The 56142-nt window shown below is 66.0% G+C and carries 55 protein-coding genes (2 of these 55 cut by a window edge); 23 read left to right on the plus strand and 32 right to left on the minus strand.

All coding sequences use genetic code 11. The annotated features are described in order from the left end of the window. The 4 genes from DOL89_RS25875 to rimO all read right to left on the minus strand — a co-directional run. Positions 1 to 317, minus strand: partial view of a methyl-accepting chemotaxis protein gene (locus DOL89_RS25875; protein WP_119680899.1) — the beginning only. Its footprint begins 1147 nt before the window's first position; 317 of the gene's 1464 nt are visible here — the first part of the coding sequence; it begins with the start codon at positions 315 to 317; the stop codon falls past the left edge of the window. Beyond that, positions 314 to 2065, minus strand: coding sequence for a putative bifunctional diguanylate cyclase/phosphodiesterase (locus DOL89_RS18835; RefSeq protein ID WP_119680900.1), 1752 nt, complete (start codon positions 2063 to 2065; stop codon positions 314 to 316). The genes DOL89_RS25875 and DOL89_RS18835 overlap by 4 nt, the downstream gene beginning before the upstream one ends. 341 nt (positions 2066 to 2406) lie before the next feature. After that, positions 2407 to 2778, minus strand: a complete 372-nt coding sequence (gene rpsL / locus DOL89_RS18840; RefSeq protein ID WP_119680901.1) for a 30S ribosomal protein S12 — start codon at positions 2776 to 2778, stop codon at positions 2407 to 2409. A 149-nt stretch (positions 2779 to 2927) separates the two neighbouring features. Further along, entirely contained in the window at positions 2928 to 4250 is a 1323-nt protein-coding gene (gene rimO, locus DOL89_RS18845) for a 30S ribosomal protein S12 methylthiotransferase RimO (RefSeq protein WP_119680902.1), read from the minus strand. Between the two features lie 260 nt (positions 4251 to 4510). Between rimO and DOL89_RS18850 the strand changes: the two genes are divergently transcribed. After that, on the plus strand, positions 4511 to 5284 hold the full coding sequence (locus tag DOL89_RS18850) for a ferredoxin--NADP reductase (RefSeq protein WP_119680903.1): 774 nt from the start codon (positions 4511 to 4513) through the stop codon (positions 5282 to 5284). Between the two features lie 35 nt (positions 5285 to 5319). Here DOL89_RS18850 and DOL89_RS18855 read toward each other — a convergent pair whose 3' ends face one another. The 12 genes from DOL89_RS18855 to DOL89_RS25880 all read right to left on the minus strand — a co-directional run bounded on the left by DOL89_RS18855 (position 5320) and on the right by DOL89_RS25880 (position 19951). Beyond that, on the minus strand, positions 5320 to 7233 hold the full coding sequence (locus DOL89_RS18855; protein ID WP_119680904.1) for a response regulator: 1914 nt from the start codon (positions 7231 to 7233) through the stop codon (positions 5320 to 5322). Beyond that, positions 7233 to 8327, minus strand: a complete 1095-nt coding sequence (locus tag DOL89_RS18860) for a chemotaxis protein CheB (protein WP_119680905.1) — start codon at positions 8325 to 8327, stop codon at positions 7233 to 7235. Before DOL89_RS18860 ends, DOL89_RS18855 begins: the two co-directional genes overlap by 1 nt. Further along, on the minus strand, positions 8324 to 10510 hold the full coding sequence (locus DOL89_RS18865; protein WP_119680906.1) for a hybrid sensor histidine kinase/response regulator: 2187 nt from the start codon (positions 10508 to 10510) through the stop codon (positions 8324 to 8326). The genes DOL89_RS18860 and DOL89_RS18865 overlap by 4 nt, the downstream gene beginning before the upstream one ends. Beyond that, positions 10507 to 12150: a methyl-accepting chemotaxis protein gene (locus DOL89_RS18870; RefSeq protein WP_162937673.1), complete on the minus strand. Its 1644-nt coding sequence runs from the start codon at positions 12148 to 12150 to the stop codon at positions 10507 to 10509. The genes DOL89_RS18865 and DOL89_RS18870 overlap by 4 nt, the downstream gene beginning before the upstream one ends. Positions 12151 to 12210: 60 nt before the next feature. Beyond that, positions 12211 to 12798 (minus strand): chemotaxis protein CheW, encoded by a 588-nt coding sequence (locus tag DOL89_RS18875; protein ID WP_119680908.1) that lies wholly within the window; start codon positions 12796 to 12798, stop codon positions 12211 to 12213. Then, positions 12795 to 14216, minus strand: coding sequence for a CheR family methyltransferase (locus DOL89_RS18880; protein WP_162937674.1), 1422 nt, complete (start codon positions 14214 to 14216; stop codon positions 12795 to 12797). Before DOL89_RS18880 ends, DOL89_RS18875 begins: the two co-directional genes overlap by 4 nt. Beyond that, positions 14213 to 14767: a chemotaxis protein CheW gene (locus tag DOL89_RS18885; protein ID WP_162937675.1), complete on the minus strand. Its 555-nt coding sequence runs from the start codon at positions 14765 to 14767 to the stop codon at positions 14213 to 14215. Before DOL89_RS18885 ends, DOL89_RS18880 begins: the two co-directional genes overlap by 4 nt. Before the next feature lie 4 nt (positions 14768 to 14771). Then, the gene (locus tag DOL89_RS18890; protein WP_119680911.1) at positions 14772 to 15179 is read right to left on the minus strand and encodes a response regulator; all 408 of its coding nucleotides are present in this window, start codon (positions 15177 to 15179) and stop codon (positions 14772 to 14774) included. A gap of 179 nt (positions 15180 to 15358) precedes the next feature. Continuing rightward, positions 15359 to 17071, minus strand: coding sequence for a hypothetical protein (locus DOL89_RS18895; RefSeq protein ID WP_119680912.1), 1713 nt, complete (start codon positions 17069 to 17071; stop codon positions 15359 to 15361). 225 nt (positions 17072 to 17296) lie between these two features. After that, a complete protein-coding gene (locus tag DOL89_RS18900; RefSeq protein WP_225889985.1) occupies positions 17297 to 17611 on the minus strand; it encodes an HU family DNA-binding protein in 315 nt (104 codons plus the stop codon). Positions 17612 to 17754: 143 nt separating this feature from the next. After that, positions 17755 to 19467 (minus strand): family 16 glycosylhydrolase, encoded by a 1713-nt coding sequence (locus tag DOL89_RS18905; RefSeq protein WP_119680914.1) that lies wholly within the window; start codon positions 19465 to 19467, stop codon positions 17755 to 17757. Positions 19468 to 19822: 355 nt separating this feature from the next. Beyond that, positions 19823 to 19951 (minus strand): hypothetical protein, encoded by a 129-nt coding sequence (locus tag DOL89_RS25880; protein ID WP_263973589.1) that lies wholly within the window; start codon positions 19949 to 19951, stop codon positions 19823 to 19825. Between the two features lie 1084 nt (positions 19952 to 21035). On the opposite strand from DOL89_RS25880, the gene DOL89_RS25050 reads away from it, so the two are divergent. Then, complete coding sequence (locus tag DOL89_RS25050; protein ID WP_162937676.1) at positions 21036 to 21449, plus strand: flagellar hook-length control protein FliK; 414 nt, start codon at positions 21036 to 21038, stop codon at positions 21447 to 21449. 12 nt (positions 21450 to 21461) lie between these two features. Continuing rightward, positions 21462 to 22115, plus strand: coding sequence for a flagellar hook assembly protein FlgD (locus DOL89_RS18915; RefSeq protein ID WP_119680916.1), 654 nt, complete (start codon positions 21462 to 21464; stop codon positions 22113 to 22115). Positions 22116 to 22134: 19 nt separating this feature from the next. Here the strand turns inward: DOL89_RS18915 and DOL89_RS18920 are convergent, their stop codons facing one another. From DOL89_RS18920 to flgF, 6 genes are all read right to left on the minus strand, one after another. After that, the gene (locus tag DOL89_RS18920; protein WP_119680917.1) at positions 22135 to 22752 is read right to left on the minus strand and encodes a helix-turn-helix domain-containing protein; all 618 of its coding nucleotides are present in this window, start codon (positions 22750 to 22752) and stop codon (positions 22135 to 22137) included. Positions 22753 to 22828: 76 nt separating this feature from the next. Then, positions 22829 to 23299, minus strand: coding sequence for a hypothetical protein (locus DOL89_RS18925; protein WP_119680918.1), 471 nt, complete (start codon positions 23297 to 23299; stop codon positions 22829 to 22831). Positions 23300 to 23318: 19 nt separating this feature from the next. Continuing rightward, a complete protein-coding gene (flgH, locus tag DOL89_RS18930; RefSeq protein WP_119680919.1) occupies positions 23319 to 24047 on the minus strand; it encodes a flagellar basal body L-ring protein FlgH in 729 nt (242 codons plus the stop codon). A gap of 12 nt (positions 24048 to 24059) precedes the next feature. After that, on the minus strand, positions 24060 to 24752 hold the full coding sequence (gene flgA, locus DOL89_RS18935; RefSeq protein ID WP_119680920.1) for a flagellar basal body P-ring formation chaperone FlgA: 693 nt from the start codon (positions 24750 to 24752) through the stop codon (positions 24060 to 24062). After that, entirely contained in the window at positions 24752 to 25537 is a 786-nt protein-coding gene (flgG, locus tag DOL89_RS18940; RefSeq protein ID WP_119680921.1) for a flagellar basal-body rod protein FlgG, read from the minus strand. The genes flgA and flgG overlap by 1 nt, the downstream gene beginning before the upstream one ends. 38 nt (positions 25538 to 25575) lie before the next feature. After that, positions 25576 to 26328, minus strand: a complete 753-nt coding sequence (gene flgF / locus DOL89_RS18945; RefSeq protein ID WP_119680922.1) for a flagellar basal-body rod protein FlgF — start codon at positions 26326 to 26328, stop codon at positions 25576 to 25578. A 115-nt stretch (positions 26329 to 26443) separates the two neighbouring features. Between flgF and DOL89_RS18950 the strand changes: the two genes are divergently transcribed. The 3 genes from DOL89_RS18950 to DOL89_RS18960 all read left to right on the plus strand — a co-directional run bounded on the left by DOL89_RS18950 (position 26444) and on the right by DOL89_RS18960 (position 30694). Continuing rightward, complete coding sequence (locus tag DOL89_RS18950) at positions 26444 to 28714, plus strand: tetratricopeptide repeat protein (protein ID WP_162937677.1); 2271 nt, start codon at positions 26444 to 26446, stop codon at positions 28712 to 28714. A gap of 73 nt (positions 28715 to 28787) precedes the next feature. Beyond that, positions 28788 to 29672 carry a flagellar motor stator protein MotA gene (gene motA / locus DOL89_RS18955; protein ID WP_119680924.1) on the plus strand — a complete coding sequence of 295 codons (885 nt, stop codon included), beginning with the start codon at positions 28788 to 28790 and terminating at the stop codon, positions 29670 to 29672. 2 nt (positions 29673 to 29674) lie between these two features. Beyond that, positions 29675 to 30694, plus strand: coding sequence for a flagellar motor protein MotB (locus DOL89_RS18960; protein ID WP_119680925.1), 1020 nt, complete (start codon positions 29675 to 29677; stop codon positions 30692 to 30694). Here the strand turns inward: DOL89_RS18960 and DOL89_RS18965 are convergent. The 5 genes from DOL89_RS18965 to DOL89_RS18990 all read right to left on the minus strand — a co-directional run bounded on the left by DOL89_RS18965 (position 30691) and on the right by DOL89_RS18990 (position 35886). Beyond that, positions 30691 to 31683 carry an IS481 family transposase gene (locus DOL89_RS18965; RefSeq protein ID WP_119680832.1) on the minus strand — a complete coding sequence of 331 codons (993 nt, stop codon included), beginning with the start codon at positions 31681 to 31683 and terminating at the stop codon, positions 30691 to 30693. The genes DOL89_RS18960 and DOL89_RS18965 overlap by 4 nt on opposite strands. Positions 31684 to 31839: 156 nt before the next feature. Next, on the minus strand, positions 31840 to 32022 hold the full coding sequence (locus DOL89_RS18970; protein WP_119680926.1) for a hypothetical protein: 183 nt from the start codon (positions 32020 to 32022) through the stop codon (positions 31840 to 31842). Between the two features lie 734 nt (positions 32023 to 32756). Continuing rightward, the gene (locus tag DOL89_RS18980; protein WP_162937678.1) at positions 32757 to 33797 is read right to left on the minus strand and encodes an NAD-dependent epimerase/dehydratase family protein; all 1041 of its coding nucleotides are present in this window, start codon (positions 33795 to 33797) and stop codon (positions 32757 to 32759) included. A 35-nt stretch (positions 33798 to 33832) separates the two neighbouring features. After that, entirely contained in the window at positions 33833 to 34636 is an 804-nt protein-coding gene (locus tag DOL89_RS18985) for a class I SAM-dependent methyltransferase (protein ID WP_162937679.1), read from the minus strand. A gap of 29 nt (positions 34637 to 34665) precedes the next feature. Beyond that, on the minus strand, positions 34666 to 35886 hold the full coding sequence (locus DOL89_RS18990; protein WP_119680930.1) for a glycosyltransferase family 4 protein: 1221 nt from the start codon (positions 35884 to 35886) through the stop codon (positions 34666 to 34668). 342 nt (positions 35887 to 36228) lie between these two features. On the opposite strand from DOL89_RS18990, the gene DOL89_RS18995 reads away from it, so the two are divergent. The 5 genes from DOL89_RS18995 (at position 36229) to DOL89_RS19015 (ending at position 42508) form a co-directional block, all read left to right on the plus strand. Further along, the gene (locus tag DOL89_RS18995) at positions 36229 to 36909 is read left to right on the plus strand and encodes a sensor histidine kinase (protein WP_119680931.1); all 681 of its coding nucleotides are present in this window, start codon (positions 36229 to 36231) and stop codon (positions 36907 to 36909) included. 213 nt (positions 36910 to 37122) lie between these two features. Further along, complete coding sequence (locus DOL89_RS19000) at positions 37123 to 38487, plus strand: GDSL-type esterase/lipase family protein (protein WP_162937680.1); 1365 nt, start codon at positions 37123 to 37125, stop codon at positions 38485 to 38487. Between the two features lie 113 nt (positions 38488 to 38600). Next, on the plus strand, positions 38601 to 39896 hold the full coding sequence (locus DOL89_RS19005) for a flagellar hook protein FlgE (protein ID WP_162937681.1): 1296 nt from the start codon (positions 38601 to 38603) through the stop codon (positions 39894 to 39896). Between the two features lie 64 nt (positions 39897 to 39960). After that, the gene (flgK, locus tag DOL89_RS19010; RefSeq protein WP_119680934.1) at positions 39961 to 41445 is read left to right on the plus strand and encodes a flagellar hook-associated protein FlgK; all 1485 of its coding nucleotides are present in this window, start codon (positions 39961 to 39963) and stop codon (positions 41443 to 41445) included. A 4-nt stretch (positions 41446 to 41449) separates the two neighbouring features. Then, on the plus strand, positions 41450 to 42508 hold the full coding sequence (locus DOL89_RS19015; RefSeq protein ID WP_119680935.1) for a flagellin N-terminal helical domain-containing protein: 1059 nt from the start codon (positions 41450 to 41452) through the stop codon (positions 42506 to 42508). Between the two features lie 211 nt (positions 42509 to 42719). On the opposite strand, the gene DOL89_RS19020 is transcribed toward DOL89_RS19015, so the two are convergent. Continuing rightward, complete coding sequence (locus DOL89_RS19020; protein ID WP_119680936.1) at positions 42720 to 43469, minus strand: response regulator transcription factor; 750 nt, start codon at positions 43467 to 43469, stop codon at positions 42720 to 42722. Positions 43470 to 43720: 251 nt separating this feature from the next. Between DOL89_RS19020 and DOL89_RS19025 the strand changes: the two genes are divergently transcribed. From DOL89_RS19025 to DOL89_RS19060, 8 genes are all read left to right on the plus strand, one after another. After that, the gene (locus tag DOL89_RS19025; RefSeq protein ID WP_119680937.1) at positions 43721 to 44848 is read left to right on the plus strand and encodes a flagellar basal body P-ring protein FlgI; all 1128 of its coding nucleotides are present in this window, start codon (positions 43721 to 43723) and stop codon (positions 44846 to 44848) included. A 14-nt stretch (positions 44849 to 44862) separates the two neighbouring features. Further along, positions 44863 to 45168: a rod-binding protein gene (locus tag DOL89_RS19030; RefSeq protein ID WP_119680938.1), complete on the plus strand. Its 306-nt coding sequence runs from the start codon at positions 44863 to 44865 to the stop codon at positions 45166 to 45168. Between the two features lie 5 nt (positions 45169 to 45173). After that, a complete protein-coding gene (locus DOL89_RS19035; RefSeq protein ID WP_119680939.1) occupies positions 45174 to 45689 on the plus strand; it encodes a hypothetical protein in 516 nt (171 codons plus the stop codon). A 157-nt stretch (positions 45690 to 45846) separates the two neighbouring features. Continuing rightward, the gene (locus tag DOL89_RS19040; protein ID WP_162937682.1) at positions 45847 to 46698 is read left to right on the plus strand and encodes a flagellin N-terminal helical domain-containing protein; all 852 of its coding nucleotides are present in this window, start codon (positions 45847 to 45849) and stop codon (positions 46696 to 46698) included. A 163-nt stretch (positions 46699 to 46861) separates the two neighbouring features. Further along, positions 46862 to 47218: a flagellar biosynthesis regulator FlaF gene (flaF, locus tag DOL89_RS19045; RefSeq protein ID WP_119680941.1), complete on the plus strand. Its 357-nt coding sequence runs from the start codon at positions 46862 to 46864 to the stop codon at positions 47216 to 47218. A 17-nt stretch (positions 47219 to 47235) separates the two neighbouring features. Continuing rightward, on the plus strand, positions 47236 to 47682 hold the full coding sequence (locus DOL89_RS19050; RefSeq protein ID WP_119680942.1) for a flagellar biosynthesis repressor FlbT: 447 nt from the start codon (positions 47236 to 47238) through the stop codon (positions 47680 to 47682). 72 nt (positions 47683 to 47754) lie between these two features. Beyond that, on the plus strand, positions 47755 to 48081 hold the full coding sequence (locus tag DOL89_RS19055) for a hypothetical protein (protein WP_119680943.1): 327 nt from the start codon (positions 47755 to 47757) through the stop codon (positions 48079 to 48081). Continuing rightward, positions 48078 to 48911, plus strand: coding sequence for a DUF1217 domain-containing protein (locus DOL89_RS19060; RefSeq protein ID WP_119680944.1), 834 nt, complete (start codon positions 48078 to 48080; stop codon positions 48909 to 48911). The genes DOL89_RS19055 and DOL89_RS19060 overlap by 4 nt, the downstream gene beginning before the upstream one ends. Here the strand turns inward: DOL89_RS19060 and DOL89_RS19065 are convergent. The 4 genes from DOL89_RS19065 to fliI all read right to left on the minus strand — a co-directional run bounded on the left by DOL89_RS19065 (position 48897) and on the right by fliI (position 54755). Continuing rightward, positions 48897 to 50693: an ATP-binding protein gene (locus tag DOL89_RS19065; RefSeq protein ID WP_119680945.1), complete on the minus strand. Its 1797-nt coding sequence runs from the start codon at positions 50691 to 50693 to the stop codon at positions 48897 to 48899. The two genes, DOL89_RS19060 and DOL89_RS19065, sit on opposite strands and share 15 nt — an antisense overlap. Positions 50694 to 50701: 8 nt before the next feature. Continuing rightward, positions 50702 to 51208, minus strand: coding sequence for a YfiR family protein (locus tag DOL89_RS19070; protein ID WP_162937683.1), 507 nt, complete (start codon positions 51206 to 51208; stop codon positions 50702 to 50704). Between the two features lie 44 nt (positions 51209 to 51252). Further along, entirely contained in the window at positions 51253 to 53052 is a 1800-nt protein-coding gene (locus tag DOL89_RS19075; RefSeq protein WP_162937684.1) for a TonB-dependent receptor plug domain-containing protein, read from the minus strand. Positions 53053 to 53360: 308 nt separating this feature from the next. Then, a complete protein-coding gene (fliI, locus tag DOL89_RS19080) occupies positions 53361 to 54755 on the minus strand; it encodes a flagellar protein export ATPase FliI (RefSeq protein ID WP_119680948.1) in 1395 nt (464 codons plus the stop codon). A 159-nt stretch (positions 54756 to 54914) separates the two neighbouring features. Between fliI and DOL89_RS19085 the strand changes: the two genes are divergently transcribed. The 4 genes in view from DOL89_RS19085 to fliQ are tightly spaced (at most 19 nt apart) and all read left to right on the plus strand, a layout consistent with a single transcriptional unit that may run on beyond the window. Then, on the plus strand, positions 54915 to 55316 hold the full coding sequence (locus DOL89_RS19085; protein WP_119680949.1) for a flagellar basal body protein: 402 nt from the start codon (positions 54915 to 54917) through the stop codon (positions 55314 to 55316). A gap of 19 nt (positions 55317 to 55335) precedes the next feature. Continuing rightward, the gene (flgC, locus tag DOL89_RS19090; RefSeq protein WP_119680950.1) at positions 55336 to 55755 is read left to right on the plus strand and encodes a flagellar basal body rod protein FlgC; all 420 of its coding nucleotides are present in this window, start codon (positions 55336 to 55338) and stop codon (positions 55753 to 55755) included. A gap of 11 nt (positions 55756 to 55766) precedes the next feature. Continuing rightward, on the plus strand, positions 55767 to 56078 hold the full coding sequence (locus DOL89_RS19095) for a flagellar hook-basal body complex protein FliE (protein ID WP_119680951.1): 312 nt from the start codon (positions 55767 to 55769) through the stop codon (positions 56076 to 56078). A gap of 13 nt (positions 56079 to 56091) precedes the next feature. Further along, a protein-coding gene (gene fliQ, locus DOL89_RS19100; RefSeq protein WP_119680952.1) for a flagellar biosynthesis protein FliQ crosses the window boundary here: on the plus strand, positions 56092 to 56142 show its 5' portion. It continues 213 nt past the right edge of the window; the window shows 51 of its 264 coding nt (coding positions 1-51); its start codon is at positions 56092 to 56094; its stop codon lies beyond the right edge, outside the window.

Raw genomic sequence — 56142 nt, forward strand, 5'->3', positions numbered from 1 at the left:
CCCGCGACCACGGCCAGCAGCACGAAGAAGTAAATATGCAGGTCGCCCTGCCAGGGATGGCCCTGGAAAGCGACCATTGCCGCACCTGCGGCCAGCGGCAGAGCGGCGCCCAGCACCACCCGCTCCGCCACTGTGTCCCGCAGCAGCCGCCAGGCGCACAGGGCGATGATGAACAGCGTGCCGGTCAGCAGGGCCGCATGGCCGCTGAAGCCGGAGGTCAGCAGCCATTCGCCAGCCGCGATCGACGGCACCTGGACCAGAAGCAGGCCCAGGATGAGCAGGGCGGTGAGATGGCGGATGTGGCGCAACTGGGTCATGTGCAGGTCTCCGGGCGGGACAGTGCGGGATCGGGGGAGCAGTCCAGGCGCATGAGGTCGGTGAGCGGCATGGGGCGTCCGAACAGCCAGCCCTGGCCATACTGGCAGCCCAGGCGCAGTAGTTTCTCCGCCTGCTCGGCGGTTTCCACACCTTCTGCCACGATGGCCCGGTCCAAGGCGCCGCCAAGAGCCACGACCATGCGTACGATCTCCGCATCCTCGGTCTCGGCATCCATGCCGGCGATGAAGGAGCGGTCAATCTTGATCTCGTCGGCGGGAAGCTGGCGCAGGCTGGCCAGGGTGGCGAATCCGGTACCGAAATCATCCAGGGCCACGGTGAGGCCCAGGGCGCGGAGTTCAGACAAGGTGCGGCGGGCCGTACCGGCATCGCTGGCCAGCGCCGTCTCCGTCACTTCGATCAGGAGGTCGGAGGGGCGCAGCCCATAGGCGTCGAGCAGGCCCGCAACATGCTGCGCCAGCCCGGGATGGGTGAGCTGGAGGGGCGAGACGTTCGCAGCGAAGGGAATCGGCGGAAGGTTGGCGGCTTTCCAGGCGGCGGCGGCTCCGGCCACCTGCTCCAGGACCCAGCCGCCGATCTCCTCGATCAGGCCAAGCTCCTCCGCCATGGGGATGAAGGTGGCCGGCGGCACCGGCCCGATGACCGGGTCCGTCCAGCGGATCAGCGCTTCGGCCCCGGCCAGCTGGCCGGTACGCAGATCGATGCGCGGCTGGAACGCCAGGGCGAACGCCTTCGTCCTTACGGCTTGGCGCAGGGCCGCCTCGATCCGAAGTCGTGCCTTCATCTGTTCGGAAGCCGTGCTGCTGAAGGAGGAGCAGCGGTTTGCGCCCAGCTTCTGCGCTTCATCCACGGCCGCCGCAGCATGGCGCAGCAGCATATCGGCGCTGGTTCCATCCACCGGGGAGGCGGCAAGTCCGACGGAACTGGTCAGGGGGGCGCCTAAGCCGCAGCCCGCGCCCGCGGCGGTGACGGCCTGCTGAAGCACCCTCGCCAACGCTGGAAGCTGATGTGGCGGGCGCGACGGGGTCATTACGGCGAATTCGTCGCCGGACAGGCGGGAGACCAGCTCTGTCGGACGTAGCCGGCCCCGCAGCCCCCGGGCCGCGGCGATCAGAACGCGGTCGCCGGCAGCATGTCCGAAGTGCTCATTGATGCGGCGGAAATTATCGATGTTCAGCACGATCAGGCCGACCGTGCTCCCCGTGCGGGCCGCGTCCCTCATGGCCTGGGCGAGCCGGTCGGTGAAATAGCTCCTGTTCGGCAGCCCGGTGAGCGCATCGAAGCGCGATTGCCGCTCAGCCCTGCTCCGTGCCCGGCGGTGCTCCGTCACGTCGGTGAAGACGGCAATGTGGCGCACGGCGCCGCTCTGCGGATCGGCGATCCGGAAGATGCGCAGCCGCTCCAGATAAATGTCGCCGGCCTTGTTGCGGTTCCAGATCTCGCCGGCCCACTGATGCCTGGTCAGGAGCGAGCGCCAGATATCCTTGTAGAAGGCGGAACCATGCCGGCCGGAACTCAACATGGACGGTTTCCGCCCAACCGCCTCCGCCGCCGTATATCCGGTAACATGGGTGAAGGCGGGATTCACCGTCAGGATGCGGTTGTCGGCATCGGTGACGATCACCCCGTCATTGGTCGATGCCATCAGCGTGGCCAGCAGCGGCCCGTCATAGGACGTGGCCCCAGGCGGGCGCAGGGGCAGGCACATGAAATCGGTCAGCGCATCCATGATCTTGCAGTCCAGCGGCGGCCCGGAGGGCAGCCGTTCCGCGGAATCCGTCGGCGCACACGGTCCCACATCCGACCGGCCCGCGGATTTGATGCAAGTCAATAGATTGGCGAAATCGTTTGGATAGTGACGGGTTGGTGCGGCCGGCCCTGAAAACGCGAAACGCGGCCCCCGGATACCGGGGACCGCGCTCTGCTCCTCACGACCGATGCGCTATGGCACGGACGTGGCGGGATCGCTGTGCACTGCCAGCCCGCAGGCGCCACCCTTCGCGGAAAGCGACGGGGCTGCCGAAGGCGGGCGGCGGAGCCATGCGGTCCGCCAGCCGGCAGGCAACGATCTTACTTCGGCCGCTTGGCGCCGTAGCGGGACCGCTTCTGCTTACGGTCCTTCACGCCCTGGGCGTCCAACGTACCGCGGATCACGCGGTGGGACACGCCGGGAAGGTCGTTCGGACCGCCGCCCTGGATCAGGACCACCGAGTGCTCCTGCAGGTTATGGCCCTCGCCGGGGATGTAGCTGGTGACTTCGTGGCCGTTGGACAGGCGCACACGGGCGACCTTACGCAGTGCCGAGTTCGGCTTACGCGGGGTCACGGTGTACACGCGGGTGCAAACACCGCGAAGCTGGGGATTGCCTTCGAGACCCAGGCGCCGCTGCTTCTCTTCGGGCGGCTTGCGGGGGTTCGAGATCAACTGATTGATAGTGGGCATTGACTCTGTTGCTCCAGTCGCAAGAAGGCCAGCCTTCTAACAGGCCTCCCCAGCCAAATCAAGGGTGGTTGCACGTAAAATGGCGTATGAGCCATGCATCCGCGCCCCTGGAATGGGGCGCGGCCGGAATGGCTCTCCGGCCGCTTATATCACGCGTGGACGCGGCTTGCCCAGAAATCGTACTCGTCGGACTCTTCGATTTTCGCCTGGACGATGTCGCCCGGCTTCAGGCCGGTTTCGCCTTGAAGGAAGGTGATGCCGTCCACCTCGGGCGCGTCCCACTTGGTGCGGCCGATCGCGCCCTCCTCATCCACCTCGTCGATGATGATGGGCGTGGTGCGGCCGATGCGGCGGCGCAGGACACGGGCGCTGATGGCCTGCTGGCTTTCCATCAGGCGGTTGAAGCGCAGGTCCTTGACCTCCTCCGGCACGAATCCGCCGAGGTCATTGGCCTTGGCCCCGTCCACATGCTCATAGCGGAAGCAGCCGACGCGGTCGATCTCCGCCTCTTCCAGCCATTGCAGCATGAACTCGAAATCCCCGTCCGTCTCGGTAGGGAAGCCGACGATGAAGGTGCTGCGGATGGCGATGTCCGGGCAGGCCTGGCGCCAGGATTTGATGCGGTTCAGCACCTTTTCCTGGTTGGCAGGGCGCTTCATGGCCTTCAGCACGTTCGGGGAGGCGTGCTGGAACGGGATGTCCAGATAGGGCAGCAGCTTGCCGTCCACCATCAGCTCGATCAGGTCGTCCACCTCGGGATAGGGGTAGACATAGTGCAGGCGCACCCAGATCCCCAGCTCGGCCAGACCGGTGCAGAGGTCCTTCAGCTTGGTCCGGTATTCCTTGTCCCGCCATTGGTCCGCGGCATAGCGGACGTCGACGCCGTAAGCACTGGTGTCCTGTGAGACGACCAGCAGCTCCTTGGTGCCGGCCTTTGCCAGCCCCTCCGCCTCGCGCAGAACATCGGCAACCGGCCGGCTGGCCAGCTTGCCGCGGATCTGCGGGATGATGCAGAAGGTGCAGCTATTGTTGCAGCCCTCGGAAATCTTCAGATACGAGTAGTGGCGCGGCGTCAGCTTCATGCCGCCCGGCGGCAGCAGGCTGGTGAAGGGGCTGTGTGCGATGGGCGCAGCCTCTCGTACCGCCTTCAGCACGGCGTCGTACTGCTGCGGGCCGGTCACGGCCAGCACGGTGGGGTGCGTTTCGCGGATTCGGGCTGGCTCGACGCCAAGGCAGCCGGTCACGATGACCTTGCCATTCTCGGCGATGGCCTTGCCGATGGTGTCCAGCGAGTGCTGCTTGGCGGAATTCAGGAAGCCGCAGGTATTGACGACGACGATGTCGGCATCCTGATAGGTGGGGGCGATGCCGTATCCTTCGGCGCGCAGGCGGGTGATGATCCGCTCGGAATCAACCAACGCCTTCGAGCAGCCCAGGCTGACGAAGCCGACCTGCGGGGACTGATTTGCCATTTGTGGGGGACCCGGTTCCAAAAACAAGCCCCTGATATAGGGAATCGGGGTAATCCGGTTCAAGCCGGGAACCCATGCACAGGAGGGACGGGGGCGTGCCGTTCTACGCAATCCTTAGGCCAGCCAGGGGCCATCCGCCCCATGCGCTCGGGTCTGCCATGCGGCCCCTGGCCCTGCTGGACGATTGTCCTACATAAAGAAATGGGCTATTTGATTGGCAATACCACACGCCGCGGTGTGGAACAGTGTAGAGAGGGATTATGAGCGCGTTCGCCGAGGAGAAGGTCATCTCCGTCCACCACTGGACCGACACGCTTTTCAGTTTCAAGCTGACCCGGGACCAGTCCTTGCGGTTCCTCAATGGCCAGTTCGCCATGATCGGGCTGCAGGTGGAGGGGAAGCCTCTGGTGCGCGCCTACTCCATGGCCAGCGCCAATTATGAGGACCATCTGGAGTTCTTCTCCATCAAGGTTCCGAATGGTCCCCTGACCTCCCGGCTGCAGCACATCAAGGTTGGCGACACAGTGCTGGTGGGGCGGAAGCCCACGGGCACGCTGCTGACGGACAATCTGCGCCCGGGCCGCAACCTCTATCTCTTCTCCACCGGCACCGGCCTTGCCCCGTTCATGAGCCTGATCCGCGATCCGGAGATGTACGGCAAGTTCGACAAGGTCATCCTGACCCACGGCGTCCGCTACAAGGCGGAGCTGGCCTATCAGGAGCTGATCACCCGCGAGCTGCCGGACAATGAATTCTTCGGCGATCTGGTCCGGGAGAAGCTGGTCTACTACCCCACGGTAACGCGCGAACCGTTCAAGACCCAGGGCCGCCTCACCGACCTGATCCACACCGGCCGGATGGCTGCCGATCTGGGCCTGCCCGATCTCGATCCCGAGCTGGACCGCGCCATGATCTGCGGCGGCCCGGACATGCTGGCCGATCTGAAGCAGATGCTGGAAGAGCGCGGCTTCAAGGAAGGTTCCAGCAACGACCCGGCCGACTTCGTGGTCGAAAAGGCCTTTGTGGAGAAGTAAGCCTCCACACATCGGAAAGGCGTGGGGCGGCGCCCTCACGCCGCGGGGGCGGCGCTCTCCGGGTCGGCCAGCCGCACATGTTCCGAGAGGGGCACGTTCATGGTGACGCGCAGCCCTTCGGGCCGGAAATCCTGTTTTGTCGATCCGCCTAGCTCATAAGCCAGGCCGGAGCGGATCAGGCGGGAGCCGAAACCGCTGCGGCTGGGCGGGCTCACCGGCGGACCGCCCGTTTCCCGCCAGGTGATCAGCAGGCGTTCCTTTCCTTCCTCCGCCGCGGCGTCGATGGTCCAGGACAGGTCGACCCGCCCCTCGGGCGTCGAGAAGGCCCCGTACTTCGCGGCGTTGGTGGCCAGCTCGTGCACCGCCATGCCCAGGGCCAGGGCCGCCTTGGGACTCAGTTGCACCGGCGGACCGTCGAGACGCAGGTTGCCGCGCTGCTCATCCCGGTAGGGCGCAGCCTCGCTGGTCAGGAGCTGTGCCAGCTCGACCTCTCCCCAATGATGCCGCGCCAACAGGTTATGGGTATTGGACAGCGCCTGGAGCCTGCCGGAAAAGGCTGCCCAGAAGGCGTCGGTATCCTGCTGGTGGCGCTGGCGGGTCTGGGCGGCGATGGAATTGACAGTGGCCAGGGTGTTTTTCACCCGGTGGCTCAGCTCTGCCATCAGGATGGCTTGGCGCTGCTCGGCCCGCCGCCGCTCGGTGACGTCCACCATCTGCACCACCATGCCGCCTTGGCGCAGATGGGCCACCGACATGATCACCGGCACCTTGGTGCCGTCCACGCGGAACAGCTCGGCTTGCCCGTCGCGCAGGGCGGCGATGCCGTTCTCGCTCAGCCCGATGCTCTCTGCCAGCGGTTTCCCCTGCAACCTCTCCAGCCCGCAGCCCAGCAGCGTTTCCGCTGCCGGATTCATGAAGGTGGGCAGGCCGTCCTGGTCCACCATGAACAGGGCGGTGGAGACGCTTTCCGTAATGGTCCGCGTCACCGCCGCCTGATGTTCCAGCCGCGCATAGGCCTCCTGAAGCCGGTCATTGGCCTCCCGCAGTTCGTCGGCCAGGGCAGCCCGCGCCTCCGCCTCCGCCCGCTCGGCGCGGAGTTGCAGGGATTCGCGCTCGCGGGACAGATAGTCGTCCAGGATGCGGCGGTTCTGCTCCGCCAGGAAACGGCGGCGCAAGGTGGCCCGCAGGCGGGCGCGCAGCACGGCATAGTCCGGCTGCGGCTCGATACAGTCATCCAGCCCCAGCTCCAGTGCGGTACGGATACGACTGGCGGATTCCGCCCCGCGCAGCAGCAGGAGCAGCGCCGGCCCGCCCACGGCGACGGACTGCAACTCCAAGGAGGTGTCCATCCCGTCGCCATCAGTGAGCCGTTCCGCCACGATGATGCAGTCGAAGGCCCGCTCCGGCGCGCGGCGCATGGCGCTGGCTGCATCCGGCACATGCTCCACCCGACAGCCCTCTTCCCGCAGAACCTGATCAAGGTCTTCGGCCCGTTCCGCCGGGGCGCCGACCACCAGCACCTCCGCCTTGCGGAAGGCGGCGCGGGGCAGGGCCATGCTGCTGTCCGGGTCGCGGTCGGTGTGGCGGAGCTGGTTGCGGACCCGCAGCAGAATCATGCTGTCCTGCGCGGATTTCGGCAGGAAGTCGTCGGCCCCGCTCTCAAGCCCGGCCTGCTGCGCCGCCGGCGATTCATCCGCCGTGAGCACGATGATCGGCATGGAGAAGGTGCCGACATTCAGGCGAATCTGCCGGCACAGCTCGTCGCCCCGCATGTCCGGCAGGTGATAATCCAGAATCATCAGATCGGGGAGGGAGCGGTTCAGCTCGTCCAATGCATGGGCGGCGGAACTGGCGATACTCACCGCAAATCCGGCGCGATCGAACATGTCCTCCAGGCGCAGGGCCTGCGTAAGGCTGTCTTCGACGAGCAGGATGCGTTGCTTGCGCATCAGAATGAACCCTCCTGCCGGATGCCGGCGAGGATGCGCAGGCGCGGCGCGATCAAGTGTAGCGGCAGGGTCGTACGCACCGCACCAAGTTTCGCCGCCGCGGCCGGCATGCCATAGACAACGGCCGTGCTCTCATCCTCTGCAATGGTCTGCGCGCCGACACGGTACAGCTCCAGCATGCCGTCGGCGCCGTCGCTGCCCATGCCGGTCAGCACGACGCCGATCGCCCGCGGCCCGAGATCGGCTGCCATACTCTTCAGCAGCAGCGTGCCGGAAGGGCGCTGCCCGCCCACGGGCGGAGACTTGTCCAGCCTGAGACGACCGCCCGAGAGGGCGAGATGATGCTCGACGGGCGCGACATAGACGCAGCCGCGCTGCGGCGCCTCTCCATCCGCGGCGATGCGCACCTGGTAAGGCGTGGAGGAACTCAGCCAGTCGGTAAATCCAGCCAGGAAGCTGCCCACGATATGCTGCACCAGAAGGATGGGCAGCGGATAATCCGCCCCAAGCCCGTTCAAGAGCGTGACCAGCGCGCTAGGGCCGCCGGTTGAGGCGACAATGCCGAGGGCAGCGTAGCTCTCGGGCACGTTCGGTGCCGTCCGGGGAGCCGCCTGCGGCGCGGCAGACAAGCTTCTGGCAGCCCCGTCCAGGGCAAAGGCCAGGTCCCGCCGCATGCTCTGCCGCACCACCTTGATCTTGCTCATGCGAACCAGTTGATCGCAGAGCCGCTTGGCAAGTACGGCATAGTCGGCGTGGCTCAACCCCTGCGGCTTCTCCACCACGGCAAGGGCTCCGGCGCGGAGCGCATCCATGGCCAGATGCCCGTCCTCCGAATTCACCCCGGCGGCGACGACCACGATGGGCGTGGGCCTGCGGCGCATCACCTCCAGCGTCGCATCCAGCCCGTTCATGCCCGGCAGGCGGATGTCGAGCGAGATCACGTCGGGCTGCACACGTTCCAGCCGGTCCAGCATCTCCTCGGCCGAGGCTACCGTCTCCACCACCGTGAGTCGGGCGTCCCTGCCGATGGCATGCTGGAGCAGCAGGCTGACGGTAGGAGAGTCCTCGACGATCAGAACACGGATGGGCGTCATATCAGCTGCCTGATGGTGGCCAGCAGCTCGGCCTGTTCAAAACGCTGCTTGACGATGTAGGCATCCGCCCCGAGAGCCAGCCCGCGTTGACGGTCCTCCCGCTTCGCCAGTGAAGTCACAAGAATAACCGGCGTGGACGATAGTTCCGGGTCCTGCTTCATGGTCTCGACCAGACCGAACCCATCGAGATGGGGCATCTGGACGTCCGCGATGACCAGATCGATCCGGTCCGACCGCAGGCGTTGCAGCGCCTGCATGCCATCCACCGCCAGCAGCACCTGATAGCCATGCGCCTCCAGGATGCTCTTCTCCAGCGTGCGGGTGGTCAGGCTGTCATCCACCACCAGCACCACGGGCGTGCGCGGCGTCTCCGGCCGCTCGACGAGGGTAATGCCCGTACGTCGGTCGGCGCCAAGCAACGCATAGGGATTCAGAACCAAGGCCACCCGTCCATCATCCAGAACCATGCCGCCGGACACGGCCCCATCGGTCGGCAGCGGATGGCCCAGATCCCGGACCAGCCCCTGACGCAATCCGACGAATCCGTCGCAGGCGAAGGCGGCCCGGCCGCTCTCGGCGCGCACCACCAGGATGAAAACACTCGACCGGCTGGTTTGGACCTGCGCCCCAGGCATTCCGAGTACGCTAGCCAGACTGGATAGGGGTAGGACCTCTCCATCCAGTCGGACCACCGGGCGCCCCTCCAGCATCTCGATGGCCGAGGGGCGGATCCGGTGCAGGCGGGCGACGCCGTCGGCAGGAATGCCGAAGATCTGGTCCTTGACCATGGCGAGCAGCACGGTCTGGGCGAAGCCCGAGACGGGCACGGTGATGCGGAACTCCGCCCCGCCTTCTGGCCGGTTCTGTGCGCGGACCGCTCCGCCCAGGCGCAGGGCCGCCTCCCACACCACCGACAGGCCCATGCCGCGCCCGGCCATGTCGCTCACCTCCGCCCGGGTGGTGAAGCCTGGGCGGAAGATCAGGCGCAGAAGCTCCTCTTCCTGGATCGTATCGCTGCGCCCGGAAAGAAGGCCCCGGCGCTCCGCCGCGGCGCGTACAGCCCGCAGGTCGAAGCCGCGGCCGTCATCCGCGACGCAGACCTCCAGCCGGCCGGCCACCATGCGGAATGTCAGGGACAGATGGCCTGCTTCCGGCTTGCCCTTGGCCCGCCGCTCCGCCGCGGATTCGATGCCGTGGGACAATGCGTTGCGCAGCAGATGCAGCACCGGGTCCTTCAGCCGTTGCAGCACCAGCCGGTCGGCACGCAGCCCCAGCCCCTCAACCGTGATCTCCGCCTGCACGCCCAGGTCGGAGGCAGTGGAGCGGACCAGGCTGCGCGTGGTGCCGAACACGGCCTCCACCTGCACCATGCGGGCATCGGCCAGATCGTCGCGCAGGCCGCCGCCCAGCTGGCGGGCCGTCTGGGCGGACTGCACGCCCGAACGGCGCAGGGTGCGACCAGCCGCGGTCAGGCTGCGCAGACGGCGGTCCAGGCGTTCCGCCACGGCCGTACCCGCCCCATGGCTGCTCAGGATGCGCCGCAGTTCCCGCCAATCCTCCTCGATGGCGCGCAGCCCATCGGCCATGGCGCCGACCTGCCGCGCCGAATCCTCCCAGCGCTTGGATTCCGTCAGCAGTTCGCCGGTGGTCTCAAGGATGCGGTCCAGCCGGACCGCTTCCATGCGCAGGGTCCCGGCCGCACTGTCCGCAGGTGCGGGGCCGGGAACCGGCGGGGTGGGGAGATTGGGCCTAGACAGCTTGACCGGGGCGCCGACCGGGAGGGATGACCGGCGCGGCGGTGCCGCGCCCAGATACCGGTCCAGTTCGGCCAGCATGGGCGCAGGATCGACGGGCGGCGCTTCTCCCGTCAAGCTGCTGGCCACGTCCTCCACCATGTCCAGGGCGGCGCGGGCGAGTTGGATCGCCTCCGCCCCGAGCGGCGTCTGCTGTTGACGTGCCCGGTCCAGCAGGGTCTCCAGCCGGTCCGCCAGTTGCTCCGCCGGCGCAAGGCCGACAGCCCGTGCCGCCCCCTTGAGGCTGTGTGCCTGCCGGAACGCCTCCTCCAGCGCGGCAGGCGCAGGCGCGGCCTCGACCGCGGCGTCCAGGAAAACCCGGATGCCGGCAAGATAGTCACGATGCTCGATCTGGAAGGCCTGGATCAGCCTTGCCTGGATGTCGCTCACAGCCGGTACTTCTCGAACAGTCTGGTCAGGGTCTCGCCCATCTGGTTGAGGTCGGTGGACGCCTTGGCGAGCTGATCCGTACTGGACGCGGTCTGCACGCTGGCCTGACGGATCTGCTGGAGACCCTGCGCGATCTGCTCCACGCCGATGCGCTGCTGACCGGTGGCGCCGACCACCTGCTGGAAGGAGCCGCTGTTCTCCTGGATGTTTTCGGCCATGCGATGGATCGCCTCTTCGGAGGCGAGCGCCTTCTCGCGGCCGACGGTGACGCGCTTCAGGGCCTCTTCGGTCAGCATGACCGAGGCGCTGATGTTCTTCTGCGTCTGTTCCAGGATGCTGCGGACCTGCTTGGTCGCGTCCTTCGCCTGGTCGGCCAGGGCCTTGATCTCATTGGCGACCACTGCGAAGCGCCGGCCCTGGTCGCCGGCATCCGCAGCCTCGATGGCGGCGTTCAGGGCGACCAGGTTCGTCTGCTCGGAAATCTCGTTCACCGTGGCGATGATTTCGCCGATGGCCTGGGTGCGCTCCGACAGGGCCACGATGGTTTCGGCAACGCTTTCCGTCTGGGCGCGAATGGATTCCATGGCGCTGGCGGCATCGCGCACCGTCAGCAGACCGGACTGGCCCGTGGCGGCCATGTCCTCTGCGGCGCCGCCCACCTGACGTGCGAGCTCGGAGACCTGCTGCGAGGACTGTCCGATCTCCTCCACCGTGGAGGTGATCTCCTGCACTGCCGCAGCCTGCTGGCGCGTACTGGCCGCCTGCTCCTGGATGGACGCGGAGATCTGGGCCACGGCCGCGGCCAGTCGCTCCGCCGTGGAGCGGGTCTCCTGCGTGATGGACTGGAGGGAGGACAGCATCTGGTTGAAGGTCAGGCTCAACAGACCCAGCTCGTCGGCGGAGATCACCGGCAGCGGCGGCTGGCGGAGGTTCCCCTCGATGATCCCGCGCGCCATGGCGACGCAGTTCTGCAGCGGGCCGACGATGCTGCGCGCGGCCAGCCACGCCACGATGGCCCCGATCACGATGGCGATGGCGCCGATCACCGCCTGCGCCACAACGGCCTGCTGGACCCGCTGCTGCGACAGGACGATGAATTGTTTGGCCGACGCATCGGCGGCATTCGTCGCAGCGACGCGCAGTTCATCAAGCTCGGCCAGGACGCGCAGATCGCTGTAGTCCTGGTTCTGCGTGGCAGTCAGCGCCTGCAGGCGGGATGCCAGCCGGTCAATGGCGAGCGCCTGCTCCTCCAGCGTCCTGGCCAGCGCAGGATGCGGCTTCGGCATGTCCACGGTCGCCCCCGTCACGGCGTCGACCAGGGCAGGACCGCCGTTCCGCAAGGATTGTAGGTTCCGTTCCAGGAGGCGCAGGCGCTGGGGCACGTCGACGGGCGCTCCCATCATGCCCGTCAGGGAGTCGATGTAGAAATTCTGGATCAGGTAGCGCTGTCGCCCCATCGCTTCCGCCTGAGCGGCGTCGCTCTTCTGCTCCTGCAGAATGATGATGGATGAGGCCAGCAGGACCAGGATCGCGGTGGTGAAGACAGCGGCGACAAGGAACAGCTTCATGCCGACCTTCATACTCCGCCACGGCCCGAACGAGCCCGGCATGCGGGCGTAGGTAGAGGTCAGGTCGGTCATCTGCGTTGCCTCGAGAAGTCTGGACGTTTTGGTCTTGGAACTGGTTCTGGCAGCGGCGGGTCAGCCGGTTTCTCTGATTTCCCGCTCCAGCGGACCGCCGAGGCCGGTCAGCCGTCCAGGATCGATCAGGATGAGCCCGTCGGGCGCGATCCCCTCGACGAAGGAGCGGTGCTGCGGCTCCTGATCGGGCGCGGAACCGGGAGTGACGAGCGCGCCGGTATCGATATGTGAAACCTCGCCCAGGGACTCTATCCGCAGGCCATAAATCCCGCCGGGGCAGCGCGCCAGCAGCACATAGGCCGGTGCGTCGGCGGCCGGGGCGGGATGCCCTAGAAGGTAGTGCATGTCGACCACGGGCAGGGGATTTCCGCGCCGGGCCGCGACCCCAAGCAATGCCAGCGGCCAGCCCGGCACCGGCGACCAGCGGTGCAGCGGCATCACTTCGGCAAGACCGGTCAGGCGCACGGCGATCCGGGACGGGCCCACCATGGCGCTCAGCACGCCGGTTCCGCGCAGTCCGGCTTCCTCCAGAGGGCGGGCCAGCCGGGCGGCGCGACGCCGGAACAGGGCTTCCAGCGCGTGCCGGTCGGCGCCTTCCAGGGCGTCGGCCGCGTTCTCCGCGGCAAGTGTGGTTAGGTTTCCGGTCATGAGGGACGTTCAAGCTGGGTGATCTGGGTCTGTGCCGCCTGCCGCAGTTCCTCGACCGTGATGCCGGGCACGCCGCGCACGGCGGCCGTCGGCTCCGTTCGCTGGGAGAGGTCGAGCACGTTCCGGAAACAGCGTTGCGCGCCCTCCTGGTCGGTGGGCCGCAGCAGGCATCCAAGCTGGTAATGCGCAATCAGCGCAGTGCGGTCCAGGTAGAGCGCGCGGCGGTACGCCTCGATCGCCTGCGGAACACCTCCGCGCTGCTCATGCACCATGCCGAGGCAGAAATGCACCCAGGGGTCCAGCGGCTCCTGGCTCAACCAGCGTTGGCAGGCTGCGGCTGCACCCTCCCAATCGCCACGGCGGATCAGTTGCTCCACTTCCTCCGCCAGTGCAGGGGCGGCCGCGGGAGGCTGCGGCACCGGCATGGGCGGCAGGGGGGCAGGCTTCGCGGGTGGGGCGCGCCGCACCGGCGCGGATTGCTGACGGCGCGGGCGTGAGGCAGCCGGCGGCGGAAGCTGGAGCGAGGGCTTGGGGGCGAGCTTGGTCCAGAGCGGCTGCGGCCGGACCACCCCGCCCTCCGGCTTGCGGTACAGAACCGCGTCCGGCAGCATCACCGCTTCATAGTCTCGGAACAGCCGCATGTCCGGCTCCGCATGGCCGACCAAAAGCCATCCGCCCTCCGGCAGGCTCTTGTGGAATTCCGCAAGGATTCGGGCGTTTGTTTCCTGATCGAAATAAATAAAGACATTACGGCAGAAGATCAGGTCCGGGCTGCCCAGCTCGAGCGGAACGCGGTCGCGCACCAGATTGTGGTACTGGAAGCTCGTCCAGGCACGGTAGTCGGGCTTCAGCTCCCAATGGCTGCCCGCACGGGTGAAGCAGCGGTCGCGCAGATCGTCGGGCGTGGCACGGAACGACCAGGAGCCGAAGCGCGCCGCCCGGGCAGCGGCCAGGAAGCGCCGGTTGATGTCGGTGCCCAGAATGCCGACATCCCAGTCCTTCAGCTCCCGGCCGAAGCGCTCCTTCAGCAGGATAGCCGCCGTATAGGCTTCAGCACCGGTCGCGCAGCCGGCACTCCAGATCCGGAGCTGTCGGATGTCCGCCTTGCGGGCCAGGATGTCCGGTATGATGCGGTCGGTGAAGGCTGTCCATTGGCCGGCATGGCGCAGGAAGTAGGTTTCCCCGATGGTCAGCTCCGCCGCCAGGGCATCCTTCTCCGCCACCGCCTGGTCGCCGGTCAGCAGACGCAGATAGGCCGTTCCGTCCGCAGCACCGGCCGCCTTCATGCGCCGGGCGAAGGCGGCTGCCAGGGATTCATCCTTGTCGGCATAGAAAGTCATGCCGGTCAGTTCGATGGCCATTGCCTTGAGTTGCGGGAACCGGGGGTCGCGCTGCAACTCGGCGGGAGAGGGGCTCACGGCGCCTCCTCCGGGAAGCGGTCGTCCAAGGCGCGGCGGCGCGCCTCTTCCGCCGCGCGGAACGCCTCGATCCGGGTTTCCTCCTCGCGCAGCAGCAGCCGCTCCGGCACCAGCACGCCGCAGGTCTCGTTCTCCAGCATCACCTCTGCCCGCAGCACCCCGCCGAAGCTTTCCGCCGGGTCCACCTGCCGCCAGGAGCGAGCGTCCGGTCGAAGGATGGCGAGAGCACGGTCCACGAGCAGCGCACGGGGCGAGGGGCCACGAAGCCGCACCAGGGCAGTGGCCGGGCTGGGCGGCAACTCGGGCAGGCCCAGCAGCCGGGCCAGGCTCACCACCGGAAGCGCCAGATCGGGCAGCATGAGGAAACCCGCGAGGAGCGGTGGCCGGTTGGGCGGCTCGGCCAGCGCCGCCATGGGCAGCAGCGACTGAACGGCAGCGCGGGGCAGGGCGAAGCTGCGCCCGGACAGGGCGAAAACCAGAAGTTCGTCGCCGGTCTTGCCGGACACCTCCGTAGCGGCGGCGCGGCCGCCTATGGTCGCGGTTCCGGTCACGGGCTCAGCCGCCCGGCTGGGCCGGCTTGCCGGTGATGACCAGATGGCGCAGTTCGGTAAGGAGTTCCTGCTCGCCGAACGGCTTCTGCAGGCGCCGGCAATCCCGCAACCGCTCCGGCAGCATGCCGGATTCATATCCGGTCGTCAGCATCACAGGCACATTGCGCGCCACCAGCTTGTCGGCCACAGGATAAACGGCCTCTCCCGCCAGATTGACGTCCAGTATGGCACCATCCAACGGCTGATCATCGGCCAGCCGGATTGCCTCTTCCACGTTCTTCGCGGGCCCGATCACATCGCATCCGGCAGACGAAAGGATATCCGCAACAAAAATTGCGTTTATGAACTCGTCCTCGACCAGAAGGATTTTAAGGCCGGCAAGTGATTCGGGCATACTGCTCAGCTCTTCCATTAGAAATAAAATAAAACAGGCTGACGATGCCTTCGAGCATGTCAACCTGCCAAGAGACTTGATCTCACAGAACAAGAAAAAGGATACAACGGCCGCATCCGGGCTGTCGAACCAGACGGTCGGCCTATTACCGAACTTAGGCCTATCGGCCTAGTCCGACTGTGTGGTCTCAGTGCGCGCTAGCGGGTCCGGCGCGCGCCACGGCTGGGCTTTACCCAAAGGCGCAGGTCGGAAAAGCGCGGCACGCGTCGCTCAATGAAGCCGTTAGCGCGCGCATAATCGATGAAGGGCTGCTCCAGCAGTTTTTCCTCTTTGCCCACCAGGATGGCAGCAGGCGGACGGTCGCGCAGCAGTTCGTCCAGAGTCTCGGGCGTAACGCCGTTCAGCCTGTCGATCTCCGCCGGCTTCAGCCGGTCGCCCGTACGATAGAAGAAGGGGCCGGCCGACAGTTCGGGATAGATATCCAGCCCAGCCTCCAAGGCGAAGATCGGGGTCAGGGTCAGGACCGGCCCATCCGTGCCGGCGGCCGCCAGCTCGCCCCGAATGCTGGCGCTGGCCTCCGCGACGCGATTGACCATCCATTTGTGCGGCATCACCAGCTTGGGGGCGGTCTGCATGAGCAGCGCCGTTCCCGGCAGGCAGCCGACGATGACCACCCCTGCGAAGATGGCTCCACGGGCGCCGAACATCGGGGCCAGCGCATGGAACAGGAACGGTGCCGACAGGGCCAGCATGGCCGCGAAGGGGTGGAAGTACTGGATATAGGGCGGGCGAGGCAGCAGCCCGGCGATCAGGGCCAGCACTACCAGAAGCAGGGTCAGGGACGCCCGGTTGCGGGCCAACCGCTCGCGGATAGCAGGACCGATATGGGTTGCGCGGGTGGCCACCATGGTGATCGCGATCAGGATCACCACGGCCATGACGGCATCAGAGAAGACCCGGCGGTTCAGGAACTCGGCAAGATGCTCCGCCCCGAAATAGCTCTCCCGCCCGATCATCCGGTGCCACGCCAAGGGCGTGTCCAGGTGGTAGGTGAAATTGCCTTCGATGAACCCGTGCCAGGCACCGATAGCGTAGCTGAGGATCAGCAGCAGCCCAAGGAAGCCGCCGGCGGTGAGCGGCAGTGCGCTGTCCAGGATGCGGCTGCGGATTGTCCGGCCGGAATCCATCAGCAGCACGTAAATCATGATTCCCAGTGGCGCGAACCCCCAGGACAGTTTCAGCCCGACGGACAGCGCCAACAACAAACCGGCCAAGCCCAGCAGCCTTCTGCGCCCGACATCCGCGTCGAGCCCGCGCAGCGTCAGCAGGATGCCGGCCAGTCCCGCCGCACAGGGCGCCATGTCGTTGCGGCTGCTGTCGACCGCGGCCAGAACGGCCGTGGAGGTAATGAACAGCAAGGTGGTTCCCAGCCCGACCATATGGTTGTGGGTCAGGCGCACGGCCTGCTGCCACAGCATTGCGCAACAGCCCAGGGTCAACAGCCAGGTAAGCAGGCGGGCGGCCAGGAAATAGCCGCCATCTCCCCCGCCCGTCAGCTGGAAGGCGGCGGCAAGCAGCTCCGGATAGAGCGGAGTCTGGAGATAGATGAAGTCGCGGTAGACCTCTCCTTGCATCGCCAGCACGCCGGCCGCGATGAACTGCTCCTCATCGTGGTTGTAGCCACGGCCGATGGCAAAGACGAGGAGCACCAGGGCAAGAATGGCCCCCGCGATCACCGGGAGGGTGGCAGCCCGGCCGGCGCGGTCGCGCGATACTGTCAGCCCGGCTGAATCCAGGGACGTGATGGCGCCGGTTCCGGTGGGCGTGGCCGCAATGGCCTTGGCACTGACGGGTTCGCTGCCCGGGGGCGGGACCTGGGCCTGGATGGAATCCGCCTCGCGCTTCGCCATTCGGTCTACCGTCTTTACCGGAACAGCTTCCTCCTTACAGGTGCGCCACGGTCCAGGCAATCGGAATGCCCGGTCGCAGTGGAAGGGTCACGAGAGTGTCACGGAGGAAATGGCAGCGGAGGGCGGGAGTACGCAGGCCGGATTCCTGCGGGGCGGCTTGATTGTGCAACGAAAAGGGCGGCGCATCTTGCGATGGCCGCCCCGTTCCGATGCGTAGCGCCCGGATCAGCCGTTGACGGCGTCCTTCAGGCCCTTGCCGGCGGTGAACTTCGGCTGCTTGGAGGCGGCGATCTCGATGGTCTCGCCGGTGCGCGGGTTCTTGCCCTGGCGCGCGGCGCGCTCAGCGACGGCGAAGGTCCCGAAGCCCAGCAGGCGCACATCGTCACCCTTCTTCAGGGCGGCGGCGATACCGTCGAACACGGCGTCGACAGCCTTGGTGGCATCGGACTTGGACAGGCCGGTGGTGTCGGCGACGGCGGCGACGAGATCGTTCTTGTTCATGCTTTGGCTCCCTTGAGCGCGTTGAGGTGGCTCTTTCAATGAACGAAGTTGGGCCGTTCCACCAAGCCCAAACCCGCTGTTTCCAAGCGAATTAACGCCAAACGCGGCAGCGGGGCAACACCGAACACGTGCCGCAGCCTGTCTGGGCCTCCCGCGGAACCGGTTACGGGAGGCGGTCGGGGTCAATGTAGGAGCATTCTGTCGAAGATCGTGGAATGGCTCCAGTCAGGCACGCCGATGATCACAGGCTGCAGCGCCACTGTATTGGAGATGTCCAGGACTGGCGCGAAAAGGTCCGAGGCGGGAAGGATATCATCGCGCATGCCCGTAACAACCTCATCCAGCATGGGAAACGCGGAGACTGACCGGTGCTGTCCAGTGCTGCTCTGTGGCTGGTCTGTGACGCCGGGCAGGGGGGCAGCGTCTGCATAACGCTCGACTTGGCCGGCCTTGCTTGTGCGCGGCGTGCTCTCCGCGACGGCTTCCTCATAGCTCTTCCAGAGCGAACCGCCTTCCCGAATCCTGTACTCCAGCACGTCCGACTTCGGGTGTGCCAGCAGCGGACCCGGCATCGACGGCTTTGTCGGCGCGGGACCGGACAGGACGGGGGCATTCGTCGGGACCGCTACAGGGTTGGTGAAGATGAAGACGTCCGGGGTCAGGGCATTCAGGCTGAGATTCTTCAGCAGCAGGGCCTGATCCTCATCCAGGCGTAGAAGCACGTCCGAACCCATCTGGCGAGCCCAGACCAGCACGTCATCCGCGTGACAGAAATGGAACCCGTCCAACCGGATTTTGTCCGTATTATTAACGGTGTTGCTGAAATCCAGGATGACGTCGTTGCCGCGCCCATTCCTGATCACAAAGATGTCTGTTCCGCGCCCGCCTTGCAGCGTGTCGTCGCCCCGGCCCCCATCCAACTCGTTATAGGAAGACCTGGAACCGCCGAGGAAATTATTCTTGTCATTCCCGGTCAGGAAGCGGCTGCCATCGCCGGACATGACTGCATTGGTTTCCTCCGGCTTCATGGTGTAGCGCCAAGCGTATGAGGTGACCGGGCTTGTCCTGGTCAGTACCGTGAAATCCTCGATGCCGATGGTCGCCCAGCCCGTAGGAATGCCGACGAGCTGGTGATCCGGCGTCTTTTGATAGGCCCGGATGTAATCAATCTTCATGTCCGCCGGAAATGGCGTGCTGCCGTCCGGATTGCCCGGCCAGTAGCCGCCGACGGCCAGATTGGCGACCAGATAGGCGGGCTGGTTGGTGATCTTGTTTGCCGTCTCACCGACCTTGATGCCGTCGTAATACCAGACGACTTTATTTTCCTGCCAGTCGATGCCGTAGGTGTGGAACCCGCCGGAGCTATCGAACATTCCCTTCACGGCGACCGCATAGACCTTCTTATGGCTGCCGGATTCGTCCTTGTAGTGGGAAGTGCCGTAAAGCTTGTCCGGCTCCTTCCCCAGAACCTCAACCACGTCCAGTTCCGGAGGCCATTGGCCATCCAGTGTCAGCATCCAGAAGGCTGGCCAGAGGCCCTTGCCAGCCGGCATCTGGGCCCGGATCTCGAAATAGCCGTACTGCATCGAGAAGCCGCGCTCGGACGAGATCATGCCGGACGTGTAATCGAGGTTGTCGATTTGCGCCTTGATCTCCGCCGAAGCCGGTTCGGCACGGATCGTAAGAATGCCGTCCTGTACGTTGAAGGGATTCAGTCCCAGATTCTTGTAGGACGGGTCGACATAGAGTTGCTTCTCCCCGTTGCCAGGTAGCGTCCGCGTTCCCCAGTATCCGTAAGGTCTCCAGAAGCCGTCGGACTGGCCAAGAAGATCGATCTCATCGAAATCGTCGCTGAAGACCATCTTGTACTTTGAAAGGTCCAGTGTCTCCGTCATCGGCGCCGTCCTGCGTGCTTTCAGCGTCGCATATCCGCACAGCCCATTCCGCGCGGATGGTGGACGTCTGCTTGACTCGGGCAGGCATCCAGCACGGTCAGAATCGATAGTGGTAATTAACGACCGCTTTAACAGGCCGGCAACGCCTGTGATGATCCTGTGACAATACCCAATTTGGGCGGATTAAGCCCTTAGGTCGCGCGATTGTCGCTTGGACGCGCGGCCTTTGTCCCCGTTCTGCCCGCACAGGCTATCCGGCGGCCAAGCGATACAACTCATCGGGGCAAGGCCAACTGAATCCGGGGGAATCAGGACAGTCCGTGGGCTTTGGATGTGGCCGAAAATGGTGCGCTCGTCAGGCCGCGCCGTGTGCAGGGTCAAGCAGCGCGATCAGGCGCTCCGCCTCCGCCGGAAGTGGTCGGCTTGCCGGCACCGACAACAGGTACCGCTCAAGCCGCGCACCATGGGCGATGGTGGCCAGCATGCATTCGAGCCGGCGGAGGGTGATGTCGTCACAGCTTTCGAGTGCTGCGCGACAACTCCGCAGAGCGCGCGCTTTCCGCCCGTCTGCACTCCGGTCCCGCATCAGCCGCCCTCCGTCTGTTGTCGGGTCGACCTTAGCCGGCCTTGTTTAAAGCCGCTTTCATCCGCGATCGGGTTTGCGGAGCCCGGCTGGAGGGGGCGGGCCGAACGCAAACGCCAGTTTAATTTCCGCAGCATAGGGTCAGGCTGGTTTCCAAATGGAGACGAACTTGATCGCACCCATGCTCCCGCCGCCCGGCCCTGGCCGCGAAACACAGTCCTCATTTGCCGCAGGTTCCTCCAAGGCAGCCCTGACCGGCCCCGGACGCGGATTCAATTCTCTTGTCACCGGGCAGGGGACCGGGACAGGCGGGCGCGTGGCCATGTCCCTCACAGGGGGAAAGCCGGAGCAAGGGAACTCGCTAGCGGTTGGAGGCGGGGTACCGGAGGTGGGGGCGTCGCTGGGAGGCGTTGCCGCCCCCGTGGAACCGGTCGCTTCCGCCGCAGATCAGGCTGTCCCGGCCGTTATGGACGCTGCCGCCCCGGAGCTGGAGCAGATCGAAGACGTTCTGGTCGTGCCGGGTGGGCAGGCCACTCCTGCGGCACCTTCTCAGGCAGCGGCAGGGACTGCCGGCTCTGAACTCTCCATGATGAGCCTGGACGGTGGAGATGCTCCGGCATCGCCGGGCACGCCTCCGCAGCCCGGAAGCATCCTCGATGACGAGGGCAAGGTCGCATCTCCAGCGCCTTCCGCCCGGCCGCAGGAGATGCCGACGGCGGCGGTACGGGGCGCTGCGTCAGGTGGGCAGTCCGACCGTCCAATGCTTCCGGCCGGACGCACTGTTCCGATCGCCGTCGGTCCGGGAGCCGAACCGGCGCCCGGTGGCCTGTTCACAACGCCGGAACCTGCGGGCCCGCCGCTCCCGACGCTGGCGTCATCCGCCGCTCCCGATGTTCAATCGACGCTCATGCAGATGCCGGCCCAGTCGGCATCGTCGCCAGTCGCGGCGGGTGCGGCAGCCGCCCATCAGGCCCGGACGACAGCCATGGAAGCGCCTGCGGGACAACTCTTCGTCCGCATCGAACAAGCCACCGCGGAAGGCCAGACCCGCTTCGCCGTACGTCTGGACCCGGAGGAGTTGGGGCGCGTGGAGGTCGTGCTGGAATTCCAAGATGGCCGTGTGCAAGCAACTGTCGCCGCCGACCGTCCCGCCACGTTGGAACTGCTGCAGCGCGACGCCCGCTGGCTGGAGCGGGCGATGGAGCAGGGCGGCTTCAAGCTCCAGCAGGACGGTCTTCATTTCACACTGCGCGATGGCCAGGCTGGAGCCGGGCAGGAGGGCGGACAGCGTGCCGCCCGCCTTCTCGCCGCCGGCTTCGATGGTGCGGATTCCCGTGACGACATGCTGGTCCCCGCCGCCGCACGGCGGCTGGAGGGGCTGGTGGATATCCAGGTGTAAGGAACCAAGTCCATGACCGATCTTTCCGTCCAGTCCGGCATGACCGATCCGGCCGCAAGCGCCGCCCAAACCCGCCTCACCGCTGACACCCAGTCGTTCCTGAAACTGCTGACGACGCAGCTTTCCAACCAGGACCCGCTGGCGCCGGTCGACCCGACCCAGTTCGTCAGTCAGCTCGCCCAGTTCTCCAGCGTGGAGCAGGCGGTGCAGTCCAATAGCCGGCTCGCCGAGGTCCTGTCCGAACTCCGCGCCAGCGGCGACCGGATGGACCTGTCCTATATCGGCCGGGAGGTTGAGGTGGCCGATACGCGGGTGGCGCTTACCGAAGACGGTGCCTCTGCACGCTATCTGGTTCCCGACGGGGCGCAGCGGGTCGAAGTCCGCATCCTGGATATGGAAGGAAAGACGGTGCGAACGATCCAAGGCAGCACGGTTGCCGGGATCAAGGACCTTGAATGGGACGGCCGCACCGACAGCGGCACCCAGGCGGAGACCGGCATCTACCGCGTGGAGATCGGCGCGTTCGACAAGGACGGCAAGCAGCTTGAGACCCAGATCACCGTCACCGACAAGGTGCGTCGCGTGGTACGGCAGGACGGGAAAACGCTGTTCCAGCTGAATGGCGGCCAAGTGGTGACGCGCGACCAGATCGTCTCGGCAGGTTGATGGGTCCCGATGTCAAGTCCTATCCGAGGAAGGAGACGCCGGCCACCTTGTGCAGGCGCTCCACCTCCTCGAACTCCAGATCCACCCGCCGGCGGGAGAGGGTGAGGCCGTAGAACCGGCCATCGTCGTCCTGGCGGAGATAGAAGGCCAAGGGCAACCAGTTCACACGGTTGACGACCAGATCCCCAACACTGGCCACCCTGGCCGGATGTACGTGCAGGATCACGCCGGGCGTCAGGGCCGGTGCATTGGATAAATCGTTGATGATGATGGCGTAGGCGCCGGGTACGTCCCGCACCGCCTCGAACGGCGCAACGGTGCCGACCGGTTGCGCATTGCTGCCGGCCTGCGCCAGGTCACGGCCGTCAAACAGCGGAATTCCGGCTGCTGGCGGCTGCACTTCGCCCAGCAGCTCCCGGTAGGGATTTCCCGGCGTCAGCAATTCCGCAGCGGGCAGTCCGAATACCCGGGCAAGGCGCACCACATGGTCCGGCCGGATCGGCCGAGCACCGGTTTCCAGCTTCGACAGCTCCCCCTTCGACATGCCGGCTGCGGCGGCGGCGGCGGCCAGACTCATTCCCGCCTTACCGCGCAGGCTGCGCAGCCGCACACCATCCTGTCCGCCCGTATCCGCCATCGTCGGCCCGCGCCATGATTCCGTTGTGGAAACATACACCAATCGGACCGGCGGGAAAGAGGCGGATGGCGGCGGGCTATCGACGGTTCTCCTGGTGGACCAGCTTGCCGATGCGGAGGTCGCGCAACTCCGCCGGGGCGGCAGCGGCCTGCGCTGCAGCCAGCAGTTCGGCGCGCAGCTCTTCTGGGTCGGTGCGTCCGGGGTCCAGCCGGCCCTCCGCCCCGGCACGGTAGAGCACGGCCAGAATTCGGTCCTGCACGGGGGGAAGCACAGGGCTGGCGGATGTACCGGGCGCGAGTTCCACCTTGAATTCCGCTGCCACGAAGCCGGAGATGCGGCTGCGCGTCCAGATCGGAGCAAAGAGCGGGCCAAGATCGGCAACGACTGGAGCCAGTGCGGGATCGATCACCGGCGCAGCCGGTAAGTCTTCCGTCTGCTCCAGGGCGGTCGTGGCAGCGACACGGCTTGCCGTCAGGCCGCCGCCAAGCAGAAAGCCGCCGAGCGCGCTTGCGGCCACGGCCACTACGACAAGGCGGAGCTGGTCCATCGCGGTCTTCCCGATATCGTCAGAAGGGCAGGATCACGTCCAGCACCTGCTGGCCGATCCTGGGCTGCTGCACATCCATGATCTGGCCGCGTCCGCCATACGCGATGCGGGCTTCCGCGATCTTCTCGTAGCTGATCGTGTTGCGCGTGGTGATGTCCTCCGGCCGGATGACGCCGGCGATGCGCAACTCCCGCAGCTCGTAGTTCACCCGCATCTCCTGCCGGCCAGCGATCACCATGTTGCCGTTGGGCAGCACCTGGGTGACGACGGCGGCCACCTGCATCTGGATGTTCTCTTGCCTGTTTACCGAACCGGCGCCGGTGGCGGAGCTGTTAGAGCCGATATCCACCAGCGCGTCCGGGTCGACCCGATCCGGAAGAAAGGTTTCCAGACCGAACAGGCTCGGGGTGGAGAGGGACTCCGCGGACCCGCGGCTGCGCGACGTCTGATTCCGGATCTGGGCCTGCTCCGACATGTTTATGGTCACAGTGACGATGTCACCCACCGTCTTGGCCCGCAGGTCGCGTAGGAATCCACGGGCATCGGCCTGCCATAGGCTGGCGGGCTGCCGTACCTCCACATCCGGGAACGGCATCGGCATGGAGACGCGCACCGCTTCATCCTGGTAGGCCGGGTCCTGGATCGGCGTGATGCTGGGCGCGCGGCCCAGATGGTCCAGGCGCTCGGCACAAGCGGAAAGGGCCAGCAGCGCCGCGAGGCAGCCGATCCGGCGGGGCAGGGCATGCATGGTCTGGCCTCCTCAATCCGATGCGGTGACAGTGCCGGGGCCGCTCACCACTGCGGTGATGGTCCGGTTGCTGTCCAGGTTCTGGATCCGGATCACGTCGCCAACGCCGCCGTCCTCCAGCGCTCTGCCACGGGCGCTCAGAACCAGCGCGCCGCTACGGAATTCCACGGTGACCGCCTTGTTGCGTTCCACGACCGTAGGTGCGGCGACGTAGCCGGCCGGAACCGGACGGCCGGCAGCCAGGACGCGGCGCACCTGCATGCCTTCCAGCTTATGTCGGGCGACTACGGCCCTGGCGCTGACCTGGTCGCTGCGCAGGGGAATGGTGGTAAGGTCGCCGGCGCCGATCACCTCTCCCGGCGTCAGACGTCGGGCAGGCACCGTGACCTCGGTTTCCGTCCAGGCCTCCCCCTCCACCCGGACGCGGTCCCGTTCGCGCAGCAGGATTGCCGCGAAACGGCCGGAGCGGGGATCGTAGGTGATGGCCTGTACGCCGTGCACGGGCCCGTCCACCGGCGTTGCCAGCATCAGGCGGAGGTCTCCTGCGGACAAGGCATCGCCGTACTTGCGCTGCAGCTCCTCCCCCAGCATCCGCTCTGCCGTACCGGCTGCGGCATTGGCCAGCCCCGGGGCGGAAAGGAGGGCCAGCAAGGCCCCAAGGAGAGCATGTTTGCGCAGGGCGGCCATCATGGCTGAAGGCTTCATCAGCGCATCTGCGCGACGGTGTTCAGCATCTGGTCGCCAGCTTCCACCACGCGGCTGTTCATCTCATAGGCGCGCTGAGCGGAGATCAGGTTGGTGATCTCCTGCACGATGTTGACGTTGGCAGCCTCGAGATAGCCCTGACGTACGCCGGCGAAGCCGAGCTGTCCGGGCATGCCCAGCAGGGGAATGCCCGAAGCCGGAGTCTCGCGGAACAGATTGTAGCCGATGGCCTCCAGCCCCGCCTCATTGACGAACATCGCCATCTCGAACTGGCCGACATTCTCCGGCTCCGTCTGGCCGTTCAGATAGGCCAGGACCTCGCCGTTTCGATTGATCATCACCTCGCGGGTATTCTCCGGCACGGTGATGCCGGGGCTCACCTGGTAGCCATCCACCGTAACGATGGTGCCTTCGGGGGAAAGCTGGAAATTGCCGGCGCGGGTATAGGCGGATTGCCCATCGGGCATGGTGACGACCAGATACCCCTTGCCGTCCAGCGCCACGTCGTACTGGTTTTCCGTCCGGTTCAGCGGGCCTTGGGTGGAGATACGCCCAACGGCCGATGGCTTCACGCCGAGACCGAGCTGGATGCCCGCCGGCACGATCGTGTTCTGGTCCGACGACGGCGAACCGGGGCGGAGCTGGGACTGGTACATCAGGTCCTGGAACTCGGCGCGGGACCGCTTGTAGCCCACCGTGTTCAGGTTCGCGATGTTGTTGGAGATGACCTCCACGTTCAGCTGCTGGGCCATCATGCCGGTTGCGGCGATGTTGAGCGTGCGCATGGGATGCGGACTCCTGTTCCTATCGTGTCGATCCGGCGTCAGCTCGTGGCCGGGCCGCCAAGCTTGGTAATGGCGTTGCGTTGGCGCTCATGCTCGGCCTCGACCATGCGGTTGGCCTGGCCATAGGCGCGGGTGAGATCGATCAGGCGGACCATCTCCGCCACCGGCTGGACGTTGGAGCTCTCGAGCGCGCCCTGCACCAGGGTGGCGCCCTCCGCCTCCTGCGGTTCGCCGGCGTAGCGGACCAGACCGCCAGCATCTCGTTGGAGCCCCTGCGGGCCGGGCAGGCGGAACAGGCCGATGCGACCGAGCTGTACGGTTTCCACTGCACCTTCGCCGTTCACGGTCTTGAAGCTGATGTCGCCCCCAGCCCCGACGGTGATCTCGCCCGCATCCTCCGGCAGCACGATCTCAGCGCCGTCGGCGCCGGTGACCGGGTGTCCATCGACGTTGACCAGCCTTCCATCCGGGTCCTTGTTCAGGCGACCGTCGCGGGTGTAGCGGGGGCCGTCCGCCGTCTCCACCCGAAGCCAGGCATCGCCGCGAACGGCAACGTCCAGCGGATTGCCGGTCATTGCGACGGCACCTTCCCGCAGGTCGGTGTAGGTGGCCCGGTCCACCACGAAAGCGGTGGGATCGCCGCCGCGAACGCGCTCCACGAAGTCATCGAACACCGGCCGCTCCGCGCGGAATGCAGTCGTGTTCATGTTGGCGACATTGTTGGCCGTCACGTCGAGCATCCGGCGGAGCGCCATCTGCTGCGACAGCCCGACATAGAGCGCGTTTTCCACGGGAACCGGTCTCCCCTTCCAAGCGGCGCGCTGCTGCGGATGCCGCTCTTTGAACCGGCTTTAATGTGACCATGCGAGGTTAAACCCGGGTTCAAAATCACCGCCGTGGTTGCCGATGAGAAACAGACATGCTCTCGCCGCCGGTTCCGCCATGCTGCTGTCGCTGGTCGCGCCTGCCGCCGGGGCTGCACCCGTAGCGTTGGAATTCCGGGCGCGCGAAGGTGCAACCGAGCTGGTCATTCCCGGCGCCGATGTGGGCGCCTCCACATTCAGGCTGGAACCCTGTGCCGCCGTGCTGCGGGTGACCGCCCCCGCCGGGATCGACCTCGACCGGGTCCGGTCCGGAACGGACCGTATCCGGGGCGTGGCGCTGGATGGGGACAGTACGTTACGGGTGGAGACGGAATGCGGGGCCGGGCTGGAACTGCGCCGCCGCGCGGCGGAGGTAGCGCTGGTTGTGGGCGCTGCGCCGATCCCGCAGCGGAAACCAGGGGCTGAGCACCGGATATTGATCGCGGCTACCGGCGCGCCGATCTCGCTGGTCCCTCCGGCTTCGGACCTGCCCAATGGGGCGGATGCAGCGGCTGCGGCAGGGACGCCGGCGAATGGCCAGGACCCGGACGATGCCGGTTTCGCCCGCGCTGCCATCGCGGCCGGTATTGCGGCGGCGGACGAGGCACGGATAGTGCCGCCTGTCTCGCCTCCCGGTACATCCGACGCCGGGCCGTCCCCCTCGGAGCGGGCCAGCCATCCTGACCGGCCTGATCCGGCATGGGGGCGGCAGCCGCCGATTTTCAAATTGGCACAGTGGCAGACATCGCCGTTCCGGGCCGAACGCGACCGCCTGCGTGACCTTCTGGAGAAGGCTCCGGACGAGAACGCGCGACGCCACGCCCGTGTCGAACTGGGCAGGCTGCTGCTGGCCTGGGACATGGGGCCTGAGGCTTTGGACCTTCTGACGGGGGAGGGCATACCAAGCAACCCGGAGGAACATGCATTGGCCGCAGCAGCCGCCGTACTGGCGAATGCTGATCATGAGGCGGCGGACTGGTTCGCCACGCCGGAGGCGCTGGCCAGGGCGGACGGTCCCCTCTGGGCGGCAGCTGCCGCGGCACAGCGGGGCCGGGCTGAACGGGCCGTGGCCTATCTGCCGGCCGCTCATGCTGCCCTGGGTTCCGTTCCCAAAGAGCTGCGCCGCCGCTTCGGGTTGGAGCTGTTGGGCATCGCCGCCGCAGCAGGTCTGGATGGTTTCGCACGCGAAATGGCCCAAGCCGTGGAGCTCGCAGGGCCGGACATTCAGGAACGGGCGCTGCTGCACCTCCGGGTCGGGGACCTGCATGCCACCGCTGGACGGGCAAGGTTGGCGTTGGACCAGTGGAACAGGGCTGCCGCCCTGTCCGGCGATGCCGCCCTTACCGGACGGATGCGTGCGGCCGGGCTGCGCTACCGGGATGGAGACCTGGATGCGGCTGGATACCGGATGGTTCTGGAGGGCATCCTACGGGAGCGGCGCGGCGGTAGCCTGGATTTCGACGCCATGGCGGCGATGTCGATGCTGGAACGGGCGGAGGGCCGGGTTCCCGAGGCGGTGAGTACGCTACGGCTGCTGGCGCTGCGCTATCCGCATCATGCCGGGTTGGCTGAACAGGTCGCAGCGGCCCAGCAGATGCTGGAGGGGCTTGTCGCTGAGGAGGGGGGCCTTCCCCTGGCCGACCGTATCGCAACGTTCGAGGCCGGGCGGCTTCTGCTGGCGGACGATCCGTCGGGCTGGCAGCTCCGTCGCAGATACGCGTCCTTCCTGGTCAGGAACGGGTTCCCGGCACTCGCCCGGGAGGAGTTGCTGGCCCTGTCCGGCACAATCCCGCCGGAGCAGCGTCAGCCGGTTATCCTCGATCTCGCGGCCCTTGACCTCTCCGCGGGCGATCCCGAGCGGGCGCTTGCGACTTTGGCGCTGGACGGAGCTGATGAACCGGACAAGACGGCCTGGGCCGTACTGAAGGCACGGGTGCTGACCGCGGACGGGAAAGGGGGCCAGGCGCTGGAGTTGGTAGCGGACGTCACGGGCAGCGAAGCCCAGGCCGCGCGCGCCGACAGCCACTGGCAGCTACGCCGCTGGAAGGAAGCCGCCGAGTCCTACAAAGTCCTGGCCGGACTCCGCCCCTTGAGCGGCGAAGAGGCGACCCGGCAGGGCCTGGCCGGTTATCTGGCCGGGGGCGCGGTAGTTTCCGCTTGGGACAGCGGCGATCTGGCGGAGCCCTGGGCAGCCCGACTGCGCGTGCTTGCCGAGGCGCCGACGCTGGAGCCCGCCACGGATGCGGCCGTCCGGGCGCTGCTCCGCGGCAGCCGGGATATCGCGCTTACTGTTCCGGCCGCCGTATCCAAATGAAAACCGGCTTTAACCAGCGCCACGCAACATAGGCTCCAGGGGCCGGTGGCCCGTTGCGGATTGGAGACAGTCGATGAACCTCGTGGTCGGCACCATCATCGTGGTCGCCTCGGTGCTGGGCGGGTTTGCAGCGCTGGGCGGCAACCTCTCGGTTCTCTGGCAGCCATTCGAGTTGGTGATCATCGGCGGCGCTGCGCTGGGCGCATTCATCATCGCCAACCCCCGCCGGGTCATCCAGGACACCGGCGGGGTGCTGAGGCAACTCTTCGGCGGCACCAAGCACAAGCGGGACGACTATCTGGAACTGCTCGGTCTTCTCTACACGCTGCTCCGCACCGCCCGGACGCGCGGAATGCTGTCCCTGGAAAGGGACATCGAACGACCGGAAGACAGCCAGATTTTCCAGCAGTTTCCGGGAGTCATGCGTCACCCGCGTGCGATCCGCTTCATCACCGACTATCTGCGCCTGATCTCCCTCGGCGCCGAACGCGGCCACGAGATCGAGTCCTTGATGGATGAGGAGCTGGCGACCCTGTCCAAGGACATGCACCGCGTGTCGAAGAGCCTGCATACCGTGGCGGAAGGGTTGCCGGCGCTGGGGATTGTTGCCGCCGTCCTGGGCATGATCAAGACCATGGCCGCGATCTCCGCGCCGCCGGACGTACTGGGCCACATGATCGGCGGCGCGCTGGTCGGCACCTTTCTCGGTGTGCTCCTGTCCTACGGGTTCCTAGGGCCGTTGGCCGGGGCCGCGCACCGGCTGCGCGATGAAGAGGTGAAGTATTTCCAGTGCATCAAGGCCGGGCTCGCGGCATATGTGCACGGCTCTGCTCCCGCCATCTGCGTCGAACACGCGCGCAAGATGCTCTATGCCGAAGTTCAGCCCAGCTTCCACGAGGTGGAAGAAGTAACGACGGCGGCATCCGGCCGCCTGGGCGAACGGCAGAAGGCGGCCTGACCATGCCGCCGCCGAACCGCCAGAAGCCTACGGTTATCGTCCGCCGCCGTCCGGTCGAGGAGGATGAGGCGCCCCAGGGGCATGGCACCTGGAAGATCGCTTATGCCGATTTCGTGACCGCCATGATGGCGTTCTTCATGCTGCTCTGGCTCGTGAACATCACCACGCCGGAGCAGCGCGACGGCATCGCCGACTATTTCAACCCGATCAGCGTGTCCGACAGCAACTCCGGTGCGGACGGGCAGCTTGCCGGCCGGGCGGTGGACAGCGAGGGAAGCCTGACCGAGAAGCCCAGCAGCAGTTGGGAAACGATCCCGGCCGCCCGTGTGCCCACCCTGTCCCCGGCCGGTCCCGACCGGATGGCGATGGCGGCTGGAGACGCGGAAAGCATGGTGGCCGGCAAGCCGGATGCCGGCGAAGCGGGCGACCTGACACTTGGCGAGGTCAAGGCGGGCGACGTGGCCGCCGGACGAACCATGGAACCGGCCTTGCAGGAGCGTCTGAACCAGGTGCAAGCGGAGGAGCGCGCCTTCGACCGCATTGAGGAGCAGGTGCGGGACGCCCTGCTGGCCGCAGCGGAGTTGTCGGACCTGTCGCAGAACCTGATGTTCGAGCGGACGACGGACGGGCTGCGTATTCAGATCACCGATCGGCCCTATTTCAGCATGTTCGAGGTCGGGTCGGTCGAGCTGAACGACCGGGCGGCGGCGCTGATGCAGGTTGTTGCCGACGCTCTGGCGCCGGTGCCGAATCGAATTGCCATCGCGGGCCATACGGATGGACGGAGCTTCGCGCCCACGGCCCGCTACACGAACTGGGAGCTGTCGGCCGACCGCGCCAATGCGGCACGGCGGCTACTGACCGGCGCTGGAATTCCGCCAGCCCGGCTGGCTCGGGTGGAAGGGCTTGCCGATACGTTGCACATCTATCCAGAGTCTCCGGAGGATGCCCGCAACCGGCGGATCAGCATCACCGTCCTGCGCCGGATTCCCCTGGCCGGCCTGGAGGGGCAGGCTGGCTAGATGTTTGGTCCCGGCATTTGGTGGAGCGGGTTGAGGATGAAGCGTTCTGGGTCGGCAATCCACTGTTTGCAGATGAACTCGTAAGGCGTAAGGCCCTTTAGCGTCTTAAGGCGCCGGCCAAAGTTGTAGGCTGCGACGAAGTCGGCGAGGTGCTGCCGGAGCTCGTCATGGCTCTCATAGTGGTAGCGCTTGACGGTCGCATCCTTGATGGTGCGGTTCATGCGCTCGACCTGACCGTTGGTCCAGGGGTGGCGAGGCTTGGTCAGCCGATGCTCCACGTCGAGATCGGCGCAGGCAGCCTCGAAGGAGTGGCAGCGGAAGGGGATCTTCTCGGCCCGCATGGCCTTGATGTCCTTGGGCGTCCAACCGTCACCGGTCGGCTCGGTGAAGTGGGTGCCGTTGTCGGTGAGCACGGTGTGGATCTTGTAGGGAACGGCTGCCGCGAGGTGGCGGAGGAAGTCGCCAGCCACGCGCCGCGTCGCCTTCTCGTGCAGCTCGACAAAGGCGAACTTGGACGTGCGGTCGATGGCCACGAAGAGGTGGAGCTTGCCCTGTTCGGTCCTGACCTCCGCGATGTCGATGTGGAAGAAGCCGATCGGGTAGCGCTTGAACCTTGAGCGCTGCGGCTTGTCCCCGTCGGTCTCGGGCAGCCGGCTGATGCCGTGTCGCTGGAGGCAGCGATGCAGGCTCGAACGGGTGAGGTGCGGAATAGTGGCCTGGAGGGCGTAGAGGCAGTCGTCGAGCGGCAGCAGCGTGTAACGCCGGAAGGCGACGATGATCGCCTCGTCCTCGGCCGTCAGGATGGTGGATCTGGGGGCCGTGGGCCCGGTGCGCTGATCAGCGACCGAGCTCCTGGCCCTCCACTTCGCAACCGTCTTCGGGTTGATGCCATACCGCTTGGCCAGGGCTCTCAGGCTCTCTTGACTATGCTGTATCGCTCGACGGACCGCCGCTGTCGTTGTGGCGCTCCCGTGGTGAACCTGCCCCATAGCGCTTCCATCCACTCACGTGACAAGAATGCACCATCAAACCCCGGGACCAAACAGCTAGACCGGTTTCCGATCAACTCGGATCGAAAACCGGTCCAGGCTTCCTGCAGAAGATGCTCCAGCGGTCAGCGTGCTGCGGAACCGTGCCCGCTGTCCTCAGCCGAGCTGCGGCGTGACAATCGCCAGTACCAGGATGAAGACGACGCCGATGTTCAAGGCGTCGTTCACCCATTCGATCAGCCCGGCTCCAGACTGGCGCAGACGCACGGCGGCTGCGGCGGCGAGCGCAATGGCGAAGACTGCATGGGCGGCCAGATAGAAAGTGACCTGATCCATCATGCAGCCTCCTTCAAAGAGGTCCGGAACCGGCATGGGTATGGAGCGGCCAGCGGAAAGAAATGCGTCGTGGTCATGTTCGGCTTTTATGTTCGGGCGGCCGCACGCACCGGATCACCACCGCTTGAAGCGGCAGCGACGCGTCGGCGTTTCGGCCTGGATGTCAGGATAGTGGGACCGGGGGCCGGCATTGCGGCGCACCGGGACAGGCTTCAGGCCTGAACGGGCGGCCCGGTCTGGCAGCGCCCCGCCCCACGGGGCGGTTGGCGCGCTGGATAGCAGGCGGCTGCCATGCTGGCACGGCTCCGCGGGCCGGCAGCGGGAAGATGAGTGCCGCGGCGGCGGCAAGCACCAGAAGCAGGAGCGTCGGGTCGTTGCCTGACGCTGCCTGCTGACGTCCCTGCGGCGCGGTCCGGCTGGACTCCACCACGGTGGGCAAGGTCTGGATGGCAGGCTGAAGCCGATCGTCGAGGGCTGAGCTGACGGCCGAGGCGCCCGGCTGCCCGAATGGAACCGGCGCGCGGACAAGGATCAGTGCGCCCTGAAGAAGGGCGAAAATGAGCGTGAGGGCCAGGAGCCTACAGGCCCGGTGCCGCAGCATCGTTGCAGCAGATCCATCATGGCGGGGCGGCAATCGCCCCACACATTGCCAGAGGTGGCACGAAACAGGCTCTGCTGCAACAGCGGGATCGGATAGCCCCGGCGCGGGCGCCGCGCCGGGGGCATGGATGCTGCGGTCAGGCCGCGCCGGTGGCCGGGGCGGAGCCCTGGTCCGCACGGAGATAGCCGTTGGCGAAGTACCAGTCCGCCGTGGCCTGAACCCCTTCCGCCAGACTGACCTGCGGGCGATAGCCCAGCACGTCGCGGGCGCGGCTGATGTCGAAGGCGCGGTTCTTGACGAAGAAGGCGGCGCGCCGGCGGTGCAGCGGCGGGTCGATGCCGAAGGGCTTGAACACGGTCTCGCACGCCACCGCGGCCATGTGGATGGGCCAGTAGGGAATACGGACCCGCGGCGCCGGCCGGCCAACGGACTTCGCCACTGTCGCCGTCAACTCGTTCAGGCTGATATAGCGGTCGCCGGCCAGGATGAAGACGCCGCCCAGCGCCGCCTCCACCGTGCCGCACAGGATGATTCCGCGCACCAGATCGTCGATATAGACCGGGTGCCACAAGGTTTCTCCGTTGCCGATCATGAAGAACCGGCGCTGATGGATAGCCTTGAACAGCTTCAGGAAGCGCAGGTCGCCGGGACCGTAGATGCCGGCTGGGCGGAAGACGACGCCATTGAGGTCCTTGGCGAAGGCTTCCCGCGCCTTCATCTCCCCTTCCAGCTTGCTGCGCTGATAAATGTCGGAGGGGGCAAGCGGGCCGTCCTCGGTGCAGGGAATCACCTCCACATCACCATGTACGCCGATGGTGGAGCAATGGACGACCCGGCCGGCTCCATGACGCCGCGCCGCGTCCAGCACGTTCAGTGTGCCCCCGACATTCACATCCTCATAATAGCTGTCGGGGTGCCCCGCGGTCCGGAACACGGCGGCGATATGGTAGATCAGTTCGCAGCCCTCTGCCGCCGCTGCAACGGCCTTGGCGTCGCGAATATCGCCCGGCACCAGTTCGATCCCTGCCTGCGCGAGGGACTTTCCGGAGGAGGAGGCGGGGTCGCGGACCAGGGCGCGGACGGCGTGGCCGCGGCGTCGCAGTTCCCTGGCCAGGGCACCACCGGTGAAACCTGTCGCCCCGGTCACCAGGATTTTCTGCTGCTGCGATGCGGTCATGTGACTATCCGGATAGGGTTGTAAGAAGGGAATGCTCATCGGGGGCGGCTGGCGCACATCAGCACCGGGCCGCCCGTCAGGCGATCCAGGCCAAGGGTGCGGGCCACCACTTCCGCCGTCCGGGACAGGCCGGGCCTGCCCAGCGCCCGGTGGGCGGCCATGGGCAGGATGAACTGGCGGTGCCATGTGATTTCGGTGAAGCCGAGGCCGGACAACGCCGCTTCGACCTCCCGGATGGAGTGGGTAAAGAAGGGGCGTGTGTTGCTCTCCACCCGCCGCTTCAGCCCGAAGCTGGCGTCCGCCAACTTCTGGAATCCGTCGTCGGGCGCGAAATCCACAAGGATCGTCCGGCGGGAGAGGCGGGCCATGTCAGCCAGCAGCGGACGCCAGCGTTCCACATGCGCCATCAGCCGCACGGCGACCACGGCATCGTAGGATGCGTCGGCGAAGGGCAGGGCGGTCAGTCGCGCGGCCTTGAAGCTCACCAGATCCGGGTGGGCTTCTATGATCCGGCTCAGTCGGGCGACGCAGGCCGGAACGCTGCCCTGCACGTCCAGGCGGATGCCGGCGGCCGCAAGCGGTCCGGCCAGTTGGGCATGCCCGCCACCAAGTTCCAGAACCGTTTCGGGCAGCGAACCGCCGCCAGCCTGGCGAAGGAGGCGCAGCACCTCCCTGGCCTGGACCTCCAGGAACCAAGCGCCGACCCCGCCGCGGAATCGGCCGGCATAGGCATCGCTGGAGGTTTCGATGTCGGGCGCTTCCACATCGTGGCTGGCCCGCCCTGCTCCGGCCGCCTTCGGCAGGCGCTCATCCGGCGTGCCGGTTGCCCTGTTCGTCATCTGCACGCTATCCACTACCTGCGCTCCGTTCAGCCGTTCAACGGCGCCGTTGCCCACTCGGGCGCACGTTGTCCGGTGGCCGTGGCGTAGAGCTGCGCCATCTCCTGTTTGAACCGGGCGAAGCTGTGCTTCTCCTGCACGAGGGCACAGGCGGCTGCGGCGCGCTCCGCAGCCCGGCCCGGGTCCTGCAGCGCCGTCTCAAGCGCGTCGGCTAGCCCTTTCGCCGTCGGCTCGCCCAGGAAGGCGCTGTTTCCATCGATAACGCGGGTGTGGGTGGGAAGGTCCGTCGCCACGATCGGCCGTCCGCTGGCCATGTAGGTGAAGATCTTCAGCGGCGTGATCAGCGGTTCCAGCCGCGGGCTGGCCAGCACGTCGGCCGCTCCCATATAGAGGGACATCTGCTCCGGCGGCTGGCGGCCGGCGAAACGCACCAGATTTTCCACGCCCAGGCTGGCGGCATGCGCGCGCATGGCCGTCACCTCCCCCTCATGTCCGCCGACCAGCAGCAGGCGTGCATTGGGCCGGCGGGGAGCAAGCAGGGCCATCGCCTCAACAAGCACCTCGACCCCCTGGCGTTGATCGAAGTTGCCGGTATAGGCGATGACCTCCGACCCGGTCAGGTCCAGCCGCTGCCGTAATGCCTGCACTGCCTCTGGCGCCGGGGCGTCGAAAGCCCCGTCCAGCGGGATGTCGGCGATCTCGAATACGGGCACGCCGGGGCTTTCCTCCCGCGCCAGATCAGCCAGCGGGCGAACCACCGCGGCGATGGCGGCGGACCCTCTCAGCGCCCGGCGGCGCAGGAACCTTGCCAGACCGGCCAGCCTGCGGCCGGCGCCCGAACCGGCGGCGAGCAGGCCGGGCAGATCGGAGTCCAGGTCGCAGATGGCGGGCACGTCATAGAGCCGGGCCAGGGGAATGGCCCAGAACGCCGATTCCTCCACCGCGTGAACAGCCGTGTAGCGGCGGCGCGCCAGCATGGCGGACGCATGGGTCATCAGAACGGGATTGTACAGGGCCTTTGCCATGGAGAAGCCCACGGGGACCGTTCCCACCGGCAGGCGGACTGTACGGTGGATGCTCAGCCCAGGCTCCTGCACATCCTGCCCGCCGGGCAAGGTCAGCAGATCCACATGGTAGCCGAGTTGGCCCAACGCGCGGCACATGAAACGCACATTGATCGGCGTTCCCGCCATGGTAAAGAAGGTCTGTGGCGCGATCATCAGAACGCGCGGCGGAGAGGCGGCTGTCATATCCGGGCAGTCCTCATGCCCCGTTACTCCTCGTCACGGTACGCCGATTGCGCCGATGCGCGCGGGCTTGGAGCAGCAAAGTCCTTCCGCGCTGCGGCGCGGAATCGACGACTGTGGCATGATCCTGTAGGGATGGCCGGGTTGCCATGCCTATTACAGTGTAAGACCCAGTGCGCACGGAGCTCTAAAGCGGAGAGGCGACACCACCTTTGAGGAGAGCCACGTCCCTAGCCATCTGTGGAAGAGTTCTGTCCAGGCAGAGAGCGCCGATTGCTCCGATGCCTTCAGAGCGCCGATGTGTTGCAATGCAACCATTAACCCTTACGTTCGGAGTAACTGGCAATGCATGGTGACGCGCTGCCGACCCCGCCTGGTTCGGCCGACGAGGTGATTGATGATTTGCGCCGCCAGCTCGCACGGCAGGATCTGCGGATACAGGAACTCCAGCACAGGGCGCTAAGCGGGAGTCAGGCTGTCGCGCGGCAGCTGGGGAGCCTGTTGTCGGAGTTGCGCGACCCCGCAGCCCGCGCGGTCCTTGAGGAAGCGCGGAGCAGGGTGGAAGCCCTGGGCGACATACACCGCACATTGGCTCCCCGTCCTGCCGCGGAATATGTCGAGATGCGCGCCAGCCTGGGCGACCTCTGTGCCGCCCTCTCCAGGGCTCTGGATGCCAATGGACGGGATATCACGCTCAGGCTAACTGTCACCGGTCCGGCATTGCCGGCGCGGATCGCCGTCCCGATCTGCCTGATCGCGAATGAGCTGGTCGGGAATGCGTTGCGCTTCGCGTTCCGTGGGCGCACGCGAGGCACCGTCTCCGTTGTTCTGCGCACCGCCGGGGACAGGGTGATGTTCAGCGTATCCGACGACGGCGTCGGCATTTCGGAGCGTACCCTGCGACGGGATGACACAGGCCTGTGGCTGGTGCGGCAGCTCGCATCCGAACTTGGTGCGATTTTAGACCTGAATCGGGACGATGGAACGAGCATTTCCGTCCTTATCCCGCTGTCCGAAGGCGCGTGACCCTCGACCATCCCCTAATCTAGGCGTTTCGGCATAGTTGGAACACTTTCGATTTTCCCTGAGAACCGCTCTCGGTGAGGGGCGGGTCTTCCGTCCGCATCCCGGCGACAATTCTCCGAGGGATCGAACGCAGCCATGATGGCGAAGGGGTTGGAACTAGAACGGCAGGCGCGCCGCCCTCTTTTGAAGGTTCTCCGCAGCCCGCGGAAGACCTTGTTCCGCATATCTCTGGCGCTTCTGTTCCTGGCGAGCGCGGCTGCCATCCTGCTGATCGTCGAAGGAAGCGTCGCCGAAGAGTCCTCGGGAGAGGCGCAGACCATGTCACCCATGGCCTTCTGGGGCATGCGGACGGCCGCCGACCTGCACCCTGGCATGCCGGAGCCCCGGCTTCTCTCCTTTGTCGGAGCGCCGCGGGGCGTCACTGTCGACCTGTCCATCGGCACCATCGGGGCCGTCGCCCGGATCATGCCTTTCGGCGACAGCATCACGCAGGGCGTTGTAAACCGCGATCTGCGCGATACGGGCGGGTACCGCGCCCCACTCTGGCAGATGTCGTTGCGCGGTGGCGGTCTGGTCGAGTTCGTCGGACCTGAGAAATCAGCGTTGCCCGGCCCGCAGGACCCGGACCACGCCGGCTTCGGACGCCGCACGCTGGTCTGGGCCGAGGAGGAGGCGCCAAATCTGTTGGCACGGTATCGGCCAGATGTGGTTCTGCTGATGTTTGGCACCAACGACAGTAATGAGGCGGACGCCGAGAACATGCTCGCCCGGGCCGGAACGCTGTTCGACCGGATTGCATCGGATTCGCCGGGGACACTTCTCCTTGTGGCCGATCCTCCGCCAATCCGGCCGGATGCGCAACCGCACGAGCGTGTCGCTGCGATGGATACGTTCCGCGCCTTGTTGCCGGTCATCATCCGGGAGCGGGCGGAGCAGGGTAGCCGCATTCAGCACGTCTCCATGGCGGCGTTGGGCGTCCAGCACGTGTCCGCCCCACCCGCCGACAACGGGTTGCACCCGACCCCGAACGGCTATTGCGCCATGGCTGCGGGCTGGGCCGCTGGTCTGGCTCAGAGCGGACTGTCTACCGGGTACCTGCCTCTGCCCCCGATTGATATGAAGGGTGTGGCGGACATCACCGGAAGCGCTTTCAATGACCGGCTGGTCGGAACTGCCGGAATGAATCGTCTGCGCGGTGGACGCGGCAACGATGTCCTGATCCCCAATGGCGGGGCTGACGAGTTGTGGGGTGGACCGGATGCGGATCTATTCGTATTCGCCACTGCCGATATCGGCACGGGCGTTTCAATCGTGCACGACTTCAATGCGGAAGAGGGCGACCGGCTGGACCTCTCGAGCATCAGCGCGGCTTATCCCGAACCGGACATGATCGTCTTCCGCTCGACGGAAGCCGGCACCTTTCTGGCCGTAGATCCGGACGGGATGATCGGGGAAATGCCTCCCGTTGAGATCGCCTGGTTTCCCGGCGCCTCCATCGGGCCCGATGTCGTTCTGGAACAAACCGCTGTCGCATGCGATCCGAATCCGGAGACGCAGTCGGCCAGCCTGCCCCACTGAACCGGACGCTCGGCTTTTCATCCGCGCTTAAATTTCCGTTGCTACGGTCACCCCGAGTTTCCAAATGGATACCGCTGTCCGCGGCGGGAATCCGCGAAGACGGAGCACGGGTGATGAGCATCTTCAGCGCGATGAATTCCGGGGTCAGCGGGCTGGCGGCGCAGAGTGCCAAGTTCGGCGCCATCTCTGACAACATCTCCAACTCATCAACGGTGGGGTACAAGCGAACGGGCGTGCAGTTCTCCACGCTGGTGACGACCAGCAGCACGCCCGGCAGTTACTCCGCCGGCGGCGTCATGGCCGATCTGCGCACCGAGGTGTCGCGCCAGGGCATCGTGACCAGCTCCTTGTCCTCCACGGATATGGCTATTTCCGGCCGCGGCTTCTTCGTCGTGAATACGAAGGCGAACGGGGAGGACAGCAATTTCCAGCTCACCCGCTCCGGCAGCTTCCGCGTCGACGAGAATGGAAATCTGCGGAACACCGCGGGCCATTACCTGCAGGGCTGGCGGCTGAACGAGCAGGGAGAGGTTGCGGGTGGTGAGCCCTCGCGCACCAGCTTCGGGACGCTGGAAACGGTTAATCTGTCCAGCATCACCGGGCTTGTGAAGCCGACGAGCGAGATCGACTTTGCTGCCAATCTCCCCGCCAATCGGACTGGCCCGACCGGAACGGGGGGAAGCTTCTCCACCTCTGTCGACTATTTCACCCGCCTCGGTTTCACAAGCCGGGTCACGCTGGAGTGGGAGCCGTCAACGGCCAGCGCCAACCAGTGGACGCTGCGGATGCGGGACGTGAACGGGGCGAATATCGGCGAGGTGAATCTGCAGTTCGCCGATGGCAGCGGCAGCGTTCCGGCCGGCACGCTGGAGACGATCAGCGCTGGCGCTGTTCCGCCGGCGGCCGTCGATGCGGCGGACGGCAGCATGACCATCACCGTGGACGGCCAGCCGATCACGGTGAATTTCGGGCGCACGGGCGAGACGGGTGGCCTCACCCAGTGGGGTGACCAGTATGTGCCGACCAAGATCAACAAGGACGGCGCCGGCTACGCTCCGCTGGAGCGGGTGGAGGTCGGTGACGATGGCGTCATGACCGCCGTCTATCGTAACGGGCTGCGTCAAGCGGTCTACCGCATTCCCATGGCCGATGTGACCAATCCGGACGGGCTTCGCCGGATGGACGGCAACGCCTTCCAGATCAGCCGCGAGTCCGGCGACATCTATCTCTGGGATGCCGGTACCGGCACGGCCGGAACGGTCAATGGCGGGGCGTTGGAAGCTTCCAACGTCGATATCGCCGAGGAACTGACCAGCATTATTGAGACGCAGCGGGCCTACTCGTCCAACGCCAAGATCATCCAGACCGCAGACGAGATGCTGGACGAGGTCACGCGGCTGATGCGCTGAGGCCAACCGGCCTCTTCCGCCCCGCCACCCTGTTCCGCCTCTCCATTTCTGGAAGGTCTGAGTCATGACCATTGGTCTCGCCCTGCAGACGGCGCTGACCGGGCTGCGTGCGAATCAGCAGCGCTCGGCGATCCTGTCGCGCAACATCGCCAACGCCACCACTCCGGGCTACACCCGCAAAGAGGCCGTGCTCGCCTCCCTCACCGTCGGCGGCGAGGGCAGGGGCGTAGAGGTGCGCGATATCCGCCGCAGTGTCGATACGGGGCTGGCGCGCGAGGTGCGAACCCAGACCAGCACCCAGATGAGCCTAGCGGTCAGGGCGGAGTCGCTGGCCGCCTATACGCAGGCCGTCGGCCAGCCGGAGGAGGAGCGCAGCCTGTCGTCCGCCCTTGCAGGGCTGGAGCAAGCCTTCCTGCGATTGGAGGAGTTGCCCGAGAGCCCGACCCAGCAGCGGGCCGTCGTTGACGCAGCCACGGTTCTCGTCCAGCGGCTGAATGCCGCCGACGCCAAGGTGGCAGAGGTACGGCAGCAGGCAGATGCCGACATCGGCGATGCGGTGGCGGAGGTGAACCAAGCCCTGAAGCAGCTGGAGGCCCTGAACCGTCAGGTGGCAATCCGCACTGGCACCGGGCAGGATGCCACCGAACTGCAGGACCAACGCGACCGTCTGCTGGACACGATCTCGGAGCATATCGGGATCAACTACTTCACCCGAGATGCGGGCGAGGTGGTTGTGATGACCACCGGGGGGGCCACGCTGCTGGATGGGCGGGCGCGGGAACTGGAATTCTATCACACGGCCGTAATCGGGTCGGAGGCCACATATCCCGGCGGTCTTTCCGGCTTGAGAATCGACGGGATAGACATGGCGCCGGGCAGCGGATACCCGAATTCCGTGTCCGGCGGCCGCATCGAGGGGCTGTTCGCGGTACGCGACCAGCTCATGCCGCAGGTTCAGCGGCAGATCGACGAGGTTGCGAGCGTGCTTGCCGACCGGTTCCAGGCCGCCGATTCCAGCATCGCTGGCAGTGGACTCGGCGATACGGGCCTGTTCACCGACAATGGCAGCCGCCACTACCGAACGCCTCCCTTCGATCCTGCCTCTCCCGGGCCGGCTGGTCTGGCCGGGCGAATTCGGGTCAACGATATGGTCCGGATCGACGCTGGCGGCGATCCTGCCCTTGTCCGCACCGGACTGCACGGTGGCGGCGGGGATGTCGGCAATACCGCGCAGATCAAGGCTTTCCTGGGCGTCTTTTCGGAGACGGTCGGGTTCAGCACCGGCGCCGGCCTGATGCCGTCAGGGACGATCAAGACCTTCACCTCCGCCGCAATCAGCCAGCAGCACATGATGCGGGCGAGTGCCGAGACGGATGCCAAGGCGCAAGGCCTGCTCGTCGAGACGGTGCAGGCCAGCCGGGAAGCCCGCGAGGGCGTGAACATCGACGAGGAGCTGCAGGAGTTGATCGTCCTCGAGCGGGGCTATGCCGCGTCCGCCCAGGTGATCCAGGCTGCGGCCCGCATGCTCGACAAGCTGTTGGAGATCTGAAGCGATGACTGTGCCTACCGTCTCTACCCTGTCGCTGGCGCGGCAGACCCGGAACGGCATCCGTCTGATGCAAGTGGAAATGTCCATGCGTCAGCAGGAGCTGTCCACCGGCCGCAAGATTGATGTCGCCGGCGCCATCGGCAGCCGGACCGCCTCTCTGGTCGATCTGCGCAATGCGCGCAACGAGATCGTCGAATACCAGACCTCCATCCAGACCCAGGCGTCCCGCCTCACCACGATGCAGAAAGCGGTCGAGGAGGTGCGGGCGGCAGTCACCAAGGTCCGCGACCTGGCGCTGGGCGTGTCCGGCTCCGGCAGCGGACCTGCGGCCGGGGCTATCGACGAGGCGGCTCGCGATGCGCTGCAAGTCGTCCAGTCCATGCTGAATACCAGCCAGTCAGGACGTTTCCTGTTCGCTGGCACGCGCTTCGACCAGAAGCCGGTCCAGCCGCAGGACGAGGTGGGGCCGAGCGGGCTGTCGCCGGCCCAGGCCGTCGCACAGACGATCAGCGGCTTTCCCGCTCTCACGGACGCCGCATCGGTCGACGCCATGATCGACGGGCCGGGCGGTCTGTCGGCCATGTTCAACGATGTCGATCCCACCGATCCGGCCAGCTTCTCCAACACTTTCTTCCATGGCTCCACCACCTATGTCGTGGGCCGTGCAGGAAATGAAATGCCCGTGACCTACCGCGTGACCGCCGGTGATCAGGCGATCCGCGACCTGATGCAGGGGCTGTACATGCTTGCGGCCGTGCCGGATGATTCCGTGCCGACGGGCGCTTATAAGCGGGTTGCGGAGCGAGGCTGGCAGCAACTCACCGGGGCCCTGGACCAGCTGGTCGAAATGCAGGGCGTGCTGGGGCTGGAGGAGGAGGCGGTCGACCGCGCCGAACGCCAGTATGAGGTGCAGAAGACCCTCGTCTCCACCCAGATCGTCAGGCTGGAGGAGGCGGACCCTCAGGAAACCGCACTGCGACTGAATACGCTTCAGACCCAGCTCGAGGCGAGCTTCGCCGTGACCAGCCGGATAAGCACCTTGTCGCTGGTCAATTTCCTCTGACAATCCGGGACGGCTGCACCTCTGCCGGGCTGCAGGCCGGGCAGAGGTGCAGCCGTCCCATATCCAAACCGTGATTGGCGGCCAGGGCTGGAAAAAAATCAGCGGAGAACCTGGCCGGTTCAGGACAGCCTTAAGCCCGGGACGCGGTCCAGCCGCATGCCCGGGCTCAATTGTCGAGAGCTTCTGAAACGGAGGGAGAAGCCGGCGCTGGCTATGCCGTCGCAGCCATCTCCATGGCCATGGGACGCGGCCGGGGCGCCGGCAGGTCGTCATCCGCGGCCTCGGGCGCCTCGAACTTGTAACCGCGGCCATAGACGGTCTCGATATAGCGATCGCCGTTGGTGGCTTCGGCGATCTTCTTCCGCAGTTTGCAGATGTAGACGTCGATCACTTTGTCCAGGGGATCGGAACCGGAGAGGCTGTACACGGCCTCGTAGATCTTTTCCTTGGAGATTACCCGGCCGACATTCAGGGCCAGCACGCTGAAGATCGCATGCTCCCGATGGCTGAGCCGCAGACGGCGTCCATCCACCGCCGGGTCGCGCCCGTCGAGGTAGACGGTGAGGCGGCCAACCTGCAACTCTGGAGAGCTGTGGCCGTGGGAGCGCCGACGGACAGCGTGCAGCCGCGCCTCGATCTCCTGGGCATTCACCGGCTTCACCAGCACATCGTCCGCACCAGCGCGCAGGTGGGTGATTGTCGTAGCGACGCAACGCCGCTCAAGCAAGCTGGTCAGGATCGTCTGTCCCACCGTCCGGCGCAGCCGGCCGATCAGGTTATCCGGGTTGGTGACGTCTCCGACAAGGATTGCGTCGTAATCGTCGAAGCCGTGCGCTCCGTCCTGGAGCAGGCCCTCCGCATCCAATTCCCGGGCGACCTCGCAACGCAGGTTTGCCCGCTCGATCGTGCGGGCGACGGCTCCGGCGACAGTCTGATCGTTCTCAATCAGCAGAACGCGCATGCCATTCTCCATGGTTACAGCGTCGGGCCGGAGCCGGGACGCAGCCAAACTTGATAAAATTGATGTGATCTTCTATGGTACTTAGAGGCGACAAATAGAGACTACGCAATCAGGGTAGCCCGTCAAGAAAATACTACTTTCGCGTTGCAAGTAAAAATGCATAAAAATTGAGGAAAAGCGGGCCGAAAACTTGCTTTAACCTCGCCTCCATACTCTCCGGTTGAGCCGCACCGAATCTCCGGGGAATCCGCATGGCGAACCGTTTCCTTGTCCGGCTGGCTGCGACAGGCCTTGCTGTCCTGCTGCCGGCCATGATCGCATTTCCTTCCGGCGCACAGACCCGCATCAAGGATCTGGTGGAAGTGGAAGGCGTGCGAGCGAACCAACTTCTCGGCTACGGTCTGGTTGTGGGACTGAAGGGGAGCGGCGACCGCCTGCAGAACTCGCCCTTCACGCAGCAGAGCCTCGAAGGGATGCTGGAGCGGTTGGGGGTCAATATCACCGGCCTCAATGTCCGGACGCGGAATATCGCGGCCGTCATGGTCACGGCGGAGCTGCCGCCCTTTCCTCGCCAGGGAAGCCGCCTGGACGTTTCCATCTCCACCATGGGCGACGCCACAAGCCTGCAAGGCGGCAATCTCGTTGCGACGCCGCTGATGGGAGCGGACGGCAGGATCTATGCAGTGGCGCAGGGGCCTGTTGCCATAAGCGGCTTCGATGTGCAGGGACAGGCGGCCAGCGTAACCAAGGGCGTGCCCACCTCCGGCCGTATCGCCAACGGCGCCATCGTGGAGCGGGAGGTTGATTTCGCGCTCGACGATCTGCGCAGCGTGCGGCTGAGCCTGCGGTCGCCGGACTTCTCAACGGCAACCCGGATCGCCCAGGCGGTGAATACCGACCTTGGCGGATCGGTCGCGCGCGCCACAGATCCGACCACCGTGGAGATGACGGTGCCAGCCGCGTTCCAGGGAAATGTCGCCGCACTTGTTTCCAGGATAGAAACGCTTCAGGTCAGGCCCGACGCGCCGGCCAGGGTGGTGGTGGATGAGAAGTCCGGCACCATTGTGATCGGCGAGAATGTGCGCATCAGCACCGTGGCCGTGGCGCAGGGCAATCTGACGGTACGGGTGGAGGAGACTCCGCAGGTGTCGCAACCCTCGCCCTTCGCCGAGCAAGGACAGACCGTCGTGGTGCCGCGCACCCAGATTACGGTCGACGAGGAGAGTGGGAACCGTCTGAACATCATCCAGGGCGGCGTATCGCTTCAGGAACTGGTGAACGGGCTGAACCGTCTTGGCGCCGGCCCGCGCGACATCATCGCGATTCTTCAGGCCATCAAGGCCGCCGGCGCGCTGCACGCCGATCTTGAAGTCATGTGAGACGGAGGACCAGGATGATCCAGCCGCCGACGGTGCCGCCCCTGGCGCTTTCCACCGCTACGCCCGCCCATTCCTTCGGCCTGAAGCCGGACGTGGCGGCGGCGAAGCAGTTCGAGGCGATGATGATCAGCCAGATGCTGCAATCCATGTTCGAGGGCGTGTCCACGGACGGGTTCTTCGGCGGCGGCTTCGCGGAGGAGAGTTTCCGCGGCCTCATGCTGGAGGCTGTGGGCAGCCAGATCGCGACGGGCCCCGGTCTCGGCATTGCCGAAAACGTCCAGTCGCAGATCGCGGCCTACATGGCCGCCAAGGAAGGGTGAATACCATGGAGCTGGACACGCTGCCGCCGGATCTGCGGCTCAACCTGCGTGAGGCGTTCGACGGGCTGGCCGATCTGCTGGATGAGGAAACTGAAAAACTGCCGCAGGCCAATGCGGAGGAGCTGGCGCTCTATGCCGAGGCCAAGCGCAGCCTGTTCGAACAGCTCGCCATTCTATTGCGTGAGGCGAATGACCCGGCCAGGGCTGCCGCGGCGCCTGAGCCGGTGACGGCTACAGCCGCAGAGGATGCCGCGGCCGACACTGATGAGGAGGGCGAGGCCGAAGAGAGCGAGCCTGACCCGGCCGATCCCGAGTGCGTGCGGACGGCGGCCCGTCGCCTCAAGGACCGGGTCGAGGTCAACCGCCGCGGACTTCTTGCGGCCCAGGACGCCATAGCCGCCGTTGCCCGCCATGTGGGCAGGGCTGTGGAGCAGCAGCAGACCGACGGCGTCTACGCCCGCGGCGGCAGTGCGCCGCGCAGTGGGCAGGCCGGCTTCGGCCGGGTGGAGCATGAGCTTTAGACGTTTCCAAAAGGAAACAAATTTTACCCCGGTTTAAACCCGGCGTGGGAGGATGGGTTCAGCTTCCAAGGGGCCGCAGCTTGTTGCCCCAGACCCCGACGAGGCAGCGGCGTCAGAAGGCGCTCCGACCGAAACCATCCACGAAGGAATCAGAGAAATGACCACGTCCATTCTCACCAACGTCGGCGCAATGGTGGCGCTGCAGACCCTGAACCGCACCACCAAGGATCTGGCGGTGGTCCAGGATCGCATCTCCACCGGCATGAAGGTGGCCACGGCCAAGGACAATTCGTCCTACTGGTCCATCGCCACCACCATGAAGTCCGACGTGTCCGCGCTCAAGGCGCTGAACGAGAACATCAACATCAACGCGGCCACCGTGCAGACGGCCCGTGTCGGTGCTGAGAACATCCAGAAGCTGATGAGCCAGGTGAAGGACCAGCTCTCGCTCGCCACCTCCGCCTCGGTCGATCACACCAAGATCGGCGAAGAGCTGGACAGCTTGGCTGCGCAGATCCAGAACACGATGGATGCCGCCAGCTACAATGGCGAGAACCTGCTGAACAACACCGACGTCCGTACGCTGACCGTCTCCATCAACCGCAGCGGTGCTGGCATCACGGCGGTGGAGGACGAGGTTGCCGGCCAGGACATGACGGCTGTGCAGACCTTCGTGGCCGGCCTGTCCGCCGCCATCACCGGCGGCGCCGACGGTTCCGCCAACGCGGCGTCCGCGCAGACCCAGCTCCTGGCGCTCGAAGCGCATATGGAGACCGTCATCACCGCGGCGGCCGAGTTCGGTAACGTCGGCAAGCGGCTTGAGCTGCAGGCCGACTTCACCAGCAAGCTGGTGGACAGCCTCAACCAGGGCATCGGTACCCTGGTGGACGCGAACCTGAACGAGGAGTCGGCACGTCTTCAGGCCCTGCAGGTCCAGCAGCAGCTGGGCATCCAGGCCCTGTCGATCGCCAACGGCGCTCCGCAGAACATCCTGGCGCTGTTCCGCTGATCGCACGGCCTCGCGCAAGTGACTGGGGCCGCCCGCAAGGGCGGCCCTTTTCCATTGGTGGTTCGGGAGATGTCGGCGTATCCGAATGGAAACGTTTTATCGCCGTTTAATCCGCCCTTGCTAGCGTTGGAAAAGGGAACAGCGCCAGAGGGATAGAGCCGCCATGAGCGTCGCCGCCTACCGCCAGTCCATGCGCGACACGATCAGTCCGCGCGAGCTGGAAAGCCGAGTCTTCGCGCAGGTCACGGCAGAGCTGGAGGGATGCGTCGCCGGCACCGACCGCTTCGCGGTGATCCGCGCGGTGGATCGGAACCGCCGCCTCTGGGGCGCTCTCGTCGCCGATCTGGCCGAAGGCGAGAACCTGTTGCCGGACCAGCTCAAGGCCGGGCTGGTGTCTCTGGGGCTGTGGGTGAACCGCTATAGCGGCCAGGTGCTTGCCGACGGCTCCCCACTGGCGCCGCTGATCGATGTGAACCGAACGGTGATGAAGGGCTTGGCTGCGCCTCTGGCGGCCGGCTGAGGAGAACGGAGCGTGCCATGGGGCTGAAGCTGAAGTTGAAGCCGTACGAGAAATTCGTCGTCAATGGCGTGGTGATCGAGAACGGCCGCCACCGCAACACAGTGACGCTGGCCAACCACGCCCAGGTGATGACCGGCCGCAGCATCCTTCAGCCGGAAGAGGCGACAACGCCCGTCAAGCGGGCCTATTACGCCATTCAGGCCATGCTGATCGACCCGGCCAACATGACCGGCCATCAGCAGGTCTATGAGCCGCTCATGGCCCAACTCGCCTCCGCCATCCGTGATTCCGAGATGCGATGCCATCTGGCGGAAGCGCAGGGATTTGTCAGGGACGGGGACCATTACAAGGCGCTGGCCGCTCTGCGGCCGGTCATCGCCTACGAGGCGATGCTGCTGTCCGATGCAGATCAGCAGGACAGGGATACGGCCAAACCGCCGGCAGAAGCGTCGGCGCGTGCGTAGGCGCCCACGATCGGGGCGGCAAGGCCGGCTGTGCGGCTCGTCTCTGCGAGGGTGCCGCGCCAGGAGGGGAGCATGAGCGAACGCAAATCCGTGGAGGGCGTCACCGCCGCAGAACCCGCTGCCCGCCCGCGTGTGGCGGAACGGGTGGTTACCGAAGCACGCACCCGGGAGGCGCGGGAGGAGCAGGAGCCCGATCCGCCTCCGCCCCCCATCGAGCCGTCCCCCGCCTATCGCCCCTATCGGGTGCAGCTCGACCCGGAAACAAGCCGCCTTTTCACCGAGGTGCTGGACCCGCGCACGGGCGGCGTGCTGCTGCGGATTCCGCCGGGCTATTCACCGTCGGAATCCGCGGAACAGACGGAAGAACGGCCCATCGGTGAGCGGGAGGTCAAGCTATGATCAGCGGCATATCGGGATATGGCGGTGGGATCGTCACGGGCGGCGGCGGTTCCTCCCTGGTCCAATTGCGCCTGTTGCAGCGCACGACGGACCGGCAGATGCAGATGCTGGCGGAGCAGCCGCAGGTCAAACGCGATGTGGCCTATTTCCGCGCCGAAATCGGGAATGTCAAAAGCGCCGAGGACCTCGTGTCCGATAGTCGGCTTCTGCGGTTCGTCGCCACCGCCTTCGGCATGGAGGATCAGGCCTACGCCAAGGCGTTGCTGAAGAAGGTGATGGAGAGCGATCTGGATGATCCCCGTTCCTTCGCCAACCGGATGTCCGATCCGCGCTTCAAGGAGTTGGCTGCCGCCTTCAATTTTCCGAAGTACGGCGGTATCAAGGCCGGGCTTCCAGCCTTCCAACAGCAGCTCGTCGACCGCTACATGACGCAGCGGTTCGAGGAGCAGGCAGGGCAGTCGAACGAAGCCCTGCGGCTAGGGCTGTATTTCCAGCGCAAGGCTGGCCAGATCGAGAACTGGTACAACGTGCTGGCCGATCCCGCCCTGTCGCAGGTGATGCGGGCGGCGCTAAACCTGCCGGAGGAGATGAGCAAGACCGATGTCGACCGGCAGGTGGACATGTTCAAGGACAAGCTCGACATCAAGAAGCTTCAGGACCCGGCGGAGGTCGGCAAACTGATCGAGCGGTTCATGGTCATGTCGGATGTGCGGACAGGCGGGCCCGCGGGACCTCAAAGCCCGATTCTGCAGCTTCTGAATGCGGGTAGCGGTCGGGTGACGCTCGATCCCTCAACCATCCTGGCGGCAAGCCGGCTACGCCGGATCTGACTGGGTTTCCATCGGCCCCGCGTCCCTTCTGGGGCCTGCGGCGGCCCGTTCCAGGGCCGTCACCAGCGCATCCAGCGTGTAGGGCTTGGACAGCACGGTGAACTCGGTGCCTCCAGCGATCTCCTCGCTGTAGCCGGTCATCAGCACGATGGGAAGCTCAGGCCGCCGCCGCCGGGCATCCCGCGCCAGATCCAGGCCGGTTGCCCGCCCGGGCATGATCACATCCGACAGCAGCAGGTCGGCCGGAAAGCCTGAAGCAATCATCTGCATCGCCTCGTCCGCAGTCCCGGCGCGCGCGATGCGATAGCCCAGATCCTCCAGCATCGTGCCCACCAGCGAGCTGACGATGGGATCATCCTCGACCAGCAGGATTCGGCCCTGAGCGCGCCCCAGCTTCCGCTCCTCCACCGGCTGCGGCACGTCAGGCTTCTTGTGGGAGCGCGGCAGGTACAGGATGACCGCAGTGCCCTGTCCCGGCATGGTTTCGATCCGCGCTGCACCGCCCGATTGCTGCACGAAGCCGTAGACCTGGCTCAAGCCCAGGCCGGACCCTTTACCGACCGATTTGGTAGTGAAGAACGGATCGAAGGCGCGGGCCTGCACTTCTGGCGTCATGCCGGTGCCATCGTCACGCACGGCGATCCGCACGAATTCGCCCGACAGGGCGGGTTCTTCCGGGTCGTCGGATGGCAGCGCGATGTTCCTGGCCTCGATCCGCAGCAATCCCGCCTTCGGCATCGCATCGCGGGCATTGACGCTGAGATTCAGGATGGCGAGTTCGAATTGCGTCGGGTCCACCTCCACCGTCCAGAGGTCAGACGCCAGATCGGGCTCCAGCCGGATATCGGCCCGCAGAGCGCGGGCCAGCAGCTCGGACATTCCCAGCAGTTGGTCCCGCACATCGACCGGCTGCGGCCGTAGGGCCTGCCGCCGGGCGAAGACCAGGAGCTGCTGCGTCAGTTTTGCGCCCCGCTCGACGGCCTGACGACCGGCGTCCAGGATTTTATGGACCTCCTGGTTATCCACCCTGCGGCGCACCAGCGACAGACATCCCGACAGGCTCTGCAGCAGGTTGTTGAAGTCATGCGCGACGCCGCCGGTAAGCTGGCCCAGCGCCTCCATCTTCTGGGTCTGCCGCAACGCCTGCTCCGCCTTTTCCCGCTCCTCGATCTGGAGTTGGAGATTGCGGTTGGCGGCGGCGAGATCCCTGGCCTGGGAGGCCAGCGTGGCGTTGGCGCGGTTCATGGTGGCCTGCGCGGCCCCCAGCACGACGACCAGCAGCGCCGCCATGACGGCCAGCACCACCACGGCGCCGTACCGGACCAGCCGGCGGAAGGCCGGATCGATGGTGCTGCGCAGAAGAACGGCGCCAACCTCCTTGCCGTTCTGGATGACTGGTACGACCACCTTCAGATCGTTGCCGTTCAGGATCGGTCCGCGCACGCTGCCCGGCTCATCGGGGAGCAGCTCGCCGGACCGGGCGAAGCCGGCGAGCAGCCTGCCATCGGCTCCGTAGACGCCGGCCACGCGCAGATCGGGATTGGCGGCCAGGGGATTTACATAGTCCTGCGCGGCAACCTCATCCTCGAATAAAAGCGCGGCCACGACGCTGGCGGCCAGGATCTGGGCCTGGGTCCCGATTTCCCGGGCCTTCTGGTCCTGGTAGAGACGCTCACCCTGCACCGCGAGCAGGAAGCCGGCCAGGAGCAGGAAAAGCGCGCTGGCCAGGGCAACAGATGGCAGCAGGCGCCAGCGTCTCGGCGTTCCGCCCATGCTGTCCATGCGCCCTCTCAACCCCGTTTCGTGACGGTCAGCGCCAAGCTCAGCAGCTTGGAGCTGATCGTCAGCCCGTTGCGGGCCGCGGTCCCGCTGTCGATATGGAAGCGGACCCGGTTGTCGCGGATTACGAAATGAACAACACCCCGCGCGTCACCGGCGTTGGCCGCATCTGTCACTGTCAGAACGGGCTTGCCGGCGAGTTGGCGCAGCATATCGTGGATCGCATCCTCCCTTTCCGTCGAAAGATACAGGATGTGGCAATCGGACGCCTCATCCGGGGGAGCCATGCGGCGGATGGTGATGGGTCGCTGTCCAACGGTCTGGGTCTCCGCAATCCGGTCCAGATGGGCCCCGAATGGATCGGGACCCATGACGCAGACGGCAACCGGATCGTCCGGACCCGGAAAGGATTCCTCCGGCCAAGTGACGAACTCTCCGAATTTGGTCAGGAAGGCCGCCTTCACCGGATACTCCAGCGACTCTTCTCTCGTTGCCGCTCCTGCGAAAAGAGGCAACAATCCCATTATCATCAGCAGAAACGGTGCGCAGATCCGGCGCACCGTCAAAGGCTCCAGCGGGCGCGGAGCTGAACGGTCCGGCCGAAGACCCGCCGGGCCGGATTCTCCGTCATCTCCGTATGCCGCTCATTCAGAAGGTTGTCTCCCGCCAACGACAGCTCCAGCGAATCCAGCAGGCGCCAGCCTAGGCGGGCATCGACCAAGGTATAGCCGGGCAGGGCAGGGGCTGAAAGATCATCTACCGTCCGCACCGCCAGATCCAGTTCCAAGCCGCCGGCCAGGTTCATGCGGGAGCGGACCTGTCCATGCCAGTCCGGATCATTTCCTACGGCGGCGAAGTTCGCCCTGTCGTTGCGCCCGCCCTTGAGGCGGAAATCCTTACGCAGGATAGTGGCGCCCGCGCTGAGCCGCCACCAGTCGGTCAGAAGATACTCGCCCCATACCTCCACGCCCCAGCTTTCCCCTCTGATGCCGTTCGCCAGGGCCAGCGGCAGCGGGGCGGTAGTGACAGGCTCCGTCGTGCGGATATCGTCATAGACATTGAAGAAGGTCGACACGGATAGGCTGGTGCGATCAAGGGGCCGGCCGCGGTAGCCGGCTTCGAAGGCGATCAGCTTTTCCGAACCGAAGCTGCCCCGCACCAGTACGCCCGGCGCAACAAGTTCGCGGTCGACACGCGACGGCGTCCGGACCGCACGCGACACCGCCGTCCACAGCAGCGCCCCTTCCGGCGCCTGCCATGCCAGACGGGCGTTCGGCAGATACTCCCAGCCGGTGAAGCTGCTGCGCTCCAGCTTCAGCCCAAGTGTCAGCGCCAGTTCCGGCGTCAGCGCCATCTCATCCTGGACGAAGACGTCGCTCAGGTTCAGCCAGCGCTTGCGGGGGTCCAGCACGAAAGCGTTCAGGGTGTTGCGGAAGTCATCCCTGATGATGCGATGCCCGCCGCCCCAGACGATCCGATGTCCTTCCCACGGGGCGAAATTGTGCTGAAACTCCGTCGCATAGGTGTCTACCCGCTCCACCACGCCGAAATAGTCGCGACGGGAACGGTCCACATAGCCTTGCAGCTCAAGCGCCGCGCCTCCGTTCAGATCACGACGCCATCTTGCCAGAACGTTCTCCCCCTCCAGTCCCCAGTGGAATGTGGGAAGGCCGGCCACCTCCACTTCCGTCTCGAAGTCGGAAACATCCCCCTGGACCGTGAAGCTGTCGGCGCCGCCGTCCAGATCGACGCGGAAGCCCCCCTGCAAGCCGTTCCAGTCGTCGCCCAGGTCGATGCCCGCCAGCGGATTCGGGTGTTCCCGCTCGAATCCCTGGACATAGAACCGGTAGGCGGCGCGGTCGCCAAGGGTTCCGCCATAGCGGGCGGAGGCTCGGCGATCCTTGGTGCCGAGCGTGATGTTGGCCAGGGCGCCCTGGGTATCCAGGGCACGCTTACTGACCACATTGATGACGCCGTTGACGGCATTGCTGCCCCAGAGCGTTCCGCCGGGGCCGCTGACCACCTCGATCCGGTCCAGATCGGGGAGGAAGACGTCCTGCGCATCCCAGTAAACGGCGGAATGAAGCAGAGAATAGATGCTGCGCCCGTCGATCAGAACCTGCAGCTTGTTGGCGGTGTCATAGCCGTTGAAGCCGCGAGCGGAGATGCTGTAGCCCAGTGTCTCAAGCCGGGCGACGTGCAGGTTGGGAGCGAGCCGTAGCGCCTCTGCCAAGTTCACGGCGCCTGAGCGCCGGATATCGTGTTGCCGGATGAGGAAGGCTGCTGCCGGTGCATTCTCGACGGATTGGGGCCGGCGGGAAACAGACGTGATTTCCACCTTGACCAGCTCGTCGATGGACATAAGCGCAAGATCGGCTGGATCAACCGACGCATGTACATTGGACACCCAGACGGTTACTGAAACAGCGACCAGAATAGAAAGCCGGCTTGTTTTCCAGCGTCGCTTATCGGCAGCAGAGGAACCGGCGGGGATGGGGCTGGGCTGGATGGACATCATCAATGGATCAGGCAGAATGTGGCGCAGATCGCCGAAATCGGGAGTAGCACCGCTTCGAATGCCTGCATAGTCGCCAATGCGCCTGTTCCGGTATCTATGCCGTAAGAGCTACGCCCCCATTTCCCCAGCCAGTCGAACAGGGCATTTACGGCTCAACTCGACCCAGGTCTGGGCTGGCCCTTCCGGCCGGACTTGGCCGGTTCTTCCTGTGGCGGAGCTGCCGGTTCGGGTTCCGAAAGAATATCTGCTAAGGTTGCAAAGCTGTTAGCGGCCGGCGTTGCCTCACTCTTGGGCTGGGCAAGAAATGCGGTGAAGGCCGGCATTGCCCGGATCGCGCGGTCCAGTTCCGCATCGCTTCCGGCCCGGTAGGCTCCCAGGCGGATCATCTCCTCCATGGACCCATAGCGGGAGAGGAGGGTGCGGGCGGCAGATACCGTGGCATTCTCCTCAGCACTGTGGCAGCCGGGCAGTGCGCGGCTGACGCTTTTCAGCACGTCCACCGCAGGGTACCGGCCGCGTTCCGCGATCTGGCGGGTCAGGACCAGATGGCCGTCCAGAATACCGCGCACAGCGTCCGCCACGGGTTCATCATGGTCGCCGCCTTCCACCAGAACGGTGAAGAGGCCGGTGATATCGCCTGTGCCCTCGATCCCTGGGCCGGCCCGTTCCAGCAGCCTCGGCAATTCGGCGAATACTGTGGGCGGATAGCCCTTGGTGGTTGGCGGTTCCCCGGCCGCTAGCCCGATCTCCCGCTGTGCCATGGCGAAGCGGGTGATGCTGTCCATCAGGCACAGAACATCCCGACCCTGGTCCCGGAACCACTCCGCGACTGACATCGTCAGGTAGGCCGCCTGTCGGCGGGTCAGAGCGGGCTCATCCCCCGTCGCCACAATCACCACCGACCGGGCAAGGCCTTCCGGTCCCAGATCGTCCTGAATGAATTCCTGCACTTCGCGTCCGCGCTCCCCGATCAGGCCGATCACATTGACATCGGCGGCGCTGGACCGCGCCAGCATGGAGAGAAGCGTGGACTTGCCGACGCCCGACCCGGCGAATACGCCAAGCCGCTGCCCGCGACACAGCGGCACGAAGCTGTCCAGCACGCGAATCCCGGTATCCAGCCGCGTCCCCATCCGGCGGCGCTGGAAGGCATGCGGCGGTCCGGCGCGCAGCGATCGGTTTCCGTCCCCGCGGACCAACGGCCCCTTGCCATCGACCGGGCGTCCGAAAGCGTCCACGACGCGGCCCAACCAGCCCTCCCCCGGTCGGACCACGGTTTCCGTCGCGGCTTCGACCCTGCATCCCAGCCCCAGTCCGTCGACAGGGCCGAAGGGCAACAGCACGGCCCGGTCTCCCCGGAAGCCGACGACTTCGCACGGGGTCGACCGTCCGTTGCGGGCGATCGCCCGGCAGGCATCGCCCACCGAAAGTCGGCGTTCCAGCCCCTCCACCTCCACCGTCATGCCGGTGCAGGCGGCGACTTGGCCGTGGAAGCTGAAACGGGGCAACTGCTCAATGTCGGCCAGCAGGCCGGCGAGGATGGACATGGGACAGGGTCCTCGGACGCGGTTTCCATCCCATCCTGTCCGGCAGCGTTTAAAGGGGCTTAAAGCGGTAGACCACCGGCGGCGCTGACTTAAACACCGCTTTTACCGGGGCGTGAAAGCATCGGCCCGGGTTTTCAAACAGGAAACAGGACTTCGGCCATGGATCTGTCCTCAATCGGCCTGTTTCATCTCGCCGGCCGGCGCATGGAATATCTGGGCGCACGGCATCAGGTGATCGCACAGAACGTGGCCAATGCCGATACGCCCGGTTTCCGCGCCCGCGATCTGAAGGCCTTCGACTTTCAGGCCGCCGTGCGCCACGCCGCTGGAAACATATCCCCCGTTCAGACCAGTCCAATGCATCTGACCGGCACCCGTGCGCCGCAGCCGTTCCGGGAGGATCGCCGGGTTCCGACCTATGAGACAGCGCCTGCGGGCAACGGCGTGGTGCTGGAAGAGCAGATGATGAAAGCGGCGGAGGTGCGACAGGCCTACGACCTCGCCACAGGAATCTTCCAGAAGCATGTCGGGATGCTCCGCCAGGCCTGGACCACCCGCTGATACCGAAGGAGACGATCCCATGACCTTCGATCCGCTTTCCGCCTCCTTCGGGATCGCAGCCACCGGCATGAAGGCGCAGGCCACGCGCCTGCGCGTCGTGGCCGAGAATCTGGCCAATGCCAACTCCACCGCAGAGATGCCGGGAGGCGATCCATATCGGCGCAAGACCGTGGTGTTCGCCAGCGTCCTGGACAAGGCGCTGGGCGCGAACGCAGTGGAGGTGAAGCGGATCGGCCGGGACACCGGCGCCTTCACTCTGCGGCACGATCCCAGCCATCCGGCTGCCAACGCCGAGGGTTATGTGAAGCTGCCCAACGTCAATGCGCTCACCGAGATGATGGACATGCGGGAGGCCGGCCGCTCCTACGAGGCGAACCTTAACCTGCTGCAGCAGGCGCGCGGCATGGTCGGCCGCACCATTGATATGCTGCGTAGCTGAGGGGAACAGCGATGTTGGTGGTTCCAGCCCAGGGCGTCGCGCAGGCCTATGCTGCCGGCAAGCTGTCCGGCATCCAGGCGGCCAGCACCGTCGCGGCGCCCAAACGCGGCGACTTTTCCCGCTATGTTGAGAACGCTGTTCGCACGGCTCTCAACACAGTGCGGCAGGGAGAGCATACGGCGGCGGCCGGCATGCAGGGGAAGGCCAGTGCACAGGAGGTGGTCCAGGCCGTGATGTCGGCGGAAATGACGGTTCAGTCCGTCGTTGCCGTGCGCGACAAGCTGGTCAGCGCTTATCTAGACATCATGCGCATGCCGATCTGAGAGGGAGGACGGCTTGAACGAGGCCGATGTGCTCGAGCTTCTCCGATCCGGGATCTGGACCGCG

It is taken from the genome of Indioceanicola profundi (genome assembly GCF_003568845.1).
In the GTDB taxonomy this organism is placed as follows: domain Bacteria; phylum Pseudomonadota; class Alphaproteobacteria; order Azospirillales; family Azospirillaceae; genus Indioceanicola; species Indioceanicola profundi.

Coding starts and splice junctions, on each gene's coding strand:
- DOL89_RS18925 (WP_119680918.1), bottom strand. CDS start 23,299: ATGGACCAGCTCCGCCTTGTCGTAGTGGCCGTGGCCGCAAGCGCGCTC.
- DOL89_RS18870 (WP_162937673.1), bottom strand. CDS start 12,150: ATGACCGACCTGACCTCTACCTACGCCCGCATGCCGGGCTCGTTCGGG.
- DOL89_RS19005 (WP_162937681.1), top strand. CDS start 38,601: ATGAGCATCTTCAGCGCGATGAATTCCGGGGTCAGCGGGCTGGCGGCG.
- DOL89_RS19075 (WP_162937684.1), bottom strand. CDS start 53,052: ATGTCCATCGACGAGCTGGTCAAGGTGGAAATCACGTCTGTTTCCCGC.
- DOL89_RS18920 (WP_119680917.1), bottom strand. CDS start 22,752: ATGGCGGATACGGGCGGACAGGATGGTGTGCGGCTGCGCAGCCTGCGC.
- fliI (WP_119680948.1), bottom strand. CDS start 54,755: ATGTCCATCCTCGCCGGCCTGCTGGCCGACATTGAGCAGTTGCCCCGT.
- DOL89_RS18950 (WP_162937677.1), top strand. CDS start 26,444: ATGAGAAACAGACATGCTCTCGCCGCCGGTTCCGCCATGCTGCTGTCG.
- flgK (WP_119680934.1), top strand. CDS start 39,961: ATGACCATTGGTCTCGCCCTGCAGACGGCGCTGACCGGGCTGCGTGCG.
- DOL89_RS19055 (WP_119680943.1), top strand. CDS start 47,755: ATGAGCGAACGCAAATCCGTGGAGGGCGTCACCGCCGCAGAACCCGCT.
- DOL89_RS18970 (WP_119680926.1), bottom strand. CDS start 32,022: ATGATGGATCAGGTCACTTTCTATCTGGCCGCCCATGCAGTCTTCGCC.
- DOL89_RS18990 (WP_119680930.1), bottom strand. CDS start 35,886: ATGACAGCCGCCTCTCCGCCGCGCGTTCTGATGATCGCGCCACAGACC.
- DOL89_RS19060 (WP_119680944.1), top strand. CDS start 48,078: ATGATCAGCGGCATATCGGGATATGGCGGTGGGATCGTCACGGGCGGC.
- DOL89_RS19095 (WP_119680951.1), top strand. CDS start 55,767: ATGTTGGTGGTTCCAGCCCAGGGCGTCGCGCAGGCCTATGCTGCCGGC.
- DOL89_RS18850 (WP_119680903.1), top strand. CDS start 4,511: ATGAGCGCGTTCGCCGAGGAGAAGGTCATCTCCGTCCACCACTGGACC.
- DOL89_RS18915 (WP_119680916.1), top strand. CDS start 21,462: ATGACCGATCTTTCCGTCCAGTCCGGCATGACCGATCCGGCCGCAAGC.
- DOL89_RS19015 (WP_119680935.1), top strand. CDS start 41,450: ATGACTGTGCCTACCGTCTCTACCCTGTCGCTGGCGCGGCAGACCCGG.
- DOL89_RS18965 (WP_119680832.1), bottom strand. CDS start 31,683: ATGGGGCAGGTTCACCACGGGAGCGCCACAACGACAGCGGCGGTCCGT.
- DOL89_RS18890 (WP_119680911.1), bottom strand. CDS start 15,179: ATGGAAGAGCTGAGCAGTATGCCCGAATCACTTGCCGGCCTTAAAATC.
- DOL89_RS18895 (WP_119680912.1), bottom strand. CDS start 17,071: ATGGCGAAGCGCGAGGCGGATTCCATCCAGGCCCAGGTCCCGCCCCCG.
- flaF (WP_119680941.1), top strand. CDS start 46,862: ATGAGCGTCGCCGCCTACCGCCAGTCCATGCGCGACACGATCAGTCCG.
- flgA (WP_119680920.1), bottom strand. CDS start 24,752: ATGAAGCCTTCAGCCATGATGGCCGCCCTGCGCAAACATGCTCTCCTT.
- DOL89_RS19020 (WP_119680936.1), bottom strand. CDS start 43,469: ATGCGCGTTCTGCTGATTGAGAACGATCAGACTGTCGCCGGAGCCGTC.
- flgC (WP_119680950.1), top strand. CDS start 55,336: ATGACCTTCGATCCGCTTTCCGCCTCCTTCGGGATCGCAGCCACCGGC.
- flgG (WP_119680921.1), bottom strand. CDS start 25,537: ATGCGCACGCTCAACATCGCCGCAACCGGCATGATGGCCCAGCAGCTG.
- DOL89_RS19050 (WP_119680942.1), top strand. CDS start 47,236: ATGGGGCTGAAGCTGAAGTTGAAGCCGTACGAGAAATTCGTCGTCAAT.
- DOL89_RS18980 (WP_162937678.1), bottom strand. CDS start 33,797: ATGACCGCATCGCAGCAGCAGAAAATCCTGGTGACCGGGGCGACAGGT.
- DOL89_RS18985 (WP_162937679.1), bottom strand. CDS start 34,636: ATGACGAACAGGGCAACCGGCACGCCGGATGAGCGCCTGCCGAAGGCG.
- DOL89_RS19025 (WP_119680937.1), top strand. CDS start 43,721: ATGGCGAACCGTTTCCTTGTCCGGCTGGCTGCGACAGGCCTTGCTGTC.
- DOL89_RS18855 (WP_119680904.1), bottom strand. CDS start 7,233: ATGCGCAAGCAACGCATCCTGCTCGTCGAAGACAGCCTTACGCAGGCC.
- DOL89_RS18835 (WP_119680900.1), bottom strand. CDS start 2,065: ATGGATGCGCTGACCGATTTCATGTGCCTGCCCCTGCGCCCGCCTGGG.
- DOL89_RS25880 (WP_263973589.1), bottom strand. CDS start 19,951: ATGCTGGCCACCATCGCCCATGGTGCGCGGCTTGAGCGGTACCTGTTG.
- DOL89_RS18905 (WP_119680914.1), bottom strand. CDS start 19,467: ATGACGGAGACACTGGACCTTTCAAAGTACAAGATGGTCTTCAGCGAC.
- rimO (WP_119680902.1), bottom strand. CDS start 4,250: ATGGCAAATCAGTCCCCGCAGGTCGGCTTCGTCAGCCTGGGCTGCTCG.
- motA (WP_119680924.1), top strand. CDS start 28,788: ATGAACCTCGTGGTCGGCACCATCATCGTGGTCGCCTCGGTGCTGGGC.
- DOL89_RS19030 (WP_119680938.1), top strand. CDS start 44,863: ATGATCCAGCCGCCGACGGTGCCGCCCCTGGCGCTTTCCACCGCTACG.
- DOL89_RS18860 (WP_119680905.1), bottom strand. CDS start 8,327: ATGACGCCCATCCGTGTTCTGATCGTCGAGGACTCTCCTACCGTCAGC.
- DOL89_RS25050 (WP_162937676.1), top strand. CDS start 21,036: ATGGAAGCGCCTGCGGGACAACTCTTCGTCCGCATCGAACAAGCCACC.
- DOL89_RS19035 (WP_119680939.1), top strand. CDS start 45,174: ATGGAGCTGGACACGCTGCCGCCGGATCTGCGGCTCAACCTGCGTGAG.
- DOL89_RS19065 (WP_119680945.1), bottom strand. CDS start 50,693: ATGGACAGCATGGGCGGAACGCCGAGACGCTGGCGCCTGCTGCCATCT.
- DOL89_RS18960 (WP_119680925.1), top strand. CDS start 29,675: ATGCCGCCGCCGAACCGCCAGAAGCCTACGGTTATCGTCCGCCGCCGT.
- DOL89_RS18875 (WP_119680908.1), bottom strand. CDS start 12,798: ATGACCGGAAACCTAACCACACTTGCCGCGGAGAACGCGGCCGACGCC.
- DOL89_RS19085 (WP_119680949.1), top strand. CDS start 54,915: ATGGATCTGTCCTCAATCGGCCTGTTTCATCTCGCCGGCCGGCGCATG.
- rpsL (WP_119680901.1), bottom strand. CDS start 2,778: ATGCCCACTATCAATCAGTTGATCTCGAACCCCCGCAAGCCGCCCGAA.
- flgH (WP_119680919.1), bottom strand. CDS start 24,047: ATGCATGCCCTGCCCCGCCGGATCGGCTGCCTCGCGGCGCTGCTGGCC.
- DOL89_RS18995 (WP_119680931.1), top strand. CDS start 36,229: ATGCATGGTGACGCGCTGCCGACCCCGCCTGGTTCGGCCGACGAGGTG.
- DOL89_RS19040 (WP_162937682.1), top strand. CDS start 45,847: ATGACCACGTCCATTCTCACCAACGTCGGCGCAATGGTGGCGCTGCAG.